At 61.9% G+C, this 57,199-nt stretch carries 49 protein-coding genes and 1 tRNA gene (1 of these 50 cut by a window edge); 21 read left to right on the top strand and 29 right to left on the bottom strand.

Annotated elements, in window-relative coordinates; all coding sequences use genetic code 11:
• Positions 1–4,185, top strand: partial view of a translocation/assembly module TamB domain-containing protein gene (locus ACZ9HU_RS11955; protein WP_476105197.1) — the 3' portion only. It extends 21 nt beyond the left edge of the window; the window shows 4,185 of its 4,206 coding nt (coding positions 22–4,206); its start codon lies off the left edge, out of view; its stop codon occupies positions 4,183–4,185.
• A 335-nt stretch (positions 4,186–4,520) separates the two neighbouring features.
• On the opposite strand, the gene glnA is transcribed toward ACZ9HU_RS11955, so the two are convergent.
• The 5 genes from glnA to ACZ9HU_RS11930 form a co-directional block, all read right to left on the bottom strand.
• A complete protein-coding gene (glnA, locus tag ACZ9HU_RS11950; protein ID WP_476105195.1) occupies positions 4,521–5,930 on the bottom strand; it encodes a type I glutamate--ammonia ligase in 1,410 nt (469 codons plus the stop codon).
• A gap of 88 nt (positions 5,931–6,018) precedes the next feature.
• Positions 6,019–6,357 carry a P-II family nitrogen regulator gene (locus ACZ9HU_RS11945; protein ID WP_168605132.1) on the bottom strand — a complete coding sequence of 113 codons (339 nt, stop codon included), beginning with the start codon at positions 6,355–6,357 and terminating at the stop codon, positions 6,019–6,021.
• 341 nt (positions 6,358–6,698) lie between these two features.
• Positions 6,699–7,625, bottom strand: a complete 927-nt coding sequence (argC, locus tag ACZ9HU_RS11940) for an N-acetyl-gamma-glutamyl-phosphate reductase (RefSeq protein WP_476105194.1) — start codon at positions 7,623–7,625, stop codon at positions 6,699–6,701.
• Positions 7,622–7,954, bottom strand: coding sequence for an SH3 domain-containing protein (locus ACZ9HU_RS11935; protein ID WP_476105193.1), 333 nt, complete (start codon positions 7,952–7,954; stop codon positions 7,622–7,624). The genes argC and ACZ9HU_RS11935 overlap by 4 nt, the downstream gene beginning before the upstream one ends.
• A gap of 74 nt (positions 7,955–8,028) precedes the next feature.
• Complete coding sequence (locus ACZ9HU_RS11930; RefSeq protein ID WP_476105191.1) at positions 8,029–9,456, bottom strand: leucyl aminopeptidase family protein; 1,428 nt, start codon at positions 9,454–9,456, stop codon at positions 8,029–8,031.
• Between the two features lie 112 nt (positions 9,457–9,568).
• Here ACZ9HU_RS11930 and ACZ9HU_RS11925 point away from each other — a divergent pair, with 112 nt between their 5' ends.
• Positions 9,569–10,384: a DUF4163 domain-containing protein gene (locus tag ACZ9HU_RS11925; protein WP_476105189.1), complete on the top strand. Its 816-nt coding sequence runs from the start codon at positions 9,569–9,571 to the stop codon at positions 10,382–10,384.
• Positions 10,385–10,445: 61 nt separating this feature from the next.
• Positions 10,446–11,270, top strand: a complete 825-nt coding sequence (gene map / locus ACZ9HU_RS11920) for a type I methionyl aminopeptidase (RefSeq protein WP_476105188.1) — start codon at positions 10,446–10,448, stop codon at positions 11,268–11,270.
• 57 nt (positions 11,271–11,327) lie between these two features.
• On the opposite strand, the gene ACZ9HU_RS11915 is transcribed toward map, so the two are convergent.
• Together ACZ9HU_RS11915 and katG are read right to left on the bottom strand one after the other, a co-directional pair.
• Positions 11,328–12,104, bottom strand: a complete 777-nt coding sequence (locus ACZ9HU_RS11915) for a sulfite exporter TauE/SafE family protein (protein ID WP_476105186.1) — start codon at positions 12,102–12,104, stop codon at positions 11,328–11,330.
• Between the two features lie 215 nt (positions 12,105–12,319).
• Positions 12,320–14,503, bottom strand: coding sequence for a catalase/peroxidase HPI (katG, locus tag ACZ9HU_RS11910; protein ID WP_476105184.1), 2,184 nt, complete (start codon positions 14,501–14,503; stop codon positions 12,320–12,322).
• Between the two features lie 196 nt (positions 14,504–14,699).
• On the opposite strand from katG, the gene ACZ9HU_RS11905 reads away from it, so the two are divergent.
• Positions 14,700–15,704, top strand: coding sequence for an NAD(P)H-dependent flavin oxidoreductase (locus ACZ9HU_RS11905; RefSeq protein WP_476105183.1), 1,005 nt, complete (start codon positions 14,700–14,702; stop codon positions 15,702–15,704).
• Position 15,705: 1 nt separating this feature from the next.
• Positions 15,706–16,041 (top strand): hypothetical protein, encoded by a 336-nt coding sequence (locus ACZ9HU_RS11900; protein WP_476105182.1) that lies wholly within the window; start codon positions 15,706–15,708, stop codon positions 16,039–16,041.
• A 9-nt stretch (positions 16,042–16,050) separates the two neighbouring features.
• Here the strand turns inward: ACZ9HU_RS11900 and ACZ9HU_RS11895 are convergent, their stop codons facing one another.
• The 6 genes from ACZ9HU_RS11895 to ACZ9HU_RS11870 form a co-directional block, all read right to left on the bottom strand.
• Positions 16,051–16,836 (bottom strand): glutathione S-transferase family protein, encoded by a 786-nt coding sequence (locus ACZ9HU_RS11895; RefSeq protein WP_476105181.1) that lies wholly within the window; start codon positions 16,834–16,836, stop codon positions 16,051–16,053.
• A complete protein-coding gene (locus ACZ9HU_RS11890) occupies positions 16,836–17,600 on the bottom strand; it encodes a glutathione S-transferase family protein (protein ID WP_476105180.1) in 765 nt (254 codons plus the stop codon). The genes ACZ9HU_RS11895 and ACZ9HU_RS11890 overlap by 1 nt, the downstream gene beginning before the upstream one ends.
• Positions 17,597–17,968, bottom strand: coding sequence for a hypothetical protein (locus tag ACZ9HU_RS11885; protein WP_476105179.1), 372 nt, complete (start codon positions 17,966–17,968; stop codon positions 17,597–17,599). Before ACZ9HU_RS11885 ends, ACZ9HU_RS11890 begins: the two co-directional genes overlap by 4 nt.
• Entirely contained in the window at positions 17,968–18,396 is a 429-nt protein-coding gene (locus ACZ9HU_RS11880) for a c-type cytochrome (protein WP_476105177.1), read from the bottom strand. Before ACZ9HU_RS11880 ends, ACZ9HU_RS11885 begins: the two co-directional genes overlap by 1 nt.
• Positions 18,393–19,970, bottom strand: coding sequence for an FAD-binding oxidoreductase (locus tag ACZ9HU_RS11875; RefSeq protein WP_476105176.1), 1,578 nt, complete (start codon positions 19,968–19,970; stop codon positions 18,393–18,395). Before ACZ9HU_RS11875 ends, ACZ9HU_RS11880 begins: the two co-directional genes overlap by 4 nt.
• Positions 19,971–20,113: 143 nt before the next feature.
• Positions 20,114–22,501, bottom strand: a complete 2,388-nt coding sequence (locus tag ACZ9HU_RS11870; RefSeq protein WP_476105174.1) for a TonB-dependent receptor — start codon at positions 22,499–22,501, stop codon at positions 20,114–20,116.
• Between the two features lie 203 nt (positions 22,502–22,704).
• On the opposite strand from ACZ9HU_RS11870, the gene ACZ9HU_RS11865 reads away from it, so the two are divergent.
• Positions 22,705–23,214 (top strand): MarR family winged helix-turn-helix transcriptional regulator, encoded by a 510-nt coding sequence (locus ACZ9HU_RS11865; RefSeq protein WP_476105173.1) that lies wholly within the window; start codon positions 22,705–22,707, stop codon positions 23,212–23,214.
• Here the strand turns inward: ACZ9HU_RS11865 and ACZ9HU_RS11860 are convergent.
• Positions 23,199–23,900, bottom strand: coding sequence for a nuclear transport factor 2 family protein (locus ACZ9HU_RS11860; RefSeq protein ID WP_476105172.1), 702 nt, complete (start codon positions 23,898–23,900; stop codon positions 23,199–23,201). The genes ACZ9HU_RS11865 and ACZ9HU_RS11860 overlap by 16 nt on opposite strands.
• 89 nt (positions 23,901–23,989) lie before the next feature.
• Here ACZ9HU_RS11860 and ACZ9HU_RS11855 point away from each other — a divergent pair, with 89 nt between their 5' ends.
• Positions 23,990–24,919, top strand: a complete 930-nt coding sequence (locus ACZ9HU_RS11855; protein ID WP_476105171.1) for an SDR family oxidoreductase — start codon at positions 23,990–23,992, stop codon at positions 24,917–24,919.
• 220 nt (positions 24,920–25,139) lie between these two features.
• On the opposite strand, the gene ACZ9HU_RS11850 is transcribed toward ACZ9HU_RS11855, so the two are convergent.
• From ACZ9HU_RS11850 to ACZ9HU_RS11835, 4 genes are read right to left on the bottom strand one after another with little or no spacing between them, the layout of a single operon-like run.
• A complete protein-coding gene (locus ACZ9HU_RS11850) occupies positions 25,140–25,928 on the bottom strand; it encodes a CmcJ/NvfI family oxidoreductase (RefSeq protein WP_476105170.1) in 789 nt (262 codons plus the stop codon).
• A gap of 11 nt (positions 25,929–25,939) precedes the next feature.
• Positions 25,940–26,437 carry a DUF3237 domain-containing protein gene (locus ACZ9HU_RS11845; RefSeq protein WP_292687535.1) on the bottom strand — a complete coding sequence of 166 codons (498 nt, stop codon included), beginning with the start codon at positions 26,435–26,437 and terminating at the stop codon, positions 25,940–25,942.
• A gap of 12 nt (positions 26,438–26,449) precedes the next feature.
• Entirely contained in the window at positions 26,450–28,627 is a 2,178-nt protein-coding gene (locus tag ACZ9HU_RS11840) for an outer membrane protein assembly factor BamB family protein (protein ID WP_476105168.1), read from the bottom strand.
• Positions 28,624–29,505 (bottom strand): DUF8021 domain-containing protein, encoded by an 882-nt coding sequence (locus tag ACZ9HU_RS11835; RefSeq protein ID WP_476105167.1) that lies wholly within the window; start codon positions 29,503–29,505, stop codon positions 28,624–28,626. Before ACZ9HU_RS11835 ends, ACZ9HU_RS11840 begins: the two co-directional genes overlap by 4 nt.
• A gap of 155 nt (positions 29,506–29,660) precedes the next feature.
• Here ACZ9HU_RS11835 and ACZ9HU_RS11830 point away from each other — a divergent pair, with 155 nt between their 5' ends.
• From ACZ9HU_RS11830 to ACZ9HU_RS11820, 3 genes are read left to right on the top strand one after another with little or no spacing between them, the layout of a single operon-like run.
• The gene (locus ACZ9HU_RS11830; protein WP_476105166.1) at positions 29,661–30,050 is read left to right on the top strand and encodes a nuclear transport factor 2 family protein; all 390 of its coding nucleotides are present in this window, start codon (positions 29,661–29,663) and stop codon (positions 30,048–30,050) included.
• Between the two features lie 16 nt (positions 30,051–30,066).
• On the top strand, positions 30,067–30,522 hold the full coding sequence (locus ACZ9HU_RS11825; protein ID WP_476105164.1) for a nuclear transport factor 2 family protein: 456 nt from the start codon (positions 30,067–30,069) through the stop codon (positions 30,520–30,522).
• A gap of 11 nt (positions 30,523–30,533) precedes the next feature.
• Positions 30,534–31,289 carry an SDR family NAD(P)-dependent oxidoreductase gene (locus ACZ9HU_RS11820; protein WP_476105163.1) on the top strand — a complete coding sequence of 252 codons (756 nt, stop codon included), beginning with the start codon at positions 30,534–30,536 and terminating at the stop codon, positions 31,287–31,289.
• A gap of 68 nt (positions 31,290–31,357) precedes the next feature.
• Here the strand turns inward: ACZ9HU_RS11820 and ACZ9HU_RS11815 are convergent, their stop codons facing one another.
• Genes ACZ9HU_RS11815 through ACZ9HU_RS11805 form a run of 3 tightly spaced genes read right to left on the bottom strand, consistent with a single transcriptional unit; the run spans position 31,358 to position 35,319 of the window.
• Entirely contained in the window at positions 31,358–32,827 is a 1,470-nt protein-coding gene (locus tag ACZ9HU_RS11815) for an aldehyde dehydrogenase (RefSeq protein ID WP_476105433.1), read from the bottom strand.
• A gap of 17 nt (positions 32,828–32,844) precedes the next feature.
• Positions 32,845–33,801: an SDR family oxidoreductase gene (locus ACZ9HU_RS11810; RefSeq protein WP_476105161.1), complete on the bottom strand. Its 957-nt coding sequence runs from the start codon at positions 33,799–33,801 to the stop codon at positions 32,845–32,847.
• A 3-nt stretch (positions 33,802–33,804) separates the two neighbouring features.
• The gene (locus ACZ9HU_RS11805; protein WP_476105160.1) at positions 33,805–35,319 is read right to left on the bottom strand and encodes a carotenoid oxygenase family protein; all 1,515 of its coding nucleotides are present in this window, start codon (positions 35,317–35,319) and stop codon (positions 33,805–33,807) included.
• Positions 35,320–35,515: 196 nt separating this feature from the next.
• On the opposite strand from ACZ9HU_RS11805, the gene ACZ9HU_RS11800 reads away from it, so the two are divergent.
• Complete coding sequence (locus ACZ9HU_RS11800) at positions 35,516–36,403, top strand: dienelactone hydrolase family protein (protein WP_476105159.1); 888 nt, start codon at positions 35,516–35,518, stop codon at positions 36,401–36,403.
• A 40-nt stretch (positions 36,404–36,443) separates the two neighbouring features.
• Here ACZ9HU_RS11800 and ACZ9HU_RS11795 read toward each other — a convergent pair whose 3' ends face one another.
• Together ACZ9HU_RS11795 and ACZ9HU_RS11790 are read right to left on the bottom strand one after the other, a co-directional pair.
• On the bottom strand, positions 36,444–37,667 hold the full coding sequence (locus ACZ9HU_RS11795; RefSeq protein ID WP_476105157.1) for a serine hydrolase domain-containing protein: 1,224 nt from the start codon (positions 37,665–37,667) through the stop codon (positions 36,444–36,446).
• Between the two features lie 68 nt (positions 37,668–37,735).
• The gene (locus tag ACZ9HU_RS11790) at positions 37,736–40,255 is read right to left on the bottom strand and encodes a TonB-dependent receptor (RefSeq protein ID WP_476105156.1); all 2,520 of its coding nucleotides are present in this window, start codon (positions 40,253–40,255) and stop codon (positions 37,736–37,738) included.
• Positions 40,256–40,474: 219 nt separating this feature from the next.
• Between ACZ9HU_RS11790 and msrB the strand changes: the two genes are divergently transcribed.
• Positions 40,475–40,876, top strand: coding sequence for a peptide-methionine (R)-S-oxide reductase MsrB (gene msrB / locus ACZ9HU_RS11785; protein WP_476105155.1), 402 nt, complete (start codon positions 40,475–40,477; stop codon positions 40,874–40,876).
• A gap of 189 nt (positions 40,877–41,065) precedes the next feature.
• Positions 41,066–43,117 carry a transglycosylase domain-containing protein gene (locus ACZ9HU_RS11780; RefSeq protein WP_476105154.1) on the top strand — a complete coding sequence of 684 codons (2,052 nt, stop codon included), beginning with the start codon at positions 41,066–41,068 and terminating at the stop codon, positions 43,115–43,117.
• A gap of 310 nt (positions 43,118–43,427) precedes the next feature.
• Here ACZ9HU_RS11780 and ACZ9HU_RS11775 read toward each other — a convergent pair whose 3' ends face one another.
• The 3 genes from ACZ9HU_RS11775 to hflK form a co-directional block, all read right to left on the bottom strand.
• Positions 43,428–44,957: a Do family serine endopeptidase gene (locus ACZ9HU_RS11775; protein ID WP_476105153.1), complete on the bottom strand. Its 1,530-nt coding sequence runs from the start codon at positions 44,955–44,957 to the stop codon at positions 43,428–43,430.
• 148 nt (positions 44,958–45,105) lie between these two features.
• Positions 45,106–45,978 (bottom strand): protease modulator HflC, encoded by an 873-nt coding sequence (gene hflC, locus ACZ9HU_RS11770; RefSeq protein WP_476105151.1) that lies wholly within the window; start codon positions 45,976–45,978, stop codon positions 45,106–45,108.
• The gene (gene hflK / locus ACZ9HU_RS11765; protein WP_476105149.1) at positions 45,975–47,078 is read right to left on the bottom strand and encodes a protease modulator HflK; all 1,104 of its coding nucleotides are present in this window, start codon (positions 47,076–47,078) and stop codon (positions 45,975–45,977) included. Before hflK ends, hflC begins: the two co-directional genes overlap by 4 nt.
• A gap of 210 nt (positions 47,079–47,288) precedes the next feature.
• Here hflK and ACZ9HU_RS11760 point away from each other — a divergent pair, with 210 nt between their 5' ends.
• The 3 genes from ACZ9HU_RS11760 to hemH are packed head-to-tail and all read left to right on the top strand — an operon-like array spanning position 47,289 to position 51,611.
• Positions 47,289–48,299, top strand: a complete 1,011-nt coding sequence (locus tag ACZ9HU_RS11760) for an Mrp/NBP35 family ATP-binding protein (protein WP_476105146.1) — start codon at positions 47,289–47,291, stop codon at positions 48,297–48,299.
• A gap of 7 nt (positions 48,300–48,306) precedes the next feature.
• Positions 48,307–50,595, top strand: a complete 2,289-nt coding sequence (locus tag ACZ9HU_RS11755) for a molybdopterin cofactor-binding domain-containing protein (RefSeq protein ID WP_476105144.1) — start codon at positions 48,307–48,309, stop codon at positions 50,593–50,595.
• Between the two features lie 2 nt (positions 50,596–50,597).
• The gene (hemH, locus tag ACZ9HU_RS11750) at positions 50,598–51,611 is read left to right on the top strand and encodes a ferrochelatase (RefSeq protein ID WP_476105432.1); all 1,014 of its coding nucleotides are present in this window, start codon (positions 50,598–50,600) and stop codon (positions 51,609–51,611) included.
• Positions 51,612–51,629: 18 nt separating this feature from the next.
• On the opposite strand, the gene ACZ9HU_RS11745 is transcribed toward hemH, so the two are convergent.
• Positions 51,630–51,821 carry a DUF1674 domain-containing protein gene (locus ACZ9HU_RS11745; protein WP_476105142.1) on the bottom strand — a complete coding sequence of 64 codons (192 nt, stop codon included), beginning with the start codon at positions 51,819–51,821 and terminating at the stop codon, positions 51,630–51,632.
• Positions 51,822–51,876: 55 nt separating this feature from the next.
• Here ACZ9HU_RS11745 and ACZ9HU_RS11740 point away from each other — a divergent pair, with 55 nt between their 5' ends.
• Positions 51,877–53,106 carry an RsmB/NOP family class I SAM-dependent RNA methyltransferase gene (locus ACZ9HU_RS11740; RefSeq protein ID WP_476105140.1) on the top strand — a complete coding sequence of 410 codons (1,230 nt, stop codon included), beginning with the start codon at positions 51,877–51,879 and terminating at the stop codon, positions 53,104–53,106.
• Between the two features lie 59 nt (positions 53,107–53,165).
• Here the strand turns inward: ACZ9HU_RS11740 and msrA are convergent, their stop codons facing one another.
• Positions 53,166–53,696 carry a peptide-methionine (S)-S-oxide reductase MsrA gene (msrA, locus tag ACZ9HU_RS11735; RefSeq protein ID WP_476105139.1) on the bottom strand — a complete coding sequence of 177 codons (531 nt, stop codon included), beginning with the start codon at positions 53,694–53,696 and terminating at the stop codon, positions 53,166–53,168.
• A gap of 97 nt (positions 53,697–53,793) precedes the next feature.
• On the opposite strand from msrA, the gene aguB reads away from it, so the two are divergent.
• The 3 genes from aguB to ACZ9HU_RS11720 all read left to right on the top strand — a co-directional run bounded on the left by aguB (position 53,794) and on the right by ACZ9HU_RS11720 (position 55,270).
• Positions 53,794–54,666 (top strand): N-carbamoylputrescine amidase, encoded by an 873-nt coding sequence (gene aguB, locus ACZ9HU_RS11730; RefSeq protein ID WP_476105138.1) that lies wholly within the window; start codon positions 53,794–53,796, stop codon positions 54,664–54,666.
• Complete coding sequence (gene folK, locus ACZ9HU_RS11725) at positions 54,650–55,168, top strand: 2-amino-4-hydroxy-6-hydroxymethyldihydropteridine diphosphokinase (protein ID WP_476105136.1); 519 nt, start codon at positions 54,650–54,652, stop codon at positions 55,166–55,168. The genes aguB and folK overlap by 17 nt, the downstream gene beginning before the upstream one ends.
• 26 nt (positions 55,169–55,194) lie before the next feature.
• Positions 55,195–55,270 (top strand) — tRNA-Lys (locus tag ACZ9HU_RS11720).
• 404 nt (positions 55,271–55,674) lie between these two features.
• Here the strand turns inward: ACZ9HU_RS11720 and ACZ9HU_RS11715 are convergent.
• Positions 55,675–56,460: a tetratricopeptide repeat protein gene (locus ACZ9HU_RS11715; RefSeq protein ID WP_476105134.1), complete on the bottom strand. Its 786-nt coding sequence runs from the start codon at positions 56,458–56,460 to the stop codon at positions 55,675–55,677.
• A gap of 118 nt (positions 56,461–56,578) precedes the next feature.
• On the opposite strand from ACZ9HU_RS11715, the gene ACZ9HU_RS11710 reads away from it, so the two are divergent.
• Complete coding sequence (locus ACZ9HU_RS11710) at positions 56,579–56,815, top strand: helix-turn-helix domain-containing protein (RefSeq protein WP_476105132.1); 237 nt, start codon at positions 56,579–56,581, stop codon at positions 56,813–56,815.
• Positions 56,816–57,199: the final 384 nt, after the last annotated feature.

Below are 57,199 nucleotides of genomic sequence, written 5' to 3'. Positions count from 1 at the left end.
CAGGAGGGGGAAACGCGGCAGGAGGCCGTAAAGTCTTCCGGCCTCGGCTGGCGCAAATATGCGCTCAGCCTGCCTTTGGGCATTGTGGGCGGGGTGGCGACGCTGCTGGTCGGGCTGGATACGCCGGTGGGGCACCGGTTGATCACCGACATCATCGCGTCAAACGAATTGGACAATGGCCTGCGCGTTTCCATCGGCCGGATCGAAGGCTCGATTTATGGCCGCGCGCGCCTGTCCGGCATCACCCTGCGCGATTCGCATGGCATTTTCCTGCGCGCGGGTGAGGGGGTCTTTGACTGGCGCCCGATCAACTGGTTCTCCTCCGGGCTGGACATTCGCGAAGTGGTGCTGCGCCGGGCGACGCTGCAACGCGCGCCTGAATTTCGCGCCACGGTGGCCGATGCCAAATTGTGGCCCGATTTCGATGTGCGGTTGGACCGGGTGGCGCTGGAAAAACTGGTGATTGCCAAAGCGGTCCTGGGCACCGAGCGGCGGATCGATGCACAGGGCAGTCTGCGCGTGGCCAAGGGCGTGGCGGCGATCAAGCTGGACGGCCGTCTGGGTGGTGAAGATCGCCTGTCGCTGGTTCTCGACGCGCAACAGGCGGCCGATCGCTTCAAACTGTCGTTCGATTACAATGCGCCCAAGAATGGCCTGCTGGCCACACTGACCCACAGCAAGGCGGCGCGCGCGATCCGGGCCGAGGGCAAGGGCAGCTGGAAATCATGGACCGGTTGGACCAAGGCGCAGCAGGATGGGCGCAATGCGCTGGACCTGAATTTCGCCAATAATGATGGCGCGGTGCGTTTCGATGGTAAGTTGTGGAGCGATCCGGTCCTGCCCGAAGCATTGCGCCATACGTTGGGTACAGGCCCGATTGCCATGACGGGCAAGGGGCGCATTCAGGATCAGCGCTTCACCGGCGACCTGTCCGCCCGTTCGGCCAATCTGAGCGCGCAGAGCAAGGGGACGCTGGACATTCGGCACCAGAGCTTTGTCGATTGGGCGCTCAACCTGAAGGGCGGGCCGCGCCTGCCTTTGGGCAAGGATGATGAATTTTCCGGGTTGCAGGCGCAGGTTCTGTTGAACGGGCCGATGGCCGCGCCACGGGCCAAGATCCTTGCGCAGGTCGCCCGTTGGCAAAGCCAGAAGACCGTGTTTGAAGGCATGAAGGCCGATGGCACGCTGCGCCGCGATGGTGCGCGCTGGGTCTTGCCGGTGCAATTGACCGCCGCGCAAATCCGCACCGAGGATGGCGCCCTTGACGACCAATTGCGGCATGTCCGCGCGGCGGGCACGCTGACGCTGAACGGGATGCGCCTTTCCAGCGAGGATGTCGCGCTGGCCATTCCCCATGGCACCGCGCGGGCCAGTGTTCAGGTCGATCTGGCCAAGGGCGACTGGGTGGTTCAGGGTAAGGCGGGCCTGCACGGCTGGCCCCTGTCGATTGGCGCCGCCGATGCGCAGGGCCGGGTGCGGGTGGCCGGGGCGCGCAATGCGCCATGGCGGGTTAATGCCGATATTACCGGCGGCATTCCCAATCTGACCAATGGCACATTGGCCAATCTGACCGGCGGGCCGCCGCGTTTTGCGGGCCATGTCGATATGACGCAGGGCAACCGTTTGGCGGTGACGCGGGGGCGGATCGATTCGCCCTCGTTGCAAATGACGCTGGACGCGGCGCGTGGGGCCGATGGGCGCATCGCATTGACCGGTCGCGGGCGTCAGGAACGCTATGGCAGCTTTACCGGCGATATCAGCATTGGCGCGGATGGCCCGCGTGGTCTGGTCCGTTTGCAGGACCCCCTGCCGACGTTGGGTGTCCGCGATGTAGAGGTCGCGCTGACGCCGGAGGCCGAGGCTCTGCGGATTGAGGCCAAGGGTATATCGACGGTCGGTCCCTTTGCCGGAACGGCGGGACTGGTCGTGCCCAAGGGGGATGGGCGTACAAGACTGGAATTGCGCGATTTTCAATTGTCGAGCACGCATGTCACCGGTTCGGTCATGCTGGATAAAGACGGCGCGGATGGCAAGCTGACCGTGTCGGGCGGCGGGGTTTCGGGTCTGATTGCGCTGGCGCCGCGTGGTGGTGGGCAATCGGTGGATGCATCGATTGATGCGCGAAATGCCCATTTCGAGGGCGACCGTCCTTTGACCATCGCGACCGGGCGGCTGAAATTCAGCGGCCAGTTGGTCAAGCAGCACACGACGCTCTCGGCGGATCTGTTTGCCCAAGGGATCGGCAAGGGCAAGCTGTTCATCGGCCGTTTTGCGATGGCGGCGCGGCTCAATGATGGCAATGGCACGGTCAATGCCACTCTGGGCGGGCGCAAGGGCAGCCGCTTTGATTTTCAGGTGAGCAGCGATATCGCGCCGGGCCGGGTTTCCCTGCTGGCCGGTGGCAATTTCGCGGGGCAGAAGATCGCCATGCCGCGTCGGGCCGTTTTCTCGGTTGAAAGCCGCGATGGCGCACCGGGCGTGTGGCGTCTGGCGCCCAGTCAGGTGGATTTTGGCGGCGGGCGCATCGTGGCGCAGGGGCTGATCGGCAATGGTTCGACCGAGCTGGATCTGGGCCTTGTTTCCATGCCTTTGTCGCTGGCTGATGTGGTGGTGCCCGATATTGGCCTTGGCGGCAAAGTGTCGGGCAAGCTGACCTATATCCAGCGCCGCGAGGCCTTGCCAGAGGGCGAGGCGAGGGTGGTGGTCAAGGGCCTGACCCGTTCGGGGCTGATGCTGACGTCTCGGCCGGTCGATGTGGCAGTGGTGACGCGGTTAGGGCCAAAGGCGCTCGACCTGCGCGCGGTGGCCAGCGAAGGCGGCGCGGCGCGCGGGCGTTTGCAGGCGCGTATCGACCAACTGGCCGATACGGGCGCGATTGACGAAAGATTGGGCAAGGGGCGGCTGGCGGCCCAAATGCGCTATGCCGGGCCGGCCGATGCTTTGTGGCGTTTGATGGCGTTGGACGCTTTTGACCTGACGGGGCCGGTCGAAATTGCCGCTGATATGAGCGGGACGTTGGATGATCCCAGCCTGCGCGGGTCTTTGGCGGGCAAGGGCATGCGCCTGCAAAGCGCGGCTTCGGGCACGGATGTTTCGAATGTTGAGGTTAGGGGCGATTTCACCGGCTCTGCGCTAAGCCTGAGCAGCCTGTCGGGTCAGGCACCGGGTGGCGGTCTGGTGTCGGGCAGCGGGCGGGTGGATTTCGCCCAGATGGGACCGGGGCGTGGGCCGTCCATCGACGTTGCGCTGGCCGCGCGGCGGGCGCAATTGATCTCGCGGCCTGACATGGCGCTCAGCGCGACCGGGCCAATCCGCATCATGTCGGACGGGGTTGTGGGCACAATTGCGGGCCGCTTGACGATCGATTCGGCGCGCTGGCGTCTGGGACAGGCCAGTTCAACCGCGACCTTACCCAGTCTGCCGACCAAGGAAATCAACCGCAGGGCCGATATCGCGCCCGCATCCGAACGTGAAATGCCGTGGCGTTTGATGGTGGATGCGGCGGGCGGCAAAATCCGCCTGTCGGGATTGGGGCTGAACAGCCTGTGGAACGCGGATGTTAAATTGCGGGGGGCGTTGCAGGACCCCTCGATCAGCGGCGCGGCCACTTTGGTCGAGGGCAGCTATGACTTTGCCAGCAAACACTTTGACCTGACCCGTGGGCGCGTGGCCTTTGACGGTTCGACGCCGGTCGATCCGCGGCTGGATATGGCCGCGACGGCCACGGTCAACAATCTGACCGCGACGGTGACGGTGCGCGGCACCTCGCTGCGGCCGGAAATTGCGTTCTCGTCGGTGCCTGCCTTGCCCGAAGAGGAATTGCTCTCACGCATTTTGTTCGGGGATTCGATCACGCAAATTTCGGCGCCCGAAGCGTTGCAATTAGGGGCCGCACTGGCTTCGCTGCATGGCGGGGGCGGGCTGGATCCGATCAACAAGTTGCGCAGCGTGATCGGCCTTGACCGCCTGCGCTTTGTGTCGGCCGATGCGGCAATCGGGCGTCAGACGGGCGTGGCCGTTGGCAAATACCTTGGCCGCCATGCCTATGCGGAAATCGTGACCGATGGGCGCGGTTATTCGGCGACCAACGTCGAGTTCCGATTGACCAGTTGGCTGGCGTTGCTGGGGACAGTGGCAAGCACTGGGCGGCAGAGTGTGAACGCTAAGGTTTCGAAGGATTATTGATTTCGGGGGAATTTTGCCTCCGGCGGGCAAAGGGACTCGTCCCTTTGCAATCCCGTTACTGTCGATGATGCGCTATGGGTTTGGCCTTGGGGGCGGCCGCGGCGTTAATAGATAGAGCCTGCGGCGCTTTTTTGGGCTGCGCTTGCTGTGCCGCAGGCTTTCAAATCATCAGCCCAAAACCGCCCTGGCAGACCTCCCACCACCCCATTTATGGGATTGCAAAGGGACGAGTCCCTTTGCCCGCCGGAGGCACAAATCCCAGGGTCGCAGAAACCAAAAAAGGCGCCCGGTTTCCCGGACGCCCTTCTTGTGCCTTGGCAAGCAGACCTGAAAGATCAGGCGCTGTAGTACATGTCGAACTCGACGGCCGACGGCGTGGTTTCCCAGCGCAGCACTTCGGGCCACTTGAGTTCGAGGTAGGAGTCGATCTGGTCCTTGGTGAACACGCCGCCTTCGAGCAGGTAGTCGTAGTCAGCAGCCAGCGAGTCCAGAGCTTCACGGAGCGAACCGCAAACGGTGGGGACTTCGGCCAGCTCTTCAGGCGGCAGATCGTACAGGTTCTTGTCCATGGCTTCGCCGGGGTGGATCTTGTTCTTGATACCGTCAAGACCAGCCATCAGCAGAGCGGCATAGCACAGGTAGGGGTTGGCCATCGCGTCGGGGAAGCGGAATTCAACGCGCTTCGCCTTGGTGCCGGCGCCGTAGGGGATGCGGCACGAGGCCGAACGGTTACGGGCCGAATAAGCCAGCAGAACGGGGGCTTCATAGCCCGGCACCAGACGCTTGTAGCTGTTGGTGGTCGGGTTGGTGAAGGCGTTCAGCGACTTGGCGTGCTTGATGACGCCGCCGATGAAGTACAGGCAGGTTTCCGACAGGCCAGCATAGCCGTTACCGGCGAACGTGTTGGCACCCTTGTCCCAGATCGAGATGTGGGTGTGCATGCCGCTGCCGTTGTCCTTCATGATCGGCTTGGGCATGAACGTGGCGGTCTTGCCATAGGCATTGGCGACCTGATGCACGACATACTTGTAAACCTGCATGCGGTCGGCGGTGGTCACCAGCGTGCCGAAGGTCAGGCCCAGTTCGTGCTGCGCCGAGGCCACTTCGTGGTGGTGCTTGTCGCAGGGCAGGCCCATGTCGATCATGGTGTTGACCATTTCGCCGCGGATGTCGACCAGGCTGTCGACCGGAGCCACGGGGAAATAGCCGCCCTTGGCGCGCGGACGGTGGGCAAGGTTGCCACCTTCGTAGGCCTTGTTCGAGTTGGTCGGCAGTTCGATGTCGTCGATCGAGAAGCCGTTGCCGTTGTAGCCGTCGTAGAAGCGCACGTCGTCGAACACGAAGAATTCAGCTTCGGGGCCGACATAGACGGTGTCGCCAAGGCCGGTCGACTGCACGAAACCTTCGGCGCGCTTGGCGGTCGAACGGGGGTCGCGGGCATAGAGTTCGCCGGTCGAGGGTTCGACAATGTCGCAAACCAGGATCAGCATCGGGGTGGCCGAGAACGGATCGACATAAACAGCGTCGAGGTCGGGCTTGAGGATCATGTCCGACTCGTTGATGGCCTTCCAGCCTTCGATCGACGAGCCGTCAAACATCAGGCCGTCTTCGAGTTCGCTTTCACCCAGAACCGAGGCGACCATGGTGAGGTGCTGCCACTTGCCCTTGGGGTCGGTGAAGCGCAGGTCGACCCACTCGATTTCCTCATCCTTGATCCGCGCAAGGATGTCTGCTGCAGTTGCCATTCCGATAGTTCTCCGCATTATGGCCAGGGTTGATGCAATCGAACCCGGGCAAAAATTGAAATTTCAGGCCGTCGGCACTGATGGATAATCAGACCGCGTCGTTGTCGCGTTCGCCGGTGCGGATACGCAGGGCATTGTCGACCGGGATCACAAAGATCTTGCCATCGCCGATGCGACCGGTCTGGGCCGCGCCCGCGATTGCTTCGACCACGCGCGCCGCCAGATCGTCGGCCACCACCACTTCAAGTTTTACCTTGGGCAGGAAATCGACAACATATTCAGCGCCGCGATACAGTTCGGTGTGACCCTTCTGGCGGCCAAAACCCTTGGCCTCGGTCACGGTGATGCCGGACACGCCCACTTCGTGCAGCGCTTCCTTCACCTCGTCCAGCTTGAACGGCTTGATGATCGCCTCGATCTTTTTCACGCCTGCACCATCCCTCATTGGCGGGGCCGGAAGGGCCGCCGCAGTGCGCAATTACGCCAGCGCCCGGACCCAGGGGGCCGGACCTGATACGGTTGACGCTGGTAAGGATCTATCAAGATTCGTGCCAGAGTCGGTTGGGATGGGATAGGACAAAGCAAGCCAGAGGAAAACCTCTGAAATGAGGGTTTGTGCGAAAGATTTTCTGGAAAACCGGGGGGTCGCGGGCAGGATAATGACTCAAACCGCCAAATTTGCGATCAATTTTTAGGCAGGCCTGCCTGCATTTTAGGCAAAGCTCGAAAAGGGGCTCTTCCGCGCGGAAAAAGCCTCTTTCGTTTTAATCAGAGCGCGAGGCCTGCCGTTTCGGGCAGACCGGCCATCAGATTGAGGCTTTGTACCGCAGCCCCGCTGGCGCCCTTGCCCAGATTGTCGAGCATGGCCACCAGTCGGACTTGCGTGCCCGCATCATTGGCAAAGACGTGAAGCGTCAGCGCGTCGGAAGGTTCCATTGATGCGCGCAGCAACAGTTCCGACGGCGTTGCCGCCTCGGCGACACGGACCACCGCGCTGCCTTCGTAAAAGGCGGCCAGACCTTTGCGCAGAGCATCCGCCGAAGCCGCGCCGGGGATGGCTGACAAAGGCAGCGGCACTTCGACCCACATGCCGCGATGGGCCGGGATCACGCTGGGGGCAAAAATCGGTTCATGCACCAGACCGGCATAACGCGTCATTTCGGGCACATGCTTGTGCCCCATGCCCAGACCATAGGCGCGGAAGGCAATGTCGCGGTCTTCCTCGAAACGCTCGATCAACGCCTTGCCGCCGCCCGAATATCCCGAAACGGCATTGACCGTATAGGGCCAGTCGGCAGGCAACAGTCCGGCGCGCACCAGCGGCGCGATCAACGCGATAAAGCCGGTGGGATAGCAGCCGGGGTTGGCCACGCGATCCGCGCCCGCCACCACATCGCGCCCGACGATTTCGGCAAAGCCATAGGTCCAGCCCGGCGCCACGCGATGGGCGGTGCTGGCGTCGATGATGCGCACCTTGGACCCTTGCGCCATCTCGACCGCTTCGCGCGCGGCATCGTCATGCAGGCACAGGATCGCGAAATCGGCCGAATGCAGCGCTTCCTTGCGGGCAGCGCTATCCTTGCGGCGGGCATCGTCCAGAATGATCAGGTCAAATTCGCCGCGACCACCCAGCCGGTCGGCGATTTCAAGCCCCGTGGTGCCCGCGGCACCATCGATGAACACGCTGTAGCTCATGCCAGTTTCTCCAGTTGATCGGCGGCGACATAGCCGACCACGCCGCCGGGCACTTCGCCCCAGGCATGGCCGCCCGCCAGATCGAGCACGTCAAATTGAGCGCCCTCACCAAGAGTGGCCAGAGCATCGCCGCCCGGCGTCTTGAGGATGGTGATGTCACCGCGTGCGCGATGCGGCATCGGTACCACATAATGTGGGACAAATACTTTACCGGCCAAACGGATATGCGCGACGTCCCCTCGGACCGGGACACTGGCCGGATCTGGTTTTGCCGCAGGGCCGCTCAACGCGAAAGAAGCGCCCAAAGCTGGAACCGGATTTTCAAACATGGCCAAAGTCGTCTGCCCCCGAAAAGGAAAGGCGCGCGCTTAGCGGGAAGGGGGGGATTCTGCAAGTTTTGCCGTCAAGCGCCCCCAAATCGCGCCTTCACCATCGCCCATGCCGCGCGCAATCCGATCGCATCGCCGCCCTTGGGCCGCCCCGGCTTGGCCGATGGGCGCCATGCGAAAGTGTCGAAATGCGCCCAATCGATGCCTTCACCGACAAAGCGGTCGAGGAAAAGCGCGGCGACGCTGGCCCCGGCAAAACCGCCCGATGGGGCATTGTTCATGTCGGCAATGTCCGATTTCAGCCATTCGCGATAGCCATCATACAAGGGCAGGCGCCAGACCGGATCATCCTTGGCAAGGCCAGCATCGATCAATGCCTGCGCCGTATCATCGCGCCGCGTAAACATCGCGGGCAGGTCAGGCCCCAGCGCCACACGCGCCGCCCCCGTCAGCGTGGCAAAATCGATGATCAGATCGGGTTTAAACTCACTGGCACGATAAAGCGCATCGCCAAGGATCAGGCGACCTTCGGCATCGGTGTTGCCGATTTCGACCGAAATGCCGGCGCGGCTTTTCAACACGTCGCCGGGGCGGAACGAACCGCCCGACACCGCATTTTCCACCGCCGGGATCAACAGGTGCAACCGCACTTTCAACCCGCTTTCCATCACCAGCCGCGCAAGGGCAAGCGCATGGGCCGCCCCGCCCATGTCTTTCTTCATCAAGAGCATCGCGCTGGACGGTTTAATGTCCAGACCGCCGGAATCGAAACATACCCCCTTGCCGACAATCGCCAGGCGCGGGGCCTTTTCATCGCCCCATTCCAGCTCGATCATGCGCGGGGCATGGCTGCGCGCGGCGGCGCGGCCTACCATGTGGACCATGGGGTAATCATGCTCCAGCGCCTCGCCCCGCGTGACCTTGAGGGTGGCGCGATAGGCCTTGGCCAGCAATTCGGCCTCGTGCTCCAATTCGGCCGGGCCAAGGTCTTCTGCAGGCGTGTTGACCAGATCGCGCACCAGCGCCACCGCGCCCGCTTCGGCCAGAGCCGGGGCAATCGCCTTGACCTCGGTGGTCAACAGGATGCGCGGCGTTTCGCCATTGCCGTCCTTGCGATAGCGGTCATAGCGATATTGCCCCAAGGCCCATCCGACAAAAGCCGCGCCCGCCACACACGGCGCCGCCGGAACAAGGCGATAGGTGCCCCCCGGCAGGCTCTCGCCCAGTTTCCCAAGGCACCAGCTTGATAGCGTTTCCAGCTTTGCCACGCCTGCGACCACGGCAAAACCGTCGCCGTCGGGGAGGATGGCATAACCACCCGCATCGCCCTTGAACTTCTGCCCGCTCAATGCCGCGCGCTGGGCGGCAGTGCGGGATTTGAGCCATTCCTCATACACCGCCTTTTCCACCAGATGGATCGGCACTGCGGCCTGTTGGCGGTCGGGCTGGACCAGATCGTTGGCGAGCATCGGGGCGGCGGGGTCGTTCTGAGTCTTGGACATGCCCCCCTTATGGGCGCAAGGGGGCGGGTGCATCAATCCAGATTATGATCGCACTTGCACGGGGGGCGGGCGGCTCTATCCTTGGGCAGATACGGAATTGGAGTTTGAAATCATGGTGACGTCGCGGGCAATTTGGGTTTCGGTGGGGGCTTTGTGCCTTGCCGCCTGCGGTGAAACCAATGAAACCGCGTCACAGGCGACCAATGCCGCATCCAGCGCGGTGCCCGCCCCGCCTTCGCCGCCCGCACCCGAACCGGGCGTGGCGCGCAAGGTGAAAATCTCGAACGACTTCTTTGAATTTAACTACAGCTATCCTGCTGCCGCCGCCGCAATTGTGCCGCTCAAGGCATGGCTGGACGCGGACAGCGACAAGCAGCAGACCCGTCTGGCCAAGGAAGCCCGCGCCGCCGCCAAAGAGGCCAAGAGCGAGAATTTCCCCTTTCGCCCGTGGGCACAGGGGGTGGATTGGAAAGTGGTCACCGACTTGCCGGGATGGTTGAGCCTGTCGGCAACGGTGTTTGAGGATTCGGGCGGGGCGCATCCCAACCATGGCTATAGCGCGATGATGTGGGACAAGGGCGCGAACCAGAAGCGCGTGGCGCAGGACCTGTTTACCAGCAAGGCCGCGCTGTCATCCGCCATTCGTGAACCGTTCTGCGCGCTGCTGGATAAAGAGCGGGCCAAGCGCCGGGGCGAACCGGTGGTGCGATCGGATGAATGGCCCAACAATTGCATCGATCCGGCCCAATCCACCGTCATTCTGGGCAGCAGCGACAAGGCGCATTTCAACCGCATCGGCATTCTGGTCGGCCCCTATGAGGCGGGGTCCTATGCCGAGGGGGATTATGAGATCACCCTGCCGGTGGATGCGCGGGTGATGGCGGCGGTGCGCCCGGAATATCGCGACAGCTTTGCCTTGGGGAAGTAGGCGGGCGGCAAATGAGCCTGCGCCCTCTGTCAATTTTCGTGTTTGACGCTATATGGGCCGCATGACTCAATATCAGATCGTCGCTGATGGCGACACCGTGCTGCGCGACGGCACGATCAAGCTGCATGGCCCCGCCGGTTTTGAAGGTATGCGCCGTGCCGGTCGTCTGGCCGCGGAAATCCTTGATGCCTTGACCGATGTGGTCAAGCCGGGTGTGACCACGGGCGAAATCGACGACATCGTGCGTCAGATGACGCTGGATGGCGGCGCGGTTCCGGCCACTTTGGGCTATCGCGGTTTTGCGCATAGCTGCTGCACATCGATCAACCATGTGATTTGTCACGGCATTCCGGGTGACAAGGTGTTGAAGGACGGCGATATCGTCAACATTGACGTGACCCCGCTGCTCGACGGGTGGCATGGCGATAGCAGCCGGATGTATCTGGTGGGCGATGTGCCGTTAAAGGCGCGGCGTCTGGTCGATGTGACCTATGAATGCCTGATGATCGGCGTCGATATGGCGCGTCCGGGCGTGCGTCTGGGCGACATCGGCCATGCGATCCAGCGCCATGCCGAGGCCCATCGTTACGGCGTGGTGCGCGACTTTTGCGGCCATGGCGTGGGCCGTCTGTTCCATGATTCGCCCGAAGTGGTGCATGTCGGCACGCCGGGCACTGGCCCTGAATTGAAGCCGGGCATGTTCTTTACCATCGAACCGATGATCAATCTGGGCAAGGCCGGGGTCAAGATGCTCGACGATGGCTGGACGGCGGTGACGCGTGACCGCTCGCTTTCGGCGCAGTTCGAGCATTCGATCGGCATTACCGAGGATGGTTGCGAGATCTTTACCCTCAGCCCCAAGGGGTTGCACAAGCCGCCCTATTGAGCGGTTTGGAATGGACGCAAAAAAGGGGCGGGCCGTGATGGGCGCCGCCCCTTTTCGTTACGCCAGCGCCTTGTAGATCGCAAAGGAACTGGTTGCCATCAACACGATGCTGACCATGATCAGCAGGTTCTTGGGCGAAATCCGCTTGGCAAACCATGCGCCAAAGGGGGCAGCCAAAAGACCGCCGACCAGCAAGCCGCTGGTGACGGTGGTAAAGGCGGAAAAGCCCGAATTGTAGATGAACGTGGCCGATACGGCAAAGGTCAGCAGAAATTCAGCCGTGTTGACGGTGCCCACGGTCTTGCGCGGATCGGTGCCTTGCAACAACAGGTTGGATGTCACCACCGGCCCCCATCCGCCGCCGCCCGAAGCATCGAGAAAACCGCCGACCAGCCCCAGCGGCATCGTGATTTTGGCCTCGTCATGCAGCTTTTCCGAAGGGTAGTGGAACGCCTTGTAAAACAGATAAAGTCCGATGGCGGCCAGATAGGCCATCACCAAAGGCCGCGCCACCGAGGCATCGACATTCGACAACACCGTCGCCCCAGCGACCCCGCCGATCACGCCCGGCACGGCCAGACGCCCAAACAGTTTCCAGTCCACATTGCGATGCAGGATATGGCTCAGTCCCGAAGCGCCGGTGGTGAAGAATTCCACCAGATGGACGCCCGCGCTGGCCCGCGCCGGGGGCACACCCATGGCGCTGACCAGCAAAGTGCTGGAAATCACGCCAAAGGCCATGCCCAATGCGCCATCGACCAATTGCGCGGCAAAGCCGATGCCAACGTAGGGCAAAATCGCTTCAATGTTTAACGAGGCGAGGGTGAAGGACACGCGTGACTCTCTTATCTCTGACGCCGCCCATTGTGACGGGCGATTGTGGACCTCTAAAGAACCAGATTAACGCGGAGCGTGCAGCAAAGAAATTCTATTGATATGCTTGAGATTGAATATTCCAAGCAAAACCCCGCCTCCAGCATGGCCGAAGGCGGGGCCGTTTAGAACCGGGGTGAGGGATGGTCCCGGTTCCTATGCGCCAATATGGTCTATCAGAGATCGAAGCGGTCCGCCTCCATCACTTTCGTCCATGCCTGGGCAAAGTCATTCACGAAACGTGGCAATGCATCGTCGGTGGCATAATGTTCGGCCAATGCCCGCAATTGCGAGTTTGAACCAAAGATCAGATCGACCCGGCTGCCCTGCAACTTGGCTGCGCCCGTTGCTCGATCATGGCCGGTAAAGGTGCCATCTTCATTCTGTTTCCACACCAGCGCCGTGGTCGCGCCCAGCAGGTTGCGGAAGAAGTCATTGGACAACACCCCTTCGCGGGTTGTGAACACGCCCAGCTTTGAACCACCGCTGTTGGCGCCCAGAACCCGCAGGCCGCCCACCAGCACCGTCATCTCCGGCGCCGTCAGGCCCAGCAATTGCGCGCGATCGACCAACAGTTCCTCTTCCGACCGCGCCATCGGGCCGGAGCGGAAATTGCGGAAACCATCGACCTTGGGCTCCAGCACGGCAAAGCTTTCCGCATCGGTCTGTTCCGCCGTGGCATCGGTGCGGCCCGGCGTGAAGGGCAGGGTGATGTCCACCCCCGCCGCATTGGCCGCCGATTCCACCGCCGCCGTGCCGCCCAGCACGATCAGATCGGCCAGACTGATCCGCTTGGGCGCATAGGCTTCATCGAAGCTGGCCTTGATCCCGGCATAGACCGTCAGGGCCTTTGCCAGTTCGGCCGGATCATTGACCGCCCAATCGCGTTGCGGCGCCAGAGCGATGCGCGCGCCATTGGCCCCGCCGCGCCGGTCCGACCCGCGATAGGTGCTGGCCGAGGCCCATGCCGTCGCCACCAGACGCCCGATCGACAGGCCCGAATCCAGAATGGCCGTCTTGAGCAAGGATATATCCGCGTCCTCGATCAACGGGTGATCGACCACCGGCACCGGGTCCATCCAGATGCGCGGTTCATTGGGAACCTCGCTGCCCAGATAGCGCGTGATCGGCCCCATATCGCGGTGGGTCAGCTTGAACCAGGCCTCGGCAAAGGCCTGCGCCAATTGATCGGGGTTTTTGTGGAAATTCTCACTGATGGCGCGATAGGCCGGGTCGGTGATCAGCGCGATATCGCTGGTGAACATAATGGGGGCGTGACGCCGCGCCGGATCATGCGCGTCGGGCACCGTGCCTGCGCCGGCATCACCCTTGGGCTTCCACTGGTGCGCGCCGGCGGGGCTCTTGGTCAATTCCCATTCGTAACCCAGCAGCGTGTCGAAATAGCCATTGTCCCATTGCGTCGGGTTCGGCGTCCACGCGCCCTCCAGCCCGCTGGTGATGGCATCGCCGCCGCGGCCCGTGCCGTGGCTGCTGATCCAGCCCAGACCCTGCGCGGTGATATCGGCCGCTTCGGGATCGGGGCCGATAAGGGCGGCATCGCCTGCGCCATGCGCTTTACCAAAAGTGTGGCCGCCCGCGATCAGGGCCACGGTTTCGACATCATCCATCGCCATACGGGCGAACGTGTCGCGAATGTCGCGCGCCGAAGCCATCGGGTCGGGCGTGCCATTGGGGCCTTCGGGGTTCACATAGATCAGGCCCATCTGGACCGCGGCCAGCGGATCTTCCAGATCGCGGTCTCCCGAATAGCGTTCGTCATCCAGCCATTTGGCTTCCGGGCCCCAATAGACGTCGTCTTCGGGTTCCCAGATATCCTCGCGCCCGCCGCCGAAACCGACCGTGGGCAGGCCCATCGATTCCAGCGCGCAATTGCCCGTCAGGATCATCAGATCGGCCCAGCTCAACGCCTCGCCATACTTCTGCTTGATCGGCCAGAGCAGCAGGCGAGCCTTGTCCAGATTGACATTGTCAGGCCATGAATTGAGCGGGGCGAACCGCTGATTGCCGGTCGAGGCCCCGCCGCGTCCGTCAAACGTGCGATAGGTGCCCGCGCTGTGCCAAGCCATACGGATGAACAGCGGGCCATAATGGCCGTAATCGGCGGGCCACCAGTCCTGACTGTCGGTCATCAGTGCAAAGATGTCGGCCTTGACCGCGTCCAGATCGAGCGCGGTGAAAGCCTGCGCATAATCGCCCTGTTTGGGTGCGACCTTTTCGCTGTGCTGAGACAGGATTTTCAGGTTCAGCCGGTTGGGCCACCACATGTCATTGGTGAGAGCGGCGACCACCGCCGTTCGGCTGGCTTTTGCGTGAAACGGGCATTTCGATTCGGCGTTCATGGTGCATCCCCTTTGGTTTGCCTGATGGCCAGAGCACTATCTTATGTTTATTGATCGACTAAACTGCATGATTGTATGACAGTGATCGAATTTGCCGATTGTGGTATTCAGCATGGCTTGCCTGTTGCGCGGTTGCGAACTAAGGGCCCGCATCGGATTTCGCGCGCGCCGCGCCACCAGACAGGAGTATACGCCCATGCCCACCAAGACTGAAGCGCTGATGGCGCGCGGCAAGGAATTTCTGGGCACCGAATATGCGATCCTGTGCGGCGCGATGAGCTGGGTTTCGGAACGCAATCTGGTGTCGGCCATCAGCAACGCTGGTGGCTTTGGCGTGATTGCCTGCGGGGCGATGACGCCCGAATTGCTGGACGCCGAAATCGAGGCGACCAAGGCGCTGACCTCCAAGCCCTTTGGCGTCAACCTGATCACGATGCACCCCAAGCTGTTTGAGCTGATCGAGGTTTGTGCGCGTCATGGCGTGACCCATGTGGTTCTGGCCGGCGGCATCCCGCCCAAGGGCAGCGTCGAGGCGATCAAGGCTTTTGACGCCAAGGTGCTGGTTTTCGCCCCCACGCTGGCGCTGGCGAAGAAACTGCTCCGCAGCGGCGCGGATGCCTTGGTGATCGAAGGGTCGGAAGCGGGCGGTCATATCGGTCCTGTTGCAACGTCCGTACTGGCCCAAGAGTTCCTGCCTGCTCTGGCCGAAGACCACATTGTTTTTGTGGCGGGCGGCATCGGTCGCGGTGAGGCAATCGCTTCCTATCTGGAAATGGGCGCGGCGGGCGTGCAATTGGGCACCCGTTTTGCCGCGGCAAGCGAGAGCATTGCCCACCCCGATTTCAAAAAGGCCTTCTTCCGCGCCGCCGCGCGTGAGGCGGTCGCCAGCGTTCAGGTTGATCCGCGTCTGCCGGTGATCCCGGTTCGTGCGCTGAAAAACAAGGGCACCGAGGAATTCACCGCCAAGCAGCGCGAAGTCGCGGCCAAGCTGGATGCGGGCGAAGTTGACATGCACGATGCGCAGTTGATGATCGAACGCTACTGGGCCGGTGCGCTGCGCCGCGCGGTGATCGATGGCGACGTTGAAAATGGCTCGCTGATGGCGGGTCAGTCGGTGGGCATGGTCACCAAGGAAGAGCCGGTGGCCGACATCATGCAATCGCTGATCGCGGAATGCGAAGCAGCGCTCAGCAAGCGCTGAGATGGCACGCGCCGATCGTCTGGAACGGCTGGAAAGCCAGCGTGAAGAGGCCGAGGCCGAATATCGCGATGCCTTGATTGCGGCGCTGCGGGTGACCTCGGCGGGCCAGTGGGGCCTGTTTGATCATCAGCAGGATCGCCATGCGCGGGCCAAGGCCGCCCCGATGGTGGCCCAGCTTGATGAACTGGCCGATACGGTCAACGATCTGCGCGAAAAGCTCGGCATGGAGGAATTTGCCCTCCACGCCGAGTTTTTGGCCGCGCGCGGCCCGGTGCGCTCTGACGCTTTGGGCGAGCCGAAGAAGGCGGCGGCCTGGTTGGTTAAACTGGGGGCTTAACCCCAACGCCTAACCCCAACGGTTGATTTCCGGTCCGGGCGCCCAGACCCTTTCGGGATGGGCCACCGTTGCGCGGGCAAGGGCCGATTGCACGCTGGGCCGCGTCGCCATCCGCGCCATCCATGCGGTCGTCAGCGGTTTTCCGGCAAACACTTCGGGCAACAGATCGACCATGCCGACCAGCCAGCCATAGGTTTCAAAATCGGCAATCGTGATCGGCCCCATCAGCCACTCACGCCCATCCTCCAATTGCTTTTCGACCATGGCGGCGGCGTCGGCAATCTTGGTCTTGCTGTCGGATTGCTCGGTTTCGGGAAAGGCCCCGCCGCGCGTGTCGATCCAGCGTTGGCGCAGATCGGTGGAGGCAATCGCAACAGTGATGGCATCAAAGTCCCCGTCGCTCATCGCGGCCAGAACCGGCGCGGCATAGGCCTGATTGCCCAGAAAGGCGGCGGCGGGCGCGCATCTTTCGGTGATGCGGCGACACCACATCATCATTTGCCAATGGGTATAGGGATCCTTGGGTTGTAACCCCGCCCCCGCCAGTTCGTCGAGATATTGGGCAAGGAACACCGATTCCTGACAGGCCTCGCCTTCGATCACCAACAGCGGCCCTTCGCCCTCGACGCCGATGTCGCGGGCCAGCGGTTCGGTAATGCCGGGAATCGTGTGCCTTTCGCCCGCCAGCAGGTTGATGGGCCGCGTTTCGATGCGATCCGAAAGCCCGCATTCGGCCAGAACGGCCAGAACCGACAGGCTCGGCCCATTGGGCTGTCCATGATAGAGCACAGCCATCAGTCGATCCCTTCCATAATCAGGCTGTAACGATGGGCCAGATCGGTGCGGCCCATCGCCCATGTCCGCTTGACCGCATCACGTTCGTACACCCGTTTCAACCAACGCATGATGTTGGGCGTTTTGTCTTTCCCCGCCAGATCCGGTTGCGACAAAGGCAGCGAATAGGTCGAATTGAAGATATTGATGTCGGCAAGGCTGTAGCCATTCGATCCGACATAATCGCGCTTGCCCAATTCCTCCTCCAACAAGGCGATGCCATAGGCCACGCGGCGGCGGCTTTCGGCCAGCTCGGCCTCGCCAAATTGCCCGCTGATCGCCTTGCGCCATGCCACGCGCCGTTCGGGCAGGGGGATGCGGTCAATGGCGGCCTCCAACTGGGCCGGATCGCGTTTGCGCACCATTGGGCCGACGAAGACGCTCCACCCGATCATGGAGAAACTTGGGCCAAGCCATTGGTCCATGAATTTCATCCACCAACGGATGCGCCAGCGTTCAAGCGGATTGTCGGGCATCAGCGCCGGGCCGTCGAAGGCCTCGTTGACATATTCCATGATGGCGGTGGATTCGACCAGCACCCGCCCGTCATGCACCATGGCCGGAATCGTGCCCTGCGGATTGATGGCCAAATATTCGGGTCGGTGCTGATCAAAGGCCAGCATGTCGATGTAATGGCTGTCGAAGCCCACGCCCTTTTCCATCAGCGCCAGCATCGGCTTTCCCGAATTGGCGTTGGGTTCCCAGTGATAGAGGGCGACGCTCATGCCTTGGCACTCTTGGTCAAGGTCCAGCGGAACAGATGATCGCGCGCGGAAATGGGCGCAGGGCTGGGGCGATCGTCGGCGCTGCGCATGCCGTCGAGGCGCAGGGCGAGCGAGAGCGCGACATAGTCGCTGCGCCGCGTCAGTCCCTCGACGCGGGCGATGGCACCCATCCTGCGCGGGTCTATCCGCCCCTGCGCCAGATCGTGGCGCAGGTTGTGGGACGATGCGGCGGCAAAACCGGCGCTTTCTGGGATGCGGCTGTCATAGACCAGCAGAGTGCGCGAGGCGGAGGCCAAGGCGGGCCGCGCGGCGATCAGCCCTGCGGCGCCTGCCCCCTGCATCATACGGCGGCGGGATAGGCGCAGCATCACTTCTTCCCCTTTGCCGGTTTTTGGGAAAGATAGACGGCCACCGCATTCAATTCCGCATCGGTCAGGTCCACACGGGTCTGTGCAGGCATCGCGCCTTTGCCGCCGCGCACCACGGCTTTGACATAATCGGCCGTCAGATCGCGCCGATTGCTGAGCAATCCGTCCGAGGGCGGGCGCTTCATCATCATCATTTGCTTGGTCAGCAGGTTGGTGCCCATGCCGCCCGCAAAGTGGCAATAGCCGCAGGAATGTTCAAAGATCGCCTTGCCATCGCGTCCCGGTTGCAAACGGTCGCCGGCGGGTTGGGGCGCGCGCATCTGATAAGGCGGCAATTCCGGCACGCTGCCGGGCGCCCCCGGAGGCGACGCCAGCACAGCCACCGGGGCGATCATGGCCGCAAGGGCCATCAGGGACAGGCGGCTCATTGCGCGCCCTCCTTCTGCATGGTGCGATAGGCCGATGGCCAGACGCCCTGTTTGCCTGGCGCGATAATGCCATTGGGGTCGAGCGCATCCTTGATCTTTTCATCAAAGCGGCGCAGCGCGTGATCATTGAAATCAAAAGTTTCCATCACCCGGTCCATCCAGCCAAGATGGGTGCGATATTCGCCATATCCCGCCTTGGCGGTCTCGGTGATCAGCGCGTTGAACAGCTTTTTCATGTTATCGACCTGCGCCGCATTGTCGCGGTCATACATCAGCATGTTGACATTATTGGCAAAACGCCCGCCGATGGTGAAGCTGGCATAGAAATCGACATCGTGATCGGCGATGATCTTGCGGCTGCGCTTCAACTGTCCCATCACATGGTCGCCCGTGGCGGGTACGACGGGCGAAAAGCCCAGATGCGCGCCCCGGCCGCCGACCCAATCCGACATTTGCAACGGAACCGCCGATGGCGTCCCCAACGTCAGGTCGAGCGGCGGTTTGGGATCACCCTGACGCCACCAGACCTCCATCGCGGGGGCGGCAAGGTGGCGCTTGAAGGCCGATTTGATGACTTCGGCCTTGGCCTTGTTCACATTTTCATCGCCATAAAGCCGGATCGAGACGCGCCAGTAGCCAAGGTCATATTGTTTCAGCAATTCCTTGACGCGCCATTCGGGCATGGCGGTGGGCTTGTCCCAGAAATCCTTGCGCGTGCCCAGCACGACGATCTTGCCCAGCCAGCTTGGGATAAAGACATTCTGGTCGATCAGTCCGGCGATTTTCAGCGGCGTGACCGTGTCGATAACCCAGCCGATGTCCTCTTCATTGGGAATGTCCCAGGTCAGTTCGAGGCTGGTTTCGGGCGCGGGCTGCATCCAGATTCCGGCCTTGGTCACGACGCCCAAATTCGACTGGCTGAAGGCCAGATCCCATGTCGGGCCGTAATTCATCGGGAACAGGTGCCAGGCCGGATTGTCCTTCATCGCGCCCATGCCGGTGCGCAAAAGATCGCCATCGGGCAGCACCGCCTCGATCCCGCACAGGTTGCGCGCGTGCAATCCATAGGGCGTATAACCAATGCCATGTTCCAGAGCATTGCCGATCACGCTGCCCCAGCCGTTGCCGGGGACCGAGAGCCACAGCGGGGCCTTTTGCCGCTCGACCTCGTCATGCAGGTCGAAAAAGCCCACGCCCGGTTCCACCACCGCATAGGCCAGTTTGGGGTCCAGTTCGAGGATGCGGTTCATCCGCCCCATGTCCAGCACCACCGACCCGGCCATGCGCGGCGCGGCGGTGCCATAGCCAAGGTTTTTGCCCCGCGCGACGGGCCAGAGCGGCACCTTGTATTCATTGGCGATGCGCACGATGGCGCGCACTTCCTCGACGGTCGCGGGGGCCACAGCGGCCGAGGCGGGCCATTGTTCGGCCGGACCGGGGGCATAGCCATCGGCATAGGCATCGCGATCCGAATCGGATGACATCACCCATCCGGCCCCCACAACCCCGGCAAAAGCCTTGAGCGCGGCGTCAAAGGATTGCGGGCTAACCCGCGGTGGCAGGGTCAGTTTCACGGACCTCTTCCTCTCCATTTTTATAACAATTGTTATCGATCATGCGTATCGTGGGCGTCCCTGTCAACCGGGAAAACACATGGATAAAAAAAGGGGCAGGTCCGCAGACCCGCCCCCAAAAGAATGTTTAAAATCTATCGTTATCAGAACGACTTGCGCACCGAGATCGCCCATTCACGCGGGCGGCCAACATTGCTGTAAACCGTGCCTGCCGAGGCATAGAGCGCCTGAAAACGCAGCGGCAGATAGTAGTATTTGTCAAACAGGTTCGACACTTCAAAGCTGATCGCCAGATCCTGCTTGGGATTTTTCCAGGTCAGGCGCGCATTGGCGATGGCAAAGGCCGGGTTATAGTCCAGCGGGCTGGCCACCGTCAGGCGACCGATCTGCTGCTTGCCGGTATAGGCAAGGTCAAAGCGCGGGGTCAGCGTGCCGTTTTTGCCGCCCAGATCCGCCTTGTACTGGATGCCGAAACTGCCGCGCCAGTTGGGCGAGGTGATGGGATCGGTCAGCTTGATCGAGGTAACCTGCGCGCTGATCCGGTTCCATTCGCCATCGATCCAGCTCAGGCTGCCATCGATGTCCAGACCTTCAATCGGGCTGGCGCTGACTTCGGCTTCAAGGCCCCACATTTTGCCGTCACCGGCATTTTGGATCGCGGCGCAGGGGAAGGGATCGGTGCCGGGCGCAAAACCATCAAGCAGCGAGCAGTCCGAGATCGGCAGCTGGATGTTTTTGTAGTCATTGATGAAACCGGCAAGGTTCACGCGCAGACGACGGTCGAACAGATCGCTCTTGATGCCCAATTCATAGGAGGTCAGCGTTTCGGGACGGAACGTGCCATTGGTGGCCTGCGTCTTGGTGAAGGGACGCGCCGTGACGCCACCGCCCTTAAAGCCGGTGCTGACCGTGGCATAGGCCATCAATTGCGGATTGAAGCGATAGTCGGCCGAAATGCGCCAGTCGAGCTTTTCGCCGTCATAGTTGGCCTTGCTGCCATTGAGCGCGCCAACCCCGAACGGATCGACCAGCGGGCCGCCCGACCAGTTCTGACGCACGAACGTATAGTCCTTGTGCTCGCTGGTATAGCGCAGGCCGCCCGTCACGGTCAGCGCGGTTGTGGGGTGCAGGATGACCGTGGCAAAACCGGCCTTGGAATTGGCCTTCACCGGGTCATTGCCCTGGAATTGCAGATAGAAGCTGGGCACATTCGGCACGATGTAGCGGATGTCCTGACGCGTGAAATAGACCGAGGTCTGATCATTGTAGAACCCGCCGACGGTCCATTCACCCAACGTGCCGATCTTGCCGTTCAGGCGCAGTTCCTGGCTGAAGAAGCGGAAGGTCAGGTCGTTATACCCGGCGCCGCCCGCCGGGGCATAGGGGGTGAAATCATCGTCCGTGCCAAAGGTCTGATGATACTTGCGATAGGCCGTGATCGCCTGAAGGTTGAGGTTGTCGCTGATCGTGTACTTCAGGTTGCTCGACACGCCCCAGCCGGTGAACATCGTGTTCAAGGGCATCGTATAGGCCTGTCCCGCCTGACCACCGGCGGGCATGTAGAAATTGGCGTAGGTGCAGAAATTGCCGCAACGGAAATCGACACCGCCGGTCTTGGCCGTGTTGTTGACGGTCAGAACGCTGGCGGCATTGCTGCGGTTTTCATAGGTGTAATCGCCCGAGATGATCCAGTCGATCTTGTCATTCGGATTGTAACGGATCGAGGCGCGGGCACCGGTGTAGTTCTTTTCACCCAGCTTGCCGATCACGCAGCCTTTGCCGGTATTGGCATTGCCCGTGATCCCCAGCGAGTTGCCGGGATTGGCGCAGCCATAATCGATCATGTTCACATAGCCGTCCTGGCGCTTGTGAACGCCCGAAACGCGCACGAACAGCGAGTCGGTCAGCGCGAAATTCATGCTGCCGCGCAGGTCCAGACGGTTGCGCGCACCATAGGCGGCCTCGATATTGCCCGAATTTTCCGCGCTCGGCTTGGTCGAGAACATCTTGATCGCGCCGCCGATCGAGTTGCGCCCCGTCAGCGTACCCTGCGGCCCGCGCAGCACTTCGACCCGGTCAAGGTCGAGAAGGTCCATCACCGAACCCGTCAGCGAGGCATAATAAACATCGTCGATATAGATGCCCACACCCGGTTCATAGGCGGGGTTAAAGTCGTACTGACCAACACCGCGAACATAGGCGGCCATCGATGAACCAAAGGCGCCGCCCATTTGCGTGAGCTGGACGTTGGGGGCCTGCGCTGCGATCTGGCTGATGTCGGTCTGGTTGCGCGATTTCAACAGGTCGGAATTGACCGCCGTGATCGAGAGCGGCGTGTCCTGAAGTTTTTGCGAACGGAACTGGGCCGTCACCACGATTTCTTTCAGCCCATGCTCTTCGGCGGCGGGCGGGGCGTCGGCCGCAGGCGCCTCGGCCGCAAGGGCGGGCGCGGACAATGCGCAGGCCAGAGCCGGGATAGCAACCGCATGAACGAGGCGCGCGCGAGTAAAGATGCCAAAAGTCTTGGCCATGATTCCCTCTCCTATATCGGGCTTTTTCCGCCCTGATGTTTGTGAGTGATACATACGAATTTTGACTTGGCAAGAAGGCGTGCCGGATTTTCTTGAACACAAGCTGCTTGCGGGGGTCACTGATGCGAAAAGGTCACATTCGTTAATGTGAAAAGGGGAAAAAACTTGCCATTCCGCCCCTGAATGTGGTTAGTTTCACCACCATGAACAGCAGTAACAGCATGCCCAATTCCATGACGGAAACTCTGGCCGAGGACGATCTGACCCCGCTTCTGATCAGCCTGCTCAAATTGTGCAGCCTGATCGGTGATCCGATGAAGGTGGGCGTTTGTGACCCCTTTGATGCCTCCACCAGCGAGGTGAAAGTGCTGATGGCGCTGGCTGGTGAAGGGCCGCTGGCTGGACATGATCTGGTGCATATGACGGCCATGTCTCCGATGAATGTCAGCCGGGCGATTGCGGGGTGCAAGTCGCGCGGGTGGGTTGAGGATTATAACGACCCGGAAAATCGCCGCCGCCGCCCGGTCCGCCTGACCGCGGAAGGCGAGGCGACCTATCGCCAGATGCAGCCCATGCTGCACGGCGTGGCGGAAAGTTTGTTGGGTAAATTGACCGTTCGGCAGCGCCGGGAAATGGACAATCTGACCTCGCTTGTGCTGCGCCGCATCGCCGAATGGGACGCGGCACAGCCCAAGGATCAGGCCGGTTCCTGAACCTGATTGGCCAAAGCCGCGCCAAAGCGCGGATGGGCAAAATGCATCGGAACATCATGGCGATAGGGCCAAGTCTGGCGCAATTCGGCGGTGCGGATTTCATCCGGACCGATCGGATTGGCCGGATAGCATTCGGTCAGGGGCTGGAGATGCGCAGTGGTCTTTGACCAACCTGCTTCATAATCGCCCTGCCACTGCATCATGTAATCAAGGCGTTTGATTTTCCAGACGCCATTTTCCTTCACGTAATCATTCTCATAGATGCCCGCCTCCATGAATTGCAGCGGCAGGCCCTGCGGCTTGAACTCGCGGCTTTCGTGGCTGCCGCCAAACAGCATGCCGCGGAAACGGCCCTTGGCGGTTTGCCCGTCGGGGGCGATGGTGATGATGTCCTGCATCTGGAAATGGTCGAGCAAAAAGCCATAGGCGGGGCCTTCCTCGCCCGGCGCCAGGAACAAGGATTTGAACCATGTGCCATAGAGGCGATAGGCGCCTTCACGCCCCTTGTAGATGCCGGAAAGAAAGATAACCTCGCCATCCTCGGCAAAGAGATTGGCAACATCTTCGGCGCGGTTAAAATCGATATAGTAACCATAGGCCCAGTGCAGGCGGCGGATCGCGTTAATATCCTCCAATTCCTGCACACGGCGTTCCAGCGCGGCCAGACGGGTGTCTGTATCAGCCATTTCACTCTCCCATATTGCCAGCCCGATTCCTTGGGCTTATTTGTATGCTATACTAACAATAGTGACCGACTTGGCGAGAGGGAAAATGCATGGGCGAGGAAACGAATGGCTGGCGCGGGCGCTTGGCCTTTATCAGCGGGGGCGTATCGGGGCTGGGCTTTGGCATTGCACGGGCCTTTGCGCTGGCCGGGATGCGCTTGGCGCTGTCCTATCGCAACGAGGATTACCGCAGCAAAGCCGCAGCATGGTTTGCGCAAAATGGTTTGGAAGAACCGCTTTGGGTGAGCCTTGACGTCACCGACCGCGATGGATTTGCCGCTGCGGCCCGGCGGGTTGAACAGCATTTCGGCGCGGTGCATGTGCTGGTCAACAATGCGGGCGTCTCGGTCTTTGGAAACACCGCCGATGCATCCTATGCCGATTATGACTGGATCATGGGGGTGAATTTCGGCGGGGTGGTCAATGGGATCACTTCTTTCCTGCCCGCGCTGCGCCGCGCCACCGGGCGCCGCCATGTCGTCAATATCGCCAGCATGGCCGCCTATCTGTCCGGCCCGCAGGCCGGGATCTATACCGCCAGCAAATTTGCGGTCCGGGGCCTGACCGAGAGCTTGCGCTATAATCTGGTGCCGCTGGGTATCGGTTGCTCGCTGGTGTGTCCGGCGCTGGTGGCCACCAATGCGTGGGACTCGGCCTTTCGCCGCCCCGCCGAATTTGTCGATAGCGGTTTTGGGCAGGTTGATCGCGGCGCGCTTGAACATTTCGGCAAGGCCTTTGCGGCGGGCATGGATCCGCTGGAGGCAGGGCAACGCATCCTGTCCGGCATGAGCGAAGGACACGGGCTGATCTTTACCCACCCCGAATTCGCCGAGGATTTCAGGGCGATTTATGAGGAGAGCATAGCCGCCCTGCCGTCGGATGAGGCACCGCCAGAGCGGTTGGAGGTCGAGCGGATGCGGCGGGCGGCAAACAAGGCGGCGCTGGAGGGGAAGGAAATTACGATTGTGGATTTGAATTGAGAGGAAGGAAGTTTGCCTCCGGCGGGCAAAGGGCGGGGCCCCTTTGCAATCCCCATACTGTCTATGTGGTGCCCAATATCGCCCGCAGCGCAACCTTGCCGCGCCGCAGGCTATTAAACCGCTTCGCGGATCAGCGCATCGTCGCCGAGGATACGCCACCCCAATCATGGGATTGCAAAGGGACAGAGTCCCTTTGCCCGCCGGAGGCACCCCTAAAAACCTACCACCAATAAGCCGTCGCCCGCATTTCAATACTAGACCGAGGCGGCGCGTCCCCCGGCGCGCTGGGATCATTAAACGCCACATGGGGGATATGCCGCGCGGCGGCTTCGTCGCTGTCCTTGGTTTTGAACAGGATGGCCTCGCCCACGTGCATGTCGGGATAGTAATACCAGCGATGCTCCGGATTATGCGCGACGACCAGACCTTCAAAGCCCCATTCGCGGCCATCTGGCTCGTCGAAAATCGCATCGGCCACGATCAGGTCCCCCGCCGCCACGCTGCGCGCATCGCACAGGGCGAGCGGCACGTCCTGCGGCGCGGGGGAAAGCGCGCGCCAGATGTTGATCGCGGCATAGCGGCGAAAGGAGCGCCCACCTGCGCCGCGCTCGGCCATCAAGCGCGATGATCCATCGGCCACGTCGATATGGGCAAAGCGCGCCGGGTGGGAATTGTTGCCGCTGCCCGCCAGACCCGATTTTTCCGAAAAGCGCAGGATGCCATGAGGCGACACTTTGACCTCGTCCGCCCCGGTGACGCGCTGGACCAGAGCGGCCAGTTCGGGCGCATAGACGCCTGCGATTTGTGCCGGGTCGCGCCAGTCGGACACCGCGCTATCGTGCCGCGCCAGTGTGAACCCTTCACGGTCAATGTCCGCGTTCAAATCCCGCGCGCTTTCCACACGCATCGGGTGCGACACGATATCCAGCACATCGCGGTGATGGGCATTGGCGTAATAGCGGGGCCGTTCCACCCCGCGTCCGGAATAGGCGATCTGGGCCAGGGGCATCGCGGCCTCCTTTACGTCAGTGCGTAATAGCGCACATGGTTGCCATCCGGGCGGCGCTCGCCGATGCCGATGAAGATGTGGCGCGTCAGCCAGTCATGCTTGCCCTTGCTGGTTTCAAAGCTGGGCTGGGCGCGCAGGTAGTATTCGGCATGGGGCACAGGGTCGCCCCCGGCAAAGGCCCATTGGCGCAGCCGGTCCATCACCCCCGGCTCGCGTCCCCACAGGAAGCCCTTGTTCTGCATATAGATCAGTGTGCCGTCTTCCTCCTCCAGCATATAGCGGGCGTCGAAACAGGCGGTGTCATCGGGGCGGAACAGCGCATAATCGCCGCCCGAATTGGGCACGGCGCGGCCTTTCAAACGCGGGCCTTCAAACGTACCCTCGTCGACATAGACTGCGCTGCGCATGCCGCCCGATGGGATATCGGGCACCATCTGCACCCGCGTAAAGCGCAGGGTGCAGGCGAAGGCGAATTCGAGGCGGGGGTTTTCCAGTGTCGAAAATTCCATGGGGTTCGGCCTCTAATAATTGGAAAGAATAGTCAGCGCAGGCCCGTCGAGCGGCTTCTTCGCCTTCACTTTGGCCAGTTCCTCAACGCGGGTCTTGGCTTGCAGGTCGATCAGATAGGCGTGGATCGCATCGGCGTCCGCGGGCGTCAGGATGTCATTCCAGCGCGGCATCCCGCCCGGCACCAGCAAGCCGTCGAGCAGGATCTGGCGGAACATCTCATGCGTTCCGGGCTGCATCCGGCGCAGGTCTGGCGTGATCGAGCGGTGGCGGTTGGCGTGGCAAATCGCGCAATTGGCGAAGAACAGGCCTTGCCCCCGCGCAATGGTTTCGCCCGTCACCCCCGGTGCCTGTGCGGGTGGTTCGGGCGCCACGGTCAGCGCGGGCAGGCGGGGCGGGGGCGTCAGGCGCGCTTTGCCCTCCAGTTTGAACACCAGCAATCGGTTGGCATTCACCCGATTATACGCGGCGGCAAAACGCGGCACGAAGGGAAAGCCCCCGCCGCCCCAACCGGCCGCCACGGCGATATATTGGGTTTTGCCGATCGTATAGGTCATGGGCGCGGCAAGGATGCTGGTGCCGGTGTCGATGGTTTTGACGATGCGGCCATTGGCGGCGTCACGGACAACCAATTGCCCCGCCACATTGCCATGCACCATCACGCCGCCCGCCGTGACCAGCGCGCCGCTGCGATCCTGCCAGCTTTGCATATCGGCGGCCCACACGGTTTTTCCCGTCAATGGATCAAGCGCGCGCATCTGCGCCTTGCCGGGGTTCTTCACCGCTTCGGCAAAGGCGGGCAGCGCCTTGACCTGCGCGGCCAGAGGCGGGGGCAGGGTATCCACCGCCTCCCCCACATCGGTGGTGAAGATCAGCGCGGCGTCATTGTTCAATCCGCGCGCCTTCAACGGCTTTTGCCCCGGCGTCATGAAGATCAGATTGCCGATGTCCAGAACCGCGCCGTAATACAGGCCCGTCTTGGGGCTGTAGGCCGCGCCATGCCAGTTGCGTGCGCCGGGCGTGCCGGGAAACACGATCTTGGGCCCGGTGGTATAGTCCGAGCTTTCCGGCGTCAGATTGGGCCGCCCGGTTTTCATGTCCACCCCGCTGGCCCAATTGACCCGCGCGATGGGGTTGGCGCGCAGCAATTTCCCGTCGCGCCGGTCGAGGACATACATGAACCCATTCTTGGGCGCATGCAGCACCACCGGTCGATCCACGCTGTCCAGCGTCACATGGGTCAGCACCATCGGCTGGGTGCTGGTGAAATCCCAGTTGTCGCCCGGCGTTTCCTGATAATGCCACTTCATCGCCCCGGTTTTCGGGTCCAGCGCGACGACCGAGCCGATATAGAGATTGTCGCCCCCCGATGGGCTGCGTTTCGATGTGGCGTAGGGCCCGCCATTGCCGGTGCCGATCAGCACCAGCCCGGTTTCGGGATCGTAATTGATCGCATCCCATGGCGCCCCGCCGCCGCCAATGTCCCAGCGGCTTTTCGGGTCCCATGTTTTCAGCGCGGCGTCGAGTTCTGGCCGCTCCTGCGGCCCCAGCGCCGGATCGCGCGGCACCACATGCCAACGCCAGCGGATTGCGCCGGTTTTCAGGTCCAGCGCCGTGACATAGCCGCGCACGTCATATTCCGCGCCCGCCATGCCGATGATGACCACATCGCCCGCGATTTCCGGCGCGCCGGTGGAATTGTCGCCCTTGGCGCGGTTTTCGATAAAATCGGTCTTCCACACCACCTTGCCGGTCTTGGCATCCAGCGCATACATCCAGCCGTCGAGCGCCGCGATGAACACCTTGCCATCGGCCACGGCTAGGCCCCGGTTGACCATGTCGCAACAGGCGGTGCGGTTAAGCTGCATGTCCACCTGCGGCTCGAACGCCCAGAGCAGGCGGCCTGTCGCCGCATCATGGGCATAGGCCCGGCCCGCCACGCCAGCGGTATAAAGGACGCCGCCCACCATCACCGGCGTCGCCTCCATGCCGCGCGTGGTGCCCAGTTCCGCCATCCACGCAAGACCGAGACGCGGAGCATTGGCGGGGGTGATTTGGGACAGGCGGCTGTAATGCGTCTTGCCCGCATCGCCGCCGGGGTTGGTCCATTGCGCGCCTGCGCCCTCTGGCTGCCCGGCGGTCAGTTGGGTGGCCAGAGCCGCCAGTGCCAGCGCGGAAATCAGCCGTCTCATCGGGGCAATTCCTGCTGCGGGCGTTCATTGGGCCACGGACTGGGCATGCGATAGGGGACGGTGATGAAATTGGCCTCGATCTGGCAAATCATGCCGTGGTCGATTTTGAAGAGTTCGGAAATATAGAAGGAATGCGGGCGGCGCACCGGGCTGTTGACCCAGCGTCCATCGGTCAATTGATAGCGGTCCAGCTTGCCCGAATGGTCGATGAAACCAAAGGCCAGCACGAGGCCGCGTTCTTCATCCACCAAGGGGAAGCGGCGGGCGCGCAATTCATCGTCATAGCGATAATTGCCCATGCGAAATTGCTCTTCGCACCCCAGCGCCGAGACGGGGACGATTTTGGCAAAGTCCGGGTTGCGGGTCGTCTGGACGCCATTTTCCACTCGGTTGCATTCGGGGTGAAACCGCGTGTGGATCGTGCCGTCATTCAATTGCAGCGTGTCGAAATAGCCGTTGGACAGGCGCACCATTTCGGCACGATCCACCGGGGCTTCGACGCCCGATTCAAGAATGGGTTTGACCCAGTATTGCGGGTTTTCGAATTTGATGCCCGAATCGCTTTGCCGCACGATGCACATTTCGCATTCGGTAATCTGGCCCGCCGCGTTGACGGCCAAACGCAGGGTGAAGCCAGATTCCTCGACCGCCTCGATGATCGTGCCGAAATAGCCGACCTGTCCGGTGCGCGTGTCGGCAAAGCGCAGTTGATATTCGCCAATGCCCAGCAGCGTGTTCCAAACCCCGTCACCGGGCGTCAGCATCACGTTGTTTTCGGAAAATTGTGCGTCGGGCGCCCAATCAACAGCGCCCGCATCGCGCGCCGCCAAAGCCGCCAGAAACCTGTCGAGCACGCCATAAAGCGCGGTCCGATCCATAACCTCTCCCCAATTGTATGGCGTCAGGGGAATGAGGGGTATGGTCCCTGTCGCCGGTTGCATCCTGTCTGGCATATGCTATCAATTGTTACAATAGCCATTGCGCGGCATCGCCGCTTCATCGCGCAAAAACAACAGGCAGGGGAGAGACAATCATGGCGCGCACCGCGCAGGAAGAGGCCAATCTGCGCCTCGTGACAGAGATGTATCACAAGGTTTTGATCGCGATGGATTCGTCCGCCGTCGACCAATATATTGCGCCCGATTATGTGCAGCATTCCTCGCTGGCCGAACCGGGGGTGGCGGCGTTAAAGGCCTTCCTTGACCATGTCCGGGCCGAAAGCCCCGACGCGCGCCAGACCATTCACAGGTCGATGGTCGATGGCGATATGGTGGCCATGCATGTCCATGTCGAACGCTTTCCCGGCGATCCCGGTTTGGCGGTCGTGGATATCTTTCGCGTGCGCGATGGCATGATTGCCGAACACTGGGATGTGTTGCAGGACGTGCCCGCAAATCCGGTCAATCCGCTGCCCATGTTTTGATTAAAGGAGAGGTTCCATGCTGCGCTTTTCATTGGCCGCCTTGATGTTGCTCTCTGCTGCGCCCGCGATGGCTGCGCCTGCCGCGGGGGGCGCTTGCAAATTGACGCCGAAACAGGTCGTCACCAAATTCATGGATGAATTCTATATCAAGGGTGAGGTGCGCCATGCCTTTGAAACCTGGGTCGATCCCGGTTATATTCAGCACAATCCCTATGCCGCCACCGGGCGCGATGCGGCGATTGCTTTCCTTGAGCCTTTTATGAAGGCCAACCCCGGCCATAAGGCAGAAATCAAGCGCATTCTGGCCGATGGCAATATGGTGATGGTCCACACGCACAGCCGGATGAAGCCCGAAGAGCGCGGATCGGCGGTCGTCGATATTTTTCGCGTAAAAGGTTGCAAGGTCATAGAACATTGGGACGTTTTGCAAGTTGTCCCAGAAACATCGGCCAACCAGAACACGATGTTTTAAGGGGCCGATCCATGGTTTCGATTACCGGAGAGTTTGTTGACCGCTGCGTGGTCGTTCTGGGCGGGACGGCGGGCATTGGCCTTGCCGCCGCGCGCCGATTTCGTGAAGAAGGCGCCAAGGTTGCGGTGACCGGCCGCAACACGGATGCCTTGCGTGAAATTGCCGAGGATCTGGACGCCCTGTCCATCCGCAGCGACATTGCCGACCCGCAGCAAAGCGCGGGTGCGATGGCCGAGATCGAGGAGGCGCTGGGCGGAATCGACGTGTTATTCGTCAATGCGGGCGTGGGCGGTTTCGCCCCCGTCGATCAGGTGACCGAGGAGTTCTGGGACCAGATCCATGACGTGAACCTGCGCGGTGCCTTTTTCGCGATCCAGCGCGCGTTGCCGCTGATGCGCGATGGGGGCAACATTGTCATCACCGGATCGATCGGATCGCTGGCCGCGGTGCCGGGCAATGTTGCCTATGCTGCAGCAAAAGCCGGCTTGCGGGCGATGGCGCGCATTCTGGCCAAGGAATTGCTGCCCCGCCGCATCCGGGTCAATATGGTCAGCCCCGGCCCGACCGACACCGAAATTTTCAAGCGCGACGCAACACCCGAAACTATCGCCGAAATGAAGGCAATTATGGCAAATGTCGTTCCGATTGGCCGCATGGGAACCTCGGAAGAGCTCGCCAATGCTGTGTTGTTTCTTGCCAGCGCGCGCGCATCGTTTATCAATGGCGTCGACCTATTCGTCGATGGCGGCTGTATAGAGCTGCGTTGACCCGACATCACGAGCTGTGAGAGGGGAAGGGGGCGTCGCCGAAATCTGGCTGGCGCCCCCTTTCGGGCCTATAGCGTTGACGGCATCCCATCGAGCAGGATGGTCTTGAGTTCGGTATAGCCCAACAAGCCCTCGATCCCGCCTTCGCGGCCAAGGCCCGATTGCTTGAACCCGCCAAAGGGCAGGCCGAAATCCATCCGCAATCCGTTTTGCCCCACCGCCCCGGTGCGAACGGCCCGCGCAATGCGATAGGCCGCATCGACATCCTGGGTCAGCACCGAACCATTCAGGCCGAAATGGCTATCATTGGCGATGCGGATGGCGTCGGCCTCATCCTCATAGGGGATCAGCGCGAGGACCGGGCCAAAGATCTCCTCCTGCGCAATGCGGCTGGCATTATCGACATGGGCGAACAAGGTCGGTTCGATGAAATAGCCCTTGGGCAAATGCGCCGGACGCGCGCCGCCATGAATCAGCGTCGCCGTCTTTTTGCCCTCCTCGATATAGTTCTCGATCCGCTCCAATTGGCGCTTCATCGCCACCGGGCCAAGCTGGGTGGTGGGATCATCGCTATGGCCGATTTTCACCTGGGCCATCTCGGCGGCAATCGCGGCGGCCAGTTCATCGTGACGCGCACGGCTCACCAACACGCGGCTGAGCATCGCGCAAACCTGCCCGCTCATCATACAGATGGTTCCGGCAAAGATCTTGGCGGCGATTTCGATGGGGAAGTCATCCAGCACGATCGCCGCCGATTTTCCGCCCAATTCCAGCGTGCATCGCGCGATCCGCTCGCCGCAGACCTGTGCGATGCGTTTGCCCGCGACGGTCGATCCGGTAAAGCTGACCTTGTCCACGCCCGGATTGCAGACCAGATGGTCCGACGCCTCGCGGTGGCCCGTGACCAGATTGATCACGCCCGCGGGTACGCCCGCCTCCTGCGCCGCCTCGGCAATGATATAGGCCTCCAATGGGGTTTCGGGGCTGGGCTTCATAATGACACAGCAACCGGCGGCCAACGCATAGGCCACCTTGTTCAGCATGATGCCATAAGGCCCGTTCCATGGCGCAATCGCGGCCACCACGCCCACCGGCTCATAGGCCACCATGCCCACGGCGGCACCAACGGTCGGGCGGGTTTCCACCCAATTGAACCCTTCGGCCATGGCGATGATGCCGTCAAAGGTGGCGTTCGATCCGGCCTGCATGATGCCCGAAAAACTGGCAAGGCCGCCCATCTGCATTGACCATGCCCGCGCCGTTTCGCCCACGCGCGCATGCAGGATGGCCGACATTTTCTTCATCACCGCCAGCCTTTCGGCAGGCTGCATCCGGGGCCATGGGCCATGGTCAAAGGCATGGCGCGCGGCGGCCACGGCGGCGTCCATATCGGCCTCGTCGGCCTCGGCCACGGCGGAGACGACCTCCTCGGTGTCGGGGCTGATCTGTTCGATCATGCGGCCGGAATGGGCGGCCACCCATGCGCCGCCGATGAACAGCCGGTCGGGATGCGCAATATTGGGTTCAACCGGGGTAATCTGGGGGAAGGGGGCGTTCATTTCGCATGTTCCATTGGTTGGGCTGCGGCGCGCAGCATATCGGCATGCGCTTCGATCAGGCTGCGCACGCTGCGCGGCGGGCGGCCGGTCAGTTTTTCCACATCGTCGCTGCGGATCGCGAGGAAGCCTTCGCGGATGGCGGCGCCGAATGTCACCATGTCGTCGCTGTTCCACGGGATGCCACTGACGCTGCTGTCATCGACCGGGCGGCGCGGGATGCCCATGGCGTCGAATATCGCATATTGCGCCTCGTCCGAGACGGGCGTGTAGGTCAGCGGAACGCCGGTGATCTGTGACAGGATCGCCGTCACTTCGGCAAATGTCTGCAAGTCCGGGCCGGTGATGTTATAGATCCGACCTGCGTGGCCGCCCGATCCGGCGGCAATGTCGCGCAGCACCGCCACCGCGCTTTCGATGCAATCGTCGCGCCAAACCATGGCCTCGCGCCCGTCGCCCGCGTTTGATATCCATTGGCCGCTGCTCATCACGCCCGGCCCGGCCATCACGATCATCGCGTCGGCATAATGCGCGTCGCGCAGCATGGTCCAGTCCATGCCGCTGGCGCGGATCAGGCGTTCGGTTTCAATGTGGTCATGGCGCACCTCGGCGGGGTTGGCCGGATCGTCGATGCCGATAAAGCTGGTGTAGAGGATATGGCGCACCCCCTGCGCGGCGGCGGCATCGATGGCGGCCTTGTGCTGGGCCACGCGGGCGCCGACCCGCGTGCCGGAAATCAGCAGCATCGTCTCGGCCCCCGCCACGGCATCACCCAGCGTTTCGGGCCGGTCGAAATCGCCATAGCGGATGGTGCAGCCCTGCGTTTCTCGCTCCGCCAATTTGGCGGGGGTGCGCGATATCAGCACCAGCCGATCCCCCAGGCCCGCCGCGATCAGCCGATCGGTGACGCCGCGACCATATTGGCCGCTGGCGCCGGTTATCACGATCTTGCCCATGGCTTACTCCGCTCCGTCCAGCACCGATTGCGGCACCCACCAGCCATGCACCTGCGGGCGCAGGCGGGCGGGGATGGCAATCTTGGCCACCGGGCCGCGATGCAGCGCGCCTGCGTCAATCACCCATGCGGCATGTTCAAATTCATTCTCGCCGGTCTGATGATCGACGATGGTGATGAGATAGCCCAGATGATCGGGATCATGGGACGGCACATGGACCGGCTCATTATAGCTCCACCCCACGGGCAGGGGCAGGGCGTCAACCACCTGTCCCGGACCTTGCGCGAAATCCAGCCGCAGCAGCGCGTTGAACATTGCGCCCACCGGACCACCGGCCAACGGCGGCCCCTTCATCTCCGGGTCCATGGACAGCATCCAGCCATAGGGATTGGGGCGCCCCTGAAACCGCGCCGGGATGACCGGAAAATCGCCGGGAGGGCCAACGACGCTTTCGTTCACATCGCTGGCATCGCCCTTGGGATCGACGCTCCAGCGGGTCAGCGCGCCCTGCACCTCCCACGGGGCCATATGGATGCCCGAAGCCTCGCGAATGAAGGGGAAGGCGTTGGTGTTCGACAGGCATTGGTCGAAATGGATCACGCCGTCTGTGTCTTCAAAGGCGTTCATGAAGTGATAGGCCGAAACGCCCTTTGGCCCTTTGAACCAGCGCATTTCCGAGACATCGCCATAACGCGGCATCACGCCCAGCCAGCTGTCGGTTTCCATCTCATGCACCCAATGATCGCCGCCGGCCTTCAGCCGTTCGAGCGAGCAGGTGGTGGGATAGATCGGAAAGAGCGCGTAATTTTCGGTGATCGCGAAATCATGCATCATCGCGCAATAGGGCGCGTCGAACCATTGCTCGCGCGTGAGGTTGCCGTCCTTATCAACGATCAGATAGGCAACCTTGGTGCTGGCCTCACCATCGGCCTCATAGCCATATAGGAACATCTCGCCCGTCTGGGCATCGATGCGGACGTGGGCGGTGACGGTCCGCGATTTCAGCTTTCCGCCAAAATCATATGACCCTCGCGTTTCCAGCGTGATCGGGTCCATTTGATAGGGGCGGCCATCTTCCTTGGTCATCAGCAAACGCCCGGCGTGCCAGACCGGCGTGGTGTTGGCCACGGTGCGATCGACGCCCGCCATATCGGCATCATCGGTGAACGGGTTGCGGTAACGGCCAAAACGGGCATGGCCCGCTTCATTCTCGGCGTTCCAGCGGGCGGTGCGGACATAGCGGATCGCGTAATCCACGGTGCCGTCGTGATTAAAGGATACGCGGCTGATCATGCCATCGCCCGACAGGACGTTGTCATCCTCGAACTTGGGCGCGAAATGGGGGTCGGGGACGGCGCGATAAAAGCTGCCGCGCACCTCGGCGGGCAATGTGCCTTCGACGGCAAGGCCGGTGAAGGATACTTCCTGTCCAACGGGCTGGTTCAGGCCGGTAAAATGCGCGGTTTCGGGAAATTTCTGTGCGGTTTGCGGGGCATCCGCCCCTGCGATAGTTGCCATGATCCTCACCTTTTTATCGTAACTTTTGTTAGCATCTTATGCGGTTTGGCGAAGCTTGCAATCCTCTTTTCCCGGCGCGGGTCGCAAATTGTATCGGCCTGTGCGGCGCGGTTGAATTATTGTCATTTCTGGGCCAGCTTGGGCCGGTAAAAAGGGGCGGGCAAAGTGTGCCTGTCGATATCAGGAGAGCATTCCCATGTGCGACGAACTGACCATCGCCGATGATGATGCCAATGCCGCCGCCAATGCTATTGAACGCGGTCTTTCGCGCCGCCAGTTTGCCGCGATGAGCGCGGCAGGCGCTGCTGCCGCCATGGCCGGGGCCGAGCAGGCGATCGCCGCAGGCGCGGCGTTGAAGGAAAACGCGGTCACCATCACTACCCCCGATGGCCAATGCGACGCCTTCTTTGTCCACCCCGCCAAGGGCAAGCACCCCGGCATTATCGTATGGCCCGACATTGCCGGTTCGCGCGACGCGTACAAGGTGATGGCGCGTCGTTTGGCATCGGACGGCTATGCGGTGCTGCTGGTCAATCATTATTACCGCACGGCCAAGGCGCCGTTGCTATCGGGGCTTGCCGAATGGCGCACGCCTGCAGGTGGTGAAAAGCTCAAGCCTGCGATTGCGGCCATCACCGTTCCTGGCATCATCAGCGATTCCAAGGCGTTTGTCGCGTGGCTGGACAAACAGGCGCCGGTCGATACCAAGCGCAAGATCGGTTCGGCGGGTTACTGCATGACGGGCAGCTATACCGTGCGCAGCGCGGCGGCCAATCCCGACCGCGTCACCGCCTGTGCCAGTTTCCATGGCGGTGGTTTGGTGACCGAGGCGGCCGACAGCCCGCACAAGTTGATCGCGGCGACCAAGGCGTCATTTCTCTTTGCCATCGGCAAGAATGACGACGCGCGCAGCCCAGATGACAAGGATGCACTCAAGGCTGCCGCTGCTGCTGCCGGTCGACCGGCGGAGGTCGAGGTCTATAATGCGGATCATGGCTGGTGCACGCTGGACGCGCCATCCTATGACAAGGGCGAGGCGGATCGTGCCTATGCCCGCCAGCTGGCGCTGTTCGCCAAGCTGTAATGCGTTCCGGGGGAGGTGGAATGCCTCCCCCATTCGCGTGTCACCGGCTGGTGATCGCTTTGAAATAGGCCAGCGTTTCGGGCATGACATTGGCCGGTTCGGGCTGAGGATAATGGCTCAGCTTGACGATGACCGTCCGGGTCTTGGGGTGGACATAGATAAACTGTCCCGCCAGCCCCAGCGCGGTATAGGCGCCCGGTTCATCATCCAGTTGCCAGAATTGAAAGCCATAGCCGCGCCGCCCTTTCGATGATGGCATGTCGAAAGGCACCATCGTGGTGGCCTGTTTCATCCAGCCTTTGGGCAGGACTTGTTTGCCGTTCCAAACCCCGCCATCCAGCATCAATTGCCCCAACCGGGCATAGTCGCGCAGGCGGGCATTATAGCCCATGCCCGACAATTCGCGCCCCACACCGGGCGGCCCGTCGGCAATCCACAATCCATCGGCCTCCATTCCGGCCGGACCCCACAGATTGGCGGCGGTGAATTGGGCGAGCGGCTGTTTTGTGGCCCGCTCGACAATCCAGCCCAGAACGGCGGTATCCAGCGTGGCATAGTTGAAGCGACTGCCCGGATCTGCGGCGCGGGTGATGGTTTTGGCGCTGTCGGCAAAGCGTTCCTTGTTCGCGACGATGGCGTTCATATGGATACGCGCGGCAAGGCTGGGCGTTGCGCCGAAATCATAGCGTTCCTCATAGGCGACGCCCGAACGCATTTGCAGGATATGGCGGATCGACACATCGCCATAGGCGCCGCTTTTCAGTTCCGGCACATATTGGCCCGCCGTATCATCCAGCGAATGGATAAATCCGCGATCCAGCGCCAGCCCGACCAGCAGGCTGGTGATCGATTTGGCCATCGAGAAGGAGATGAAACGGTCGGTCGGCTGGCTGTTGTTGCGATAGTCTTCGAAGATGATCTTGCCGTCGCGCATCACCAGCATGGCGTTGGTATAGGTGCGGCGGGCAAATTCATCATAGCTGCGCGCTTTGCCATCATATTGATAGGTCGGCGGCGTCATGGCCGGCCCCTTGGGCAAGGCGCGCACGGGGCCGGAGCGGGCAACCTTTCGCGTTTCAAACATCTCGGCCGAATGGCGGAAGTTGAACGCGTTGATGTCGCCGTCCAGCCAATGCTGGCGCATCAGGATGACCGGATCGGGCGGTACGTCTGCGCTCTGGGCGGCATTTTGCGCGGTGGCGCCCGGCGTGACAGCAGCAAGCATCAGCGCCATCAAAGGCAGCGCCGTTAAACCTCGGAGCATCCCGTATTCTCCTGTATCGGCAAAAAAGGGCGGGGCCATCAAATCAGGCCCCGCCCGGATTTCAAGGATCAGAAATCCTTTTTCAGCGTCACCGCCCATGTACGCGGCAGGCCGGGCGCGCCCGACACGGTGCCGATTGACACGTAATTCGCGGTCATCGAGGTGAAGTAGTATTTGTTGAAGATGTTGCGCACCTCGACGCTGGCGGTCCAGCCATCGGCGGCGCTCTTCCACGTAATGCGGCCATTGCCCAGGAAATAGCCGTTGATGCGATTGGTGGCGACCTGTGTGGCCAAGGCGCCGCCGCCGCCCGTCGGGGTGGTGGTGGAAACCACGGCGCTGTCGACATTGGTGGGGTCGACATAGATGTGCGACTGATAATTGCCATCCATGCGCAGCGAGAGCGTGCCCTTCATGACATCGGGAATGTCATATTGCACGCCCGCGTTCCACTTCCACTTGGGCGTATAGGGCGGGACAAAGCTGGCCTGAACCCCGGTGCTGGCGGTGTCGACGGTGGTATATTTGAAATCGAGATAGGAAAGCGAAGCATCAAAGGTCAGCCCGGCCGTCGGGCGGATCATCGTTTCGATTTCAAAGCCCTTTACATGGGCCGATCCGACATTCTTGGGTTGCAGGCACGGCGTCGAGGGGAAGCCCAGATTGTTCGGGCAATTGAGCACCGTCAGGATGATGTTCTTGTAATCATTATAGAAGGCCGACACGTTGAAGCGCAGTTTGCGGTCGAACAGGTCCGATTTGAAGCCCGCTTCATAGGCCACGATCGTCTCGGGCTGGAAGGATTGGGCCTGATTGATATAGAACGGGCGCGGGTTGACGCCGCCCGCGCGATAGCCGGTCGAAACCTGGGCATAGACCATCAGTTCGGGGCTGAAGCGATAGTCGCCCGCGATACGCCAGTCGGTGCGCTGCTTTTCAAAATGGGCGTTGAGGCCGTTCAGAGCGGCGATGGCGCAGTTGGGCGGCTGGCCCACGACAAAGGGATAGCCGGTGCAGGGCAGGATCGTCGACCCATCGGGATTATGCCGCGAATAGGTGTAATCCTTGGTGTCCCAACTGGCGCGCACGCCGCCCGTGATGGTCAGCGCATCGGTTACCTTGCCCGAAACGTTGGCAAAGACCGCCTTGTTGGTGGCGGGCGTCGTGTCGGGGCCATGCAGGAAGTCGATGCCCGCATAGTTGAGGTCGATGCGGCCGGTATAGGTGCCCTTGGCATGGAAGTAGAACCCGCCCACCGTGTAATCCAGACGGTTGTTGAAAGCCTTGCCGGAGAGGCGAATTTCTTCGCTCCATTGGGTGTTGGTCTGCGCCTGTTGCAGCATGGAGGGTTGCAGCGGAGCGCCTTCGGCAAAGGCCCACGAGGAATCGTAATGGCGATAGGCCGTGATGGATTTCAGCGCCAGGTTGTCGGCGATCGTCCAGTCGATGGTCCCGGCAAAACCGTAATTGTCGAGATTGGAATGTGGGTTCAGCGACAACGGCTTATAGGGCATCTGGCTGTCAGAGGCGGCATTGTCGAGATAGGTCGCATAGGAAATGAAGCGACCATCATAACCGGCAGGCGTCGCGTCACAGCTGTTCACGCCCGACGTGACAAAGGCGCAGTTGAGCGGGATCGAAGCCCCATTGGTGCCGCGCAGCCAGGGGCGGGCGGGGCTTTTCGAAACGGGCGAACCGGCAAATTGCCCGATGGCATTGCCATAGATCAGCACGGTGGCGCCCGGTTCGTCACGCTGGCGGGTATAGTCGCCCGAAACATTGACCTCGACATTGCTTGTCGGCATCCAGCGCAAAGCGACCTTGCCTGCGGTAAAGCTGGTGCCGCCCAGCGTGCCCAGCTTGGCATTGTCGCCGGTGGCCAGCGTGGGCACATTCGATCCGGGGTGAGTCTTGGCGTAATCCAGCCGGGTGACATAGCCGTCGCGGTTCTTGGTTGCGCCCGACACGCGCAGGAACAGGTTTTCGGCCAGCTTCAGGTCAAAGAAGGCGCGCATGTCGATGCGGTTGAACGCGCCATAGGTGCCCTCGACCATGCCCTTGCCATTGCCCTGCGGCTTGACCGAATAGAGCTTGATCGAACCGCCCAGCGAGTTGCGGCCCGACAAAGTCCCCTGCGGCCCGCGCAACACTTCGACGCGGTCAAGGTCCATCAGGTCGAGCAACGAACCGGTCAGGGTGGGCAGATAGACATCGTCAATATACATGCCCACGCCCGGTTCGAGCGCAAAGTTAGGGTCGGTCTGGCCCACGCCGCGGATAAAGGCGATGATGCCCGGCCCCAAATAGGCGTTTTGCGGGGTCAGCGTGACATTGGGCGTTTGGGCTGCCACTTCGGCCACATTGGTTTGCCCGCGCGCGGCCAGCGAGGCCCCGGTCATGGCCGTGATGGCCAGCGGCGTGTCCTGCAACTTCTGGCTGCGGAACTGGGCCGTGACGACGATTTCGCCGGTGGTGACTTCTTTTTTGGCCGGTGTTTGCGGCGTTGCGGTTTGCGCTTGGGCGGTGGTGGCGGTCGCGATCATCGCAACACAGGCGCCAGACAGGTAAAACCCCCGAATACCAATCATGATGCATCCTCTCTATAGTGCGCGGGCCGTTCATGCAGCTCGCGTCACGACTCTTCATATCATAGCTGTGAAAAATTCAGAAATGCGATTGCTATGGGCGATGCCATTTTTGCCAATACCGCGACATTCTTGCCGCAGTTCAACCTTGCCCGCACCGGACTTGCGCCTTGAACGCGCCCGCCCGTTACCCATATGGGTTGACGTCAAAGGAGAAAGCTGATGGTCGACCCCGAAATCCCCCAAACCGAGGCTGAATGGCGTCAGCGCCTGACCCCGATGCAATATCATGTTCTGCGCGAAGGCGGCACGGAACGCGCCTTTACCGGCGAATATGAAGGGAACAAGGCGGCGGGCGATTACCTTTGCGCCGGTTGCGGTGCGCCGCTTTTCTCGTCCGGCACGAAATACAATTCCGGCTCTGGATGGCCCAGCTTTTATGCGCCCGAAGCGCCAGAGGCGATTATCGAACACCGCGATATGTCGCATGGCATGGTCCGTACCGAGGTGCGCTGTTCGCGCTGTGACGGGCATTTGGGCCATGTGTTTCCCGACGGGCCACAGCCGACGGGCCTGCGCTATTGCATCAACAGCGCCAGTCTGGATTTCGAACCCAAGGATTGAGTCAAAAGCTGGCCCTGACCCTTCGGCGTGATTTTAGCACCGGGGCCAGCAATTTCAGGTTAACCCAAGGCGCTCTATCGCCTATGCGGAATTGATTAGAGGCGCGTGGATCCGTTTCGCGCGCCTGTTGCTTGCATATGATGGTGTCGCGCCGGACAATCCGTGCGCGCAGCAGGGGTTGGCGTTTCAATGGCAAGGCAGAATAGGCGCGGTTCGGGCGATTCCGACAACGGGCCGGGCGGACGATCAGGCGTGAAAGGCTTGTTCAAAAAATTCTTCATCTGGATGGGGGCGCTTGGCCTTCTGGCGCTGACCTTTGCCTTTGCCGCGGTGTGGATCGAGGCACAGCAATTGCCGGATTTCGACACGATGAAGACCAGCCAGAACGGCCAGACCATCCTTGTGCGCGCCCGCGACGGCAGCGAATTGTTCGCCATGGGGCCCAGCTATGGCAAATGGCTGTCCTATCAGGAAATTCCGTCGTCGATGAAGGCGGCGATCATCGCCACCGAGGACCGCCGTTTCCGCGACCATATCGGCATCGACCCGATTGGCGTTTTGCGCAGCTTTTACGTCCGCGCGCAAAAGGGCAAATGGCGGCAGGGCGGCTCGACCCTGACTCAACAGCTTGCCCGCACGATCTTCCTCAACAATGACCGTACGTGGAGCCGCAAGGCCCGCGAGGCGCTGATCGCGCTGGCGCTGGAGTTCAAGTTTTCCAAGGATGAGATCCTCGAACTCTATCTGAACAAGGTCTATTTCGGCGGCGGCGCCTATGGCGTTGACGCGGCGGCGCGCAAATTCTTCGGCCATGAAGGGCGCCAGCTCAGCCTTGGCGAATCCGCGATCATTGCGGGTCTGGTCAAGGCGCCCAGCCATTATTCCCCCACCGCCGACCAGCAGGCCGCCATCGACCGCGCCAAGGTCGTGCTGGAGGTCATGGTCGATGCAGGCGCCATTACGCCTTCGCAGGCCGAAAGTGTTGATTTGCAGGCGGTGAAGATGTCCGCCGAAGCATCGCAAAGCGCGGTGCGCTATTTCACGGATTGGGCGCTGCCCCAGCTTGACGTGCTGTTGCCTGAAACGCGCGACCCCAACAATCACGATAATCTGGAGGTCTGGACCACGCTTGATCCTAACCTTCAGAATGCGGCCGCCTCGGCCATCAAGGGTTATACGCCCAAGGACGCGCAGGGCGCCTTGGTCAGCATGGATCGCGACGGCGCGGTTCTGGCCATGGTGGGCGGTCTGGATTACGTGACCAGCAATTATAACCGCGCGACCAATGCCCTGCGTCAGCCCGGTTCGGCATGGAAGCTGTTCGTCTATATGGCCGCGTTGGAGGCCGGGGTTAAGCCCGATGATCCGGTGGTTGACCAGCCGGTGACCATCGATGGATGGAGCCCGCGCAATTCGGGCGGCACCTATGCCGGCCAGATCGACGTACGCACCGCCTTTGCCTATTCCAAGAACACCGTGGCCGCGCAATTGGGGCAACAGGTGACGTTTGACGCCGTGGCCGCCATGGCGCGCCGCTTTGGCATCACCACCCCGATTTCCACCAACCCTTCGATGGTGTTGGGCAGCAATGATGTGCGCGTGATCGATATGGTGCGCGCCTTTGCCGCCGTGTCGGCGCGCGGAACCTCGGTCGAACCCTATGGCATTGTCAAGGTCGTCGCCAGCGATGGCCGCGTCCTTTACGAACATGCCCAGACGCAAGGCCAGACACTGGTCGCGCCCTTTGTATCGGCGGGGATCACCGATCTGCTGCAAACTGCCGTCAACATCGGCACAGGTCGCGCGGCCCAGATCGGCCGCCCCGTCGCAGGCAAGACCGGCACGACCAGCAGCAACAAGGATGGCTGGTTCCTGGGCTTTTCCAGCGGCGTGACCACGGGCGTGTGGATGGGCCGCGATGATGCCAAGGCGGTTCCGGGCCTTCAGGGCGGCACGGCGCCTGCGCGCGCCTTTGCGCAATTCATGAAGGCGGCCGTGGCCAAGCGCCCCATCGAACCGTTTGAAACCGAACTGACGCTGCCTGATTGGCAACTTGAACCTGACGATATGGCAAATCTGAGCGGGCCGGACGCCTATGTCCCCACCGATGACAGTTCGGCGCCGGACAACAACCCCACCGACAATCAGCCCGGTCCGGCGGCCAATCCCGATTTTCTGGATAGTGCAACAGGGCGGCAGGGGGGTAATGTTCGGCGGCCCCAGCCCAGCGTGGGGTATTGATCAGGGGATAGGTGCGAGGGTCTAGACCCTCGCGCTCCCGTGACTGTCTGCGTTGTGGAATGGATTCGGCCTTTTGTGTCGGACGTGACGTTCAAATCAAAAGCCTGCGGCGTGGATAGTGATGACTTCACCGCGCCGCAGGCTTTCGCTATTTCAACGACTCCCCTTCGGCCAATCCACCACCCCAAATCGGGATTGTTAAGGGCCCCCGCCCTTAACCCGCCGGAGGCAAAACGCCCACACAATCCAAAACAAAACCCCCGCCAGCCTGACGCTGACGGGGGCCTGTTCATGTCCATGGTCGCGGTGATTAACGCAGGCGGATGCCCACATAGATCGGCGGCTGACCGGGGCGCATCCATTGCACGCCGACGGCAGTGCGACCCGCGGTTTGCGCGGCGCGGATGCCATTTTCAAATTCGCCCACGGTGTTGACGGCGGTGTTGTTGATCGAGAGCAGCACGTCGCCCCGCTCCAGCCCCTTGGAACCAGCATCCGAGGAGGCATCAACCCCCGCGACAACCACGCCCTTGGTGTTTTCCGGCAGGCCCAACTGGCGCGAGATTTGCGGTGTGAGCGTCAGCAGCGAGAGGCCGAGCGACTTTTCAGCAAGGCCGGTTCCCTTGGTGGGGGCCTTTTCGAAATCATCGCCGGTCTTCTTGCGGTCAAAGGTTTGCTGGGCCAGTTCCTCGTCGGTGGGGCGCTTGGACACCACGACGTTGAGCGTCAGGCGCTGGCCGCCGCGCAGCACTTCGAGCGGGATCTTGTTGCCGGGCTTGACGTTCGAGACCAGGAACGAGAGCGTCTGGTCGCGGGTCACATCCTTGCCATCGACCTTGAGCACCACGTCGCCAGCCTTCACGCCGCCCAGATCGGCACCCTTGCCGGGTTCAACCGCCTGGATCAATTCGCCGCGATTGTGGGGCAGGCCCATCGAGTCGGCATAATCGGTGGTCACCGGCTGGATGCGCACGCCCAGATAGCCGCGCTCGATCGTCTGACCCTTGATCAGTTGATCGACGATGGGGGCGGCGGTTTCGGCAGGGATAGCAAAGCCGATGCCAACGCTGCCGCCCGAAGGCGAGAAGATCGCACGGTTGATGCCGATCACCTGACCCTTCATGTCGAACATCGGGCCGCCCGAGTTGCCCTGATTGATCGCCGCGTCGGTTTGCAGATAGCGGTCATAGGCGCCGCCCTGACCCGTGTTGCGATAGACCGCCGAGATGATGCCCGCCGTCACCGTGCCGCCAAGGCCGAAGGGGTTGCCGATGGCCACCACCCAATCGCCCACGCGCGATGCGCGGCTGTCGCCAAACTTCACAAAGGGCAGGGGCTTGCCAGCGGTGATTTTCAGCACCGCAAGGTCGGAAGCCGCATCCTTGCCGATCAGCTTGGCGGGATATTCGCTGCCATCGGGCAGGGTGACGGTGATCGATTCGACCACGCCTTGCCCCTCGGGCGTCACCACATGGTTGTTGGTGACGAGGTAACCGTCGGCCGAAACGATGAAGCCCGAACCCAGCGATTGCGCTTCGCGGGTCTGGGGCTGGCCCTGACCTTCGCCGCCGCCAAAAAAGCCTTCGAACGGGGTGCCGGCAAACGGATTGGCGCCGCCCGCCACGCGCACCTTTTGGCGGGTCGAGATATTGACCACCGCAGGTTGCAACTGGCTGGTAAGATCGGCGAAACTCGACGGCGCGCCCACGCGGGGCGTGATGGCCTGAAGTTTCTGCGCATCATTTTGCGCCACTTGCGCCCCGGCGGGAAGTCCGGTGAGGAGCGAGAGGGTCGCACCCCCAAGAAGCAGCGCACTGGTCACTCCATAAGCGTATCGCACTGGGCATAGTCCTTGTTGTTTCGCCCGTCCCGGCCAAAGCCGGTGGCGGGGGCCGATCTCCGTTCGGCCATGGGGTGATTTATCAATTGTAATTTACGCCCGCCCGTCCTGAACGGAAATTGAATAGGCGTGGAACGGTTCCATCGGCCTATTGTCCCTTCTGGCTGCGGAACTGGCGCAGGTAATCATTATCCGGCGTCAACACGATCGTGGTTGACGATTTGTTGGCCGGATTGGCGAATGTGGTGCGATAGCTCTCCATCGCGCGATAAAAGTCATAGAAGCCGGGGTCCTTGCCATAGGCTTCGGCATAGGTCTTGGCAGCAACGCCTTCGGCCTCGGCGCGGATGATCTGGGCCTGTTTCTGGCCCATGGCGCGGATGGTGGTGGCCTCCTGTTCGCGCGCGGCCTCCATCCGGGCATAGGCGCGTTCCAGCGGCGTGCCATCGGGCAGGTCTGCGCGCTTGATACGCACGTCGATGATCTGGGCGCCATATTCGCGCGCCTCAAGGTCCAGCGCCTTGCGGATCTGTTCCATCATCACGCCGCGTTCCGGCGTCAGCAACGATTGGAACGTATAGGACGCCAACCCCTGACGCAGCACGCTGGTCATGATCGGCTGAAGCTGTTCCTGAACGCGCTCAGCGGTCCCGGCGGTGCGCACCATCTTGACCGGATCGATGATGCGGAAACGGGCATAGGCGTCCACTTCCAACCGCTGCTGGTCAGAGGAGTTCACCTGCTGGCGCTCCATATCCAGATTGAGCACGCGGCGGTCCACCCGCACCAGCGTTTCAAAAAAGGGCACGCGCAAGGACAGGCCCGCGCCCGTGTTGCCGAAATCGACGCCCGGCTTGTACCGATTGATGACACGCACCGGTTCGCCCAGCCACATGACCACGGCCTGCTGGCTTTCGGGCACTTCAACCACGGCGGAAAAACCCACCAATGCCGCCGCGATCAGAGCCGCCGCGCCGAATTTGGCGCGCGGGCTGATGCCATCCTGAAACAGACCGCTCATGGCTTCACCACCACAGGTTCATCGGCCTGTTTCTTTTGAATGGCGGGCAAAGGCATATAGGAATTGAACCCGCCCGATGGCGCGATCACCTTGTCATTCTGCGACAGAACCTGCTCCATCGTGGCGTAATACATGCGGCGGCGCGTCACTTCGGGCGCCAGCTTGTACTGGTCATAGACCTTGTTAAAGGCGGTGGCGTCGCCCTCGGCGCGCTGGATCACCTGTTCGGCATAGGCGCGGGCGTTGGACATGTCGCGGTTGGCGTCCTGCTGGGCGGCCTGTACGCGCTGAAATGCGTCATTGACCTTGGCGGGCGGGTCGGCCTTTTTGATGTCGACGCCCTGAACCAGAATGCCCGAATGATAGGCGTCCAGCACGGCCTGCATCCGTTGGCGCACATTGGTTTCGATTTCGGCCCGGCGCGTGCCCAACATCACATCGTTCAGCTTCACCTCGGCCACGCTGGCGCGCATGGCGGCTTCGGCCACTTCGCGCACGGTGCCCTGCGGGTCTTCCAACTGATAGGTGAATTGCTTGAGGTTACGGATGTTCCAGCGGATGATATAGCTCAGATCGACAAGGCTCTGATCACCCGTCAGCATCAGCTTTTCAGCCTCACCTTCGGGCACATTGTCGCGCCGGATCGATGTCACATCCTCCACCCGCACGCGCTGGATCGGCCATGGGGCGGTGAAATTCATGCCCGGCCCGATGGTCGAGGTATATTTGCCAAAAGTCGTGACGATGCCCTGTTCGTTGGACGACAATTGATGCCCGGTCGAAAAGGCCAGCCACAGCAATGCCACCCCGCCCAGCAGAACCGGGGTCCAGCTTTTGCCATTGGGGCGCTGGGGAATGCGGAAATTGGGGCCGGGGGGCGGGGTGCTTGGCCCGCCGGGGCCGCCCGGTCCGCCATTTTCACGGCGGGCGCGGAAAATATCCTCAAGGCTGCTGGCGCGGCGGCCCTGATTGCCCTTGCCGGTCGTGGGCGGTTGCCACGGGTTGCGCGGTCCTGAATTTCCGGGCTTGGGCGTACCTTCCTCCGGGCCTGAACCATCGTCCTGTTCGGCCATTAATACCGGGGGCAGAGCAGGAGACATGCCCCTTACCCTGCGTTGAATTCCCTGCGCGATCCACTCGGCCATTTGCTTCATGGCACTATCTATAGGTGCCTCCTTACGAATTAACAGGGGGCGATGAACCAGATTGCGCAAATTTCCCAAGGTGGGGTGCCTTTCGGGTGTTTCCCCTTGGGGGCAAAATGCTCTAGGGCGCGGGGCACGACCTGTGTTGATTTCAAGGATAGTGTGATGAGCGCCCAGCCTGCCGATGACCTGCGCCAACTTTTGCCCGCCGAAATGGCGTCGCGGGTGCAATCGCTGCGTCTGGCCGATGGGGTGGTGACGCTGGTTCTGGACGGATCGGGGCTGGATGGCGCCGCGCGCGCCGCGATGGAGGCGGGCGCCAAGGCCGCGCTGTCCGCCGCGCCCGCCGTGACCGAGGTGCGCGTGGGCATCATGGCCGACCGTGACGCGCCGCCCCCGCCTCCCAAGGGGCCGCTGATTCTGGCGGTGGGTTCGGGCAAGGGGGGCGTGGGCAAATCCACCCTTTCGGCCAATCTGGCCGTCGCGCTGGCGCGGGCCGGGGTCAAGGTGGGGGTTGTCGATGCCGACATTTATGGGCCGTCACAACCGCGCCTGTTCGCCAATGAAGGCATCAAGCCCAACGCCAAGGACAGCAAGATGTTTCCCGTCCCCAGCCGTTACGGCGTGGGCGTCCTGTCCATGGGCCATCTGATCGAGGACGGTCGGGCCATCGCATGGCGCGGGCCGATGGTGTCGGGCGCGCTCAGCCAGTTGGTCGATGCGCATTGGGGCGATACACAGGTGCTGGTGATCGACCTGCCGCCGGGCACGGGCGATGTGCAATTGACCATGGTGCAAAAACACAAGCCCGCAGGTGCCGTCATTGTTTCCACGCCGCAGGATCTGGCGTTGATGGACGCCAGCCGCGCGATGAACCTGTTTGAGGGCGCGCATGTGCCGGTGCTTGGGCTGGTGGAAAACATGGCGGGCTATATCTGCCCCCATTGCGGCAATGTGTCGGACCCGTTCGGCTGCGGCGCGGTGGAGGATGCGGCGACGCGGCTGGACATGCCTTTCCTTGGCCGTGTTCCGCTGGACATATCGATCCGTCTGGGTTCGGATGCGGGCGACCCGCCCGCCGCCGGTGAAGGTCCGCAGGCCGAGGCCTTTGCGCGCATCGCCCGCGCTTTGCTGCCCTGGCTGGCGACACAGGGCGTGACGCCGGGCAAGGCTTGATCCAACGATGGCCATAACCCGGCGGCAATGGTTGATCGGTTCGGCGGCGGGCGGGGGCCTGCTGGTGGGTTGGAGCCTGTTGCCCCGGCATTATGCCCAGCCCTTTCCGCCGGAGGAGGGGCAATTCGCCTTTGACGCATGGTTGCGCATTGGCACGGATGGCGTGGTCAATGTCGCCATCCCGCAATTGGAGATGGGGCAGGGGGTGATGACCACTCTGGCCCGGATTGCGGCGGTCGAATTGGGGGCGGATTGGCGACAAGTGGCCGTCACGCCCGCGCCGATCAGCGCACATTTCCCCAACCTTCCGCTGGCCGCGCAATGGGTGCCGTTATGGGCCTCCATCGTCTCGCCCATCGTGGGGGATCAGGACGGCTGGCTGGTGCGCCGCTGGGCCGAGGATCATCGGTTCATGGCAACCGGGAGCGGCACATCGGTGGCGGCCTATGAAGAACCCTTGCGCAAGGCGGCGGCGGGCGCGCGCTCTGTGCTGGCCATGGCGGCGGCGGCGCGCTGGGGGCTGAGTGGCTGGGAGCAATGCGACGTGTCGGGCGGGGCCGTGCGGCACGGGGCCAAGGTTCTGGGCTTTGGCGAATTGGTTGCGGATGCGTCCCGCCAGACCCCGCCCGATCCGCCGGTGTTGCGCCCCGCGCCTGCGGCGGAAAGCCCGGCGGTGATGCCTGCCGGGGCGGAACTGGCCTTTCCCCGTCTGGATGCCCCGGCCAAGGTTGATGGGGCTTGGCAATTTGCCGGCGACATTCGCCTGCCCGACATGGTCTATGCCGCGATCCGCCATGCGCCGCGCGGGCAGAATGTTACGCTGGGCGCGCATGATGCGGGCAAGGCGAAGGGCATTTCCGGCTTTATCCGCATGGTCGAAGGCCCGCGCTGGGTCGCCGCGGTGGCCAGCGATTGGTGGGCGGCGGAAAGGGCGTTGACCGCGATTGCCCCCGGTTTCGTGGTCGAAAAACCGCTGGAAAGCGCGCAGATCACCAAAGCGCTGGACGAGGCGTTGGGCCGCGCGATGAAGGGCGAAGACACCGAACGCATGGTGGCGGTGGGCGACCCCGATGGTGTTCTGGGCGATCATCCGCAATTTTCGGCGCGCTATGACATTGCCCCTGCGGTTCATGCGACGTTGGAAACGGCGACGGCCACGGCGCGGCTGCGCGACGGATTGGTCGAGGTTTGGGCCGCCGTTCAGGCGCCAGAGCGGACGAGGCTGGCTATTGCGCGGGAATTGGCGGTGCCCGCGCATAAGGTCGTGCTTTATCCCGTTTCGGCGGGCGGCAGTTTCGATGCGCGCTATGATTCCCGTTTCGCCATAGAGGCCGCCACACTGGCCCAAACCGTGGGCAAACCAGTGCAATTGATGTGGAGTCGGTGGCAGGAGCATGTCGCCGGATTGCCTCGTGCCCCCTTGGCCGCCCATGTCCATGCGCGGGCCGATACAGCCGGGCGCGTGGCCGCATGGCGCAACCGTATCGCCATGCCCGCCACGATGCGCGAATTCGGCCTGCGCATGCTGTCGGGCGCCAGCACCAGCAAAGCGGCCAGGATGCAGGACCGCCAGGATGTTCTGGCCATGGCGGGGGCCAATCCGCCCTATGCCATCGCCCATGTCGCGGTGGACCATGCCGCGACGCAGATCGGCCTGCCCACTGGCCCGATGCGGGGCGGCACGCATGCCATGCACGCCTTTGTCACGGAAAGCTTTCTGGACGAAATCGCGGCGGCCATCGGGCATGAGCCTTTGTCCTTTCGCATGGGCATGCTGGACAATGATCCGCGCATGGCGGCCTGTCTGCAACGCGTATCGGCATTGGCGGAATGGAACGGGGGCAAGGATGGCAGCGGGGCGGGGCTGGCCTGTCACCGGATGGGCGATATTGCCACGGGCGGATGCATTGCCGCCATTGCCACCGCGCGGCGCAGCGAGGCGGGCGTCCGGGTGGACCGCATCACGGCCGTTGCCGACATCGGCCGCATCATCCACGCCGACATTGCCCGCCAACAGATCGAAGGCGGGCTGATCTACGGCATCTCTCTGGCCATCGGGGCCACTATGGGGTGGCGCAAGGGATTGCCATCGGCGGCAAAATTGGGCGAACTTGGCCTGCCCCTTTTGGCCGATTGCCCCGAAGTCGAGGTTGAATTGATCGCCAGCGGAGCCGATCCGTTCGATCCGGGCGAATTGGGTGTGGCGGTGGCCGCGCCTGCTATTGCCAATGCTTTGTTTTCCGCCACAGGTTTGCGGCTGCGCCGTTTGCCCTTGGCCTCTGATGATCAGGAATGACTATGGAACGCCCGATTGACCATCCGCCTGTGGCCGCCCCGCGCGTGGGGGTGATGCTGGTCAATCTGGGCACGCCGCAGGCGGCGACCGCCCCGGCGGTGCGGACCTATCTGGCCGAGTTTTTGTCCGACCGGCGCGTGGTGGAAATTCCGCGACTGGTGTGGATGCCGATCCTGCATGGCATCATTCTGCGCACGCGACCGGCCAAATCGGCCCATGCCTATGCACAGGTGTGGACGCCCGATGGTTCGCCTCTGGCCGCGATCACCAAGGCGCAGTCATGGGCGTTGCAGGAGCGGATGGGGGACGCGGTAATGGTCGATTGGGCAATGCGCTATGGCCAGCCTTCGATTCCCTCTGTGCTGGAAAAGATGAAGGCGGACGGGTGTGAACGCATTCTGGTCGCGCCGCTCTATCCCCAATATTCGGGCGCGACCACGGCCAGCGTGATGGACAGGCTGGGTGAAGGGTTGGCGGCGATGCGCTGGCAACCGGCGATCCGCACCTTGCCTCCCTATTACGATGATCCGGCACACATCGAGGCGTTGCGGGCCGATCTTGCGCGGCAATTGCGGGCCATGGCCTTTGTGCCGCAGGTGTTGCTTTTGTCTTTCCATGGGATGCCGGAACGCACCCTGCATCTTGGCGACCCATATCATTGCCAGTGCCGCAAGACTGCGCGTTTGCTGGCACAGGCGCTGGCGGGCGAGTTTCCGGGGATTCGGGTTGAAACCTCTTTCCAGTCACGCTTTGGCCGCGCCAAATGGCTGGAGCCTTCGACCGAGGACACGCTGGCCCGTCTGGCGCGTGAAGGCGTGGGGCAGGTGGCGATTGCCGCGCCCGGATTTTCCGCCGATTGCGTCGAAACGCTGGAAGAACTGGCGATCCGTGGCCGCGAAGTTTTCGAGGAAGCCGGAGGCAAGGATTACGCCGTGCTGACCTGCCTTAACGCAGGGGCGGAAGGCATGGCGATGATCGAGGCTCTGGTGCGGCGGGAATTATTGGGCTGGGTTTGAGGCAGCCCAATTGGTGGCTTAAAAATCCCACGCAATCCCCTTGCGGGTGAAATCGCCATAGCGGGTGGGGGACAGGCCTTCGGGGTCTTCCTCATCCTTGGGCGTGGCGGGCGCGGGGGCGGGGTCGTTCGTCCAATGCGCGGGCTTGACGAAAGTGCCGGGGCGCTGGGTCGAGCGCTGGAAAGGCCGGGGGGTGGAACTGTCGGTCATGGGGTCTTCCATGCGCCCGCTGGCGCGGGAATGCAATATACCCTAAGGGCCGCGCATGACACGTCTGCCAACTTCTGAAACCGTCCCCGGACTTGCCCCTCGTCGCGCCGCTTTGCGCCTGATGGATGCGGTGCTGCGCCGGGGGGAAACGCTTGATAATGCCGCCCATCCCGCAACGCAGGGCCTGCCCCAGCCGGACAAGGCGCTGTCCCGCGCGCTGGCTGGGGAGGCGATGCGGTGGATGGTCGATCTGGACGCGCTGATCGATTCGGCGACGAAACAGATCCTGCCCGATGATGCCAAGCCGCGCGCGGTTCTGCGCCTGATGCTGGCCGGGTGGTTGCGGTTGGAAACGCCGCCGCACGCCGTGGTGGCGACGGGGCTGGAATTGTTGCAGGGCGGGCCGCGCCGACTGGCGCATGGCGTGTTTTCCTCGCTGGTGCGGCGCGGTGTAACCTTGCCCGAAGCGCCGACTTTGCCCGAACGCGTGATGGAGCGTTGGGGCGAACGGGGTGGGGCGATAGCGGCTGGGCTGGCGGTGCCGCCGCCGCTGGATTTGTCGGTGAAGCCGGATGGGGCTGCGCCCGAAGGCCTGTCCTTGATGCCCGGTCATGTACGCCTGTCGCGCGGCGATGCGGTGGAAAGCCTGCCCGGATTTGCCGGTGGGGATTGGTGGGTACAGGATCTGGCGGCTTCAATCCCGGCGCGTTTGATCGGCGCGGGGGCGGGGCGTGTTCTGGATGTTTGCGCCGCGCCTGGTGGCAAGACGATGCAATTGGCCGCCGCAGGATGGGATGTGACGGCGCTCGATTCCAGCGCCAAGCGGATCGAGCGGATGCGGGGCAATCTGGACCGCACCGGGTTGACCGCCGATCTGGTGGCGATCAACGCTTTGAAATATGAGCCGGAGGAATTGTTCGACGCGGTATTGCTGGACGCGCCCTGTACGGCGACCGGCACGTGCCGCCGTCACCCGGACGTGCTGCATCGCATTGGCCCGCGTCAGATCGCCGAAATGGCCGAGTTGCAGAGTGAATTGCTGGCCCGCGCCGCAGGGTGGCTGAAACCGGGCGGGGTGCTGGTCTATGCGGTTTGCTCGTTGGAGCGTGAGGAAGGCGAGGATCAGGCGGCCAAGGTTGCCCTGACCCCTGATCCGATCCGGGCGGAGGAATTGCCCGCGGGGCTGACGCCTACGCATGAAGGCTGGTTGCGCACCGATCCCGGCATGTTGGCGCCCGAAGGCGGGTTGGACGGGTTCTTCGTCGCGCGCTGGCGCAAGGGGTGACTGTGTGATCCCGTGGTTGGCGGGATCACACAATCTATCAAACTCTGTCGAATTGCCGCTTAGGCTTTCAGCCTCTGCGCAAACCCCTTCTTCAACTTCGCCAGCTTGGGCGGGATGACGGCCAGACAATAGGGATTGCGCTGTCCTTCGCCGACCCAGTAGTCCTGATGGTAATCTTCGGCCGGATACCATGGGGCGATGGGTTCGATCGTGGTGACAATCGGCGCGGGCCAATCCTTTTGCGCGCGCAAGATGGCTTCTTCGGCATGCGCGCTCTGCACCGCGTCCAGTGGAAAGATGGCGCTGCGATATTGGGTGCCGATGTCATTGCCCTGACGGTTCAATTGCGTTGGGTCATGCGTGGCAAAGAACACGTCGAGCAAATCAGCATAGGAAATGACCGCAGGGTCAAAGCTGATGCGGATTGCTTCGGCATGGCCGGTTGCGCCGCTGCACACCTGTTTATAGGTCGGGTTCTCGACGCTGCCGCCGATATATCCGCTTTCCACGTTGCTGACCCCGGTCAATTGGCGGAACACCGCCTCAACGCACCAGAAACAGCCTCCAGCGACAATTGCTTGCTGGGCCATGTCCATTCTCCAATCTTTCGTGATTGGCCCCTAGATAGGGATGATCGCCCTGCCTGCAATGGTGGACATATTTCGAGGCTCGACATAGGAAGCGGCCATGACCGAACGCACAATTACCGTCGCCGCGCTTCAACTGGCGCTGGGCAGCCAGGATGAGGCACAAAACATCGCCGCCACCGTCGCGCTGGTGGAGGAGGCCGCGGCCAAGGGCGCGCAGATCATTCTGCCGCCCGAACTTTTTTCCTCGCCCTATTTCTGCACGATCGAGGATGAGGCGCTGTTTGCCCTTGCCCGCCCGGTGGACGAACACCCCAGCGTGGCCGCGATGCAAAAGCTGGCCAAGGCGTTGAACGTGGCGATCCCGACCAGCTTCTTTGAACGCGACGGGCACCATTACTACAACACACTGGCCATGATCGATGCCGATGGCGAAATCATGGGCACCTATCGCAAGAGCCACATTCCCGACGGGCCGGGCTATGAGGAAAAATACTATTTCCGCCCCGGCAACACCGGTTTCAAGGTGTGGGATGTTTTCGGCACGCGCATCGGCGTGGGCATTTGTTGGGACCAATGGTATCCCGAATGCGCGCGGGCGATGGCGCTGATGGGCGCGGAAATGCTGTTCTATCCCACCGCCATCGGCACCGAGCCGTATAATGCCGACTTGGACACCAGCCGCATGTGGCGCCGCGCGATGCAGGGCCATGCGGTGTCGAATTGTATGCCGGTGATCGCCGCCAACCGCATCGGCGCCGAGGCGGCCTATGGCGGGCCAGAGCAATCCTATTACGGCCACAGTTTCATTAGCGACGAATGGGGCGATCTGACGCAGGAGTTCGGCGCCGGCGAAACTGGCGTGCTGGTGCAGACGCTTGATCTGGCGCGGGCGGCCACGCACCGGGCCGGCATGGGCTTTTTCCGCGACCGCAGGCCCCAGCTTTATGGCCGCCTTGCGCAAGACATCTGATCTTTATGTGATCGCGCTGGGGTCGAATGTCCGCCATGCAACCCATGGCGGGCCAGAGCGCGTATTGCGGGCCGCTCTGGGTGCGCTGGCGCAGGCTGGGCTGGGCATTGAGGGCATGGCTCCGGTGATTCGCAGCGCGCCTTTGGGGCCGTCCTTGCGGCGCTATGCCAATGGGGCGGTGGTGGTGCGATCGGATCTGCGGCCGGTTGCGATGCTGGCGCTGCTCAAATCCATCGAACGCGAATTCGGGCGGCGCGGCGGAAAACGTTGGGGTTCGCGGGTGCTTGACCTCGATATTGTGCTGTGGAGCGGTGGAGAATGGCGCTCTCCCGGCCTTTGCGTGCCCCATGCCTCTTTTCGTGAGCGTGACTTTGTTTTGCGCCCTTTGGCGGCACTTGTCCCCAACTGGCGTGATCCGCGCACAAATTTTAGCATCAAACAATTACACAGCCGCTTGACCCGAAGCCTCCGCGCCCCTAGGGAACCGCGACCCGGCGCCTGAAGCAAGCCTTCAGCAGCGTATGTTGGGGGCCCATAGCTCAGTCGGTAGAGCAACTGACTTTTAATCAGTAGGTCTCTGGTTCGAATCCAGATGGGCTCACCAAATTTTCAATGGTTTAGCTTGATTGATGCCCTTCGGGGCCGCTCCGCCATTGAGGATAGCAATCAGATAGCAATCAGGCGCGCCGATTTGGCAGGCGCTTGTTAACGGAGCGCATTCTTTTCACCCGTCTGACGGCTTCCTGTGGGCCTCATGCTGAAGCACGGTGCTGGATGAAAAGGATTCTTTGATCGGCCCGAGGCCCCCAAGGGGGATTGGGTTTTGTATGGGGTGGGGGCTTCAATGATGCCTCAGAAAAAATTTCCCAAAATTTTTAAATCTCAGGAGCTAAAGGCGTCTGAGGTTTTGTTATGCAGCTGTCAGGAGGCATCTGCTATCTGCCAAAGGGGGGGGCTTACTCTAGCTACGAAATATCGCTATGCATTCAGCATGATAGCTTACATGCCTCAATTGGTGGGGCTGAATTGCCCGGTTTGGTTGTTAATCACGCCATGGGGTCCGGCGTTGGTATAAGTGTTTCCGTTCCGGTCTGTAAAGCTGTTCGGACCTGCCCTGTTCAGGATGACGGGATCTTGGATTCGACGTGGTGAGGGCATGTCCGCCTCATTGACTCTGCTGGCAGGGCTGTCGCCATAAGCCCCGCTCACGGACGCACGGGCGCCGATGGGGGGCATGACTACTGTGTTCTGGTTGGGTGCATAGGAGGTCATGGGGAGTGGCGAGACATTTGCGCTGTTGTTCTGAGCCAGAGCAGTCGCAGGTGCCATGTTGGTGGATGCGTTGCCGGGCAAAGGCAGTGCTGATTGTCGGGGCGCGGCATCCCACACCAACGCACCCCCCGCTGCCTCTGCAAGGGTTTCCATGTCGCTAGGATTGCCTTGATTAGCGGCTAATCTAAACCACTGGAGCGCTTGAGCACGGTCTTGGGGTAGCCCTAGTCCAAAATAATAGATGCTTCCCATCATGCTTTGAGCATGAACATCGCCAAGATTGGCATATTTGCTCAGGATGGGCACGGCTTGGGCATATCGCCCCCCTATCAGAAACTGCATTCCTTCAATCAGTTCCTGTTGCTGGTCAGGTTGTAGAGGCGTCACCACATAGGGAGAAGCCTGCTCAGCCCTAAGGTGTTCTGGATTTTGACCGTGACTGAACAACTGATGCACATAGGTTCGTAAGGCTGTACTGAAGTTGGGATTGTTCCAGATGGAGATGCCAAAAAACAGGGCCATTCCGACCAGAGTGCCAGCCTCAAGCCTTTTGCCCGTCACAATCTTACCTCCCATCCGCCAATGTATAACATACTATAGTTGATAAACTTAAAATGTGTAAATTGCGATCTGCATACCGATGGATATGCGGAAACTGGTCGGCAGGAATGTGGCCCGTCTGCGGCGAGAGCGGGGCTTGACGCAGGAGGAGGTCGCGGAGCGTTCTGGCTTCAGTCAGCAATATCTGAGTAGCCTTGAGCGCGGGCAGCGCAACCCAACTGTTATTACGTTATATGAGTTAGCTCAGGCGCTTGGGGTCGATCATTGGGTGTTGGTCATGCCTGAAGTTCAGGCCCCGCCAAGGCTTCCTGTCTAGGCAATCTACGCTATTAGTCGCACGATGTTTTGCAACTGGCCCCCTCCATTTACCGGTCGCTTTTGACAGCGAAGGCATGGTGACGGTGCGCAGCCCCGGCGCGAGCGCTAAAAAGCGCAATTCCGTCGGCATTTTACAGTGCCTGCCTCGGTATGAAGATCGGATTTCTGCCCTCAAGGCGCAACTATCCCGCCGCCCGCGTCTCGTGGAAGACTAGGCGGTGCATGTTGAAAGCTAGATTGGCAGCGTGATTTTCGCCTTCTGATGTGTGGACTTGTAACGGATTTGCGCCGGTCACCTATCTCACTATGCCACCTTGGCCTCGAATGCGAGGGGGCTGATGCCGCCCAGATATGAATGGCGCCTACGTGGGTTGTAGAAGCC

This window comes from Novosphingobium sp. Sphag1I (assembly GCF_056279125.1).
This window is presented reverse-complemented; position numbering and strand designations above follow the sequence as displayed.

Coding starts and splice junctions, on each gene's coding strand:
- glnA (WP_476105195.1), bottom strand. CDS start 5,930: ATGGCAACTGCAGCAGACATCCTTGCGCGGATCAAGGATGAGGAAATC.
- argC (WP_476105194.1), bottom strand. CDS start 7,625: ATGAGCTACAGCGTGTTCATCGATGGTGCCGCGGGCACCACGGGGCTT.
- ACZ9HU_RS11935 (WP_476105193.1), bottom strand. CDS start 7,954: ATGTTTGAAAATCCGGTTCCAGCTTTGGGCGCTTCTTTCGCGTTGAGC.
- ACZ9HU_RS11930 (WP_476105191.1), bottom strand. CDS start 9,456: ATGTCCAAGACTCAGAACGACCCCGCCGCCCCGATGCTCGCCAACGAT.
- ACZ9HU_RS11925 (WP_476105189.1), top strand. CDS start 9,569: ATGGTGACGTCGCGGGCAATTTGGGTTTCGGTGGGGGCTTTGTGCCTT.
- map (WP_476105188.1), top strand. CDS start 10,446: ATGACTCAATATCAGATCGTCGCTGATGGCGACACCGTGCTGCGCGAC.
- katG (WP_476105184.1), bottom strand. CDS start 14,503: ATGAACGCCGAATCGAAATGCCCGTTTCACGCAAAAGCCAGCCGAACG.
- ACZ9HU_RS11905 (WP_476105183.1), top strand. CDS start 14,700: ATGCCCACCAAGACTGAAGCGCTGATGGCGCGCGGCAAGGAATTTCTG.
- ACZ9HU_RS11900 (WP_476105182.1), top strand. CDS start 15,706: ATGGCACGCGCCGATCGTCTGGAACGGCTGGAAAGCCAGCGTGAAGAG.
- ACZ9HU_RS11895 (WP_476105181.1), bottom strand. CDS start 16,836: ATGGCTGTGCTCTATCATGGACAGCCCAATGGGCCGAGCCTGTCGGTT.
- ACZ9HU_RS11890 (WP_476105180.1), bottom strand. CDS start 17,600: ATGAGCGTCGCCCTCTATCACTGGGAACCCAACGCCAATTCGGGAAAG.
- ACZ9HU_RS11885 (WP_476105179.1), bottom strand. CDS start 17,968: ATGCTGCGCCTATCCCGCCGCCGTATGATGCAGGGGGCAGGCGCCGCA.
- ACZ9HU_RS11880 (WP_476105177.1), bottom strand. CDS start 18,396: ATGAGCCGCCTGTCCCTGATGGCCCTTGCGGCCATGATCGCCCCGGTG.
- ACZ9HU_RS11870 (WP_476105174.1), bottom strand. CDS start 22,501: ATGGCCAAGACTTTTGGCATCTTTACTCGCGCGCGCCTCGTTCATGCG.
- ACZ9HU_RS11865 (WP_476105173.1), top strand. CDS start 22,705: ATGAACAGCAGTAACAGCATGCCCAATTCCATGACGGAAACTCTGGCC.
- ACZ9HU_RS11860 (WP_476105172.1), bottom strand. CDS start 23,900: ATGGCTGATACAGACACCCGTCTGGCCGCGCTGGAACGCCGTGTGCAG.
- ACZ9HU_RS11855 (WP_476105171.1), top strand. CDS start 23,990: ATGGGCGAGGAAACGAATGGCTGGCGCGGGCGCTTGGCCTTTATCAGC.
- ACZ9HU_RS11850 (WP_476105170.1), bottom strand. CDS start 25,928: ATGCCCCTGGCCCAGATCGCCTATTCCGGACGCGGGGTGGAACGGCCC.
- ACZ9HU_RS11845 (WP_292687535.1), bottom strand. CDS start 26,437: ATGGAATTTTCGACACTGGAAAACCCCCGCCTCGAATTCGCCTTCGCC.
- ACZ9HU_RS11840 (WP_476105168.1), bottom strand. CDS start 28,627: ATGAGACGGCTGATTTCCGCGCTGGCACTGGCGGCTCTGGCCACCCAA.
- ACZ9HU_RS11835 (WP_476105167.1), bottom strand. CDS start 29,505: ATGGATCGGACCGCGCTTTATGGCGTGCTCGACAGGTTTCTGGCGGCT.
- ACZ9HU_RS11830 (WP_476105166.1), top strand. CDS start 29,661: ATGGCGCGCACCGCGCAGGAAGAGGCCAATCTGCGCCTCGTGACAGAG.
- ACZ9HU_RS11825 (WP_476105164.1), top strand. CDS start 30,067: ATGCTGCGCTTTTCATTGGCCGCCTTGATGTTGCTCTCTGCTGCGCCC.
- ACZ9HU_RS11820 (WP_476105163.1), top strand. CDS start 30,534: ATGGTTTCGATTACCGGAGAGTTTGTTGACCGCTGCGTGGTCGTTCTG.
- ACZ9HU_RS11810 (WP_476105161.1), bottom strand. CDS start 33,801: ATGGGCAAGATCGTGATAACCGGCGCCAGCGGCCAATATGGTCGCGGC.
- ACZ9HU_RS11805 (WP_476105160.1), bottom strand. CDS start 35,319: ATGGCAACTATCGCAGGGGCGGATGCCCCGCAAACCGCACAGAAATTT.
- ACZ9HU_RS11800 (WP_476105159.1), top strand. CDS start 35,516: ATGTGCGACGAACTGACCATCGCCGATGATGATGCCAATGCCGCCGCC.
- ACZ9HU_RS11795 (WP_476105157.1), bottom strand. CDS start 37,667: ATGCTCCGAGGTTTAACGGCGCTGCCTTTGATGGCGCTGATGCTTGCT.
- ACZ9HU_RS11790 (WP_476105156.1), bottom strand. CDS start 40,255: ATGATTGGTATTCGGGGGTTTTACCTGTCTGGCGCCTGTGTTGCGATG.
- msrB (WP_476105155.1), top strand. CDS start 40,475: ATGGTCGACCCCGAAATCCCCCAAACCGAGGCTGAATGGCGTCAGCGC.
- ACZ9HU_RS11780 (WP_476105154.1), top strand. CDS start 41,066: ATGGCAAGGCAGAATAGGCGCGGTTCGGGCGATTCCGACAACGGGCCG.
- hflC (WP_476105151.1), bottom strand. CDS start 45,978: ATGAGCGGTCTGTTTCAGGATGGCATCAGCCCGCGCGCCAAATTCGGC.
- hflK (WP_476105149.1), bottom strand. CDS start 47,078: ATGTCTCCTGCTCTGCCCCCGGTATTAATGGCCGAACAGGACGATGGT.
- ACZ9HU_RS11760 (WP_476105146.1), top strand. CDS start 47,289: ATGAGCGCCCAGCCTGCCGATGACCTGCGCCAACTTTTGCCCGCCGAA.
- ACZ9HU_RS11755 (WP_476105144.1), top strand. CDS start 48,307: ATGGCCATAACCCGGCGGCAATGGTTGATCGGTTCGGCGGCGGGCGGG.
- hemH (WP_476105432.1), top strand. CDS start 50,598: ATGGAACGCCCGATTGACCATCCGCCTGTGGCCGCCCCGCGCGTGGGG.
- ACZ9HU_RS11745 (WP_476105142.1), bottom strand. CDS start 51,821: ATGACCGACAGTTCCACCCCCCGGCCTTTCCAGCGCTCGACCCAGCGC.
- ACZ9HU_RS11740 (WP_476105140.1), top strand. CDS start 51,877: ATGACACGTCTGCCAACTTCTGAAACCGTCCCCGGACTTGCCCCTCGT.
- msrA (WP_476105139.1), bottom strand. CDS start 53,696: ATGGCCCAGCAAGCAATTGTCGCTGGAGGCTGTTTCTGGTGCGTTGAG.
- aguB (WP_476105138.1), top strand. CDS start 53,794: ATGACCGAACGCACAATTACCGTCGCCGCGCTTCAACTGGCGCTGGGC.
- ACZ9HU_RS11715 (WP_476105134.1), bottom strand. CDS start 56,460: ATGGCCCTGTTTTTTGGCATCTCCATCTGGAACAATCCCAACTTCAGT.
- ACZ9HU_RS11710 (WP_476105132.1), top strand. CDS start 56,579: ATGGATATGCGGAAACTGGTCGGCAGGAATGTGGCCCGTCTGCGGCGA.